Consider the following 52591-nt stretch of genomic DNA (forward strand, 5'->3'; position numbering starts at 1 on the left):
CTCAATACCATGATCAACGGCATTACGCACTAAATGTACCAGCGGATCGCCAATTTGTTCCATAACAGTTTTATCGAGTTCTGTTTGCTCACCTTTAAGAATAAGCTCAATTTCTTTTCCTGTTTTTTTAGACAGGTCATGTACTAACCTTGGAAAACGATTAAAAACGAAACTAATCGGTAGCATGCGAATTCGCATAACACTTTCTTGTAATTCTTTAGTATTTTGCAGTAACTGCTCCAACCCCGCATTTAGGCGCTCAACTTTTGATAAGTCAAAATCATTGCCTAACTCAGACAGCATAGATTGAGTAATTACTAATTCACCAACCAGGTTAATTAAACTGTCAACTTTATCAACACCGACTCGAATAGAGCCGAGATCATTTTTAGACTTACCTGCCGGCTTATCTGGGGTGTTTTTTGGCGTAGGCTCAGGAAAGCTGTCTTCGATTGGCGTTGTTATATTAGCCGCTTCATCTTGGCTTGACTCGTCAAGGGTATTGGCTTCAATCACCTCTTCAACGTTGACTTCTGGGATGTGATCTTCTTTGGTAATAATTAATTCACATTCATCTTCAACCCATTCAAAGACTTCTTTTATATCCGCTTCACTGGCATTTGAGCACAATGTTAACTGCCAACTTAAATAGAGTTCTTCGGCATCAATATCACTTAATGCTGGTAGGTCTTTAGCATCAGCCACTAAAGAAATTTCTCCTAAATCAGCCAAGGCATTAAAGAGGAGTAGAGGATCATTACCGGTTTGCACTAAATGATGCTCTGGTATAAATTTTATCTGCCACCTTGTTATATCATTGTTATTGTCTGTGGTGTCATCAACATTTATAAGTAGTGCTTCAGTATTCCCATTGCCACTTGAGGCTAATGTTTCCTCTAAGCGCGTTGAGTTTTCAGCTATTTTTTCACTATCACACTCTTGTTCATCTCTTATTGCCTCAATTAACAAGCGCATACAGTCAACAGACTCTAATAATAATTCAACGTCATCTTGTTCAATATTACGCCTGCCATCACGCATTTCATCAAGAAGTGTTTCAACCAAGTGGGTGAACTCTGTGACATGATTAAAGCCAAAAGTACCAGCACCTCCTTTAATGGAATGGGCAGCACGAAATATTGAATTAATCGTTTCATCATCACCTTGCTCTAAATTTAGCAAGCTCGACTCCATTAATTCGAGACCTTCAAAACTTTCTTCTAAAAAGCTTGGAATAAACTGTGTGAGATCTACGCTCATAATAGCTACCTAACAACCCGTTTAATGGTTGCTAATAATTTTTCAGGATTAAAAGGTTTAACTAACCATCCGGTAGCACCAGCTGCTTTGCCACGCATTTTCATATCACCAGAACTTTCGGTCGTTAGCATCAAAATAGGAGTAAACTTAAAAGGGGGTAACTTACGTAACTCTTCGCATAAAGTAATACCATCCATAATCGGCATATTTACGTCAGAGATCACTAAGTCAAACGCCCCACCCTGAGCTTTGCTCAAACCTTCTTGTCCGTCTCTTGCTTCAACGGTTTCATAACCGGCACTTTTTAATGTAAAACTAACCATATCGCGAATAGAGTTAGAATCATCAACAACCAAAATTTTGGTCATAGGTATTTCCTTTTTAAGGTAAATATAAACAGCAAAAGCTTAATAATATTTAGAGGATATCTCACTAAAAAATTGATTCTAAGCATTTAGATATTGATTTAAAATGGCTTCATTAAGCCCTAATTGCTTAACGCTTTCTTGAATAACACGGGAGGTAGAATTCCAATTGAGTACTTTATTTTGTGCTGCGATGTAGGTTACCGCCGCTAATAATAATTGCACACCAACGGTATCTATATGGGTAACAGCGCTGTCGTCAAAAGTTATAACATCATTTTTAGCAATTTCATCGAGTAACTGATTTTTACAGTCATCCACTTGAGCAATGGTTAGCAGAGCCGGTAATATGAACATTTAATCCCTTATAAATTCGTATAAAAATAGAATTCTTAGCAATAAAGATAAACCATAAAAAATTAACTGCAAGTTTATTTTAATAGAAACCCGCCATTTTTTAGGTGTTTAGCATAAATTTATTGCTTTTTTTTTAAATAAACATAAATAAAGTGAGCTTTCGTAATGAATATATTGCTTTCCCTGTTTACAATTATTATGGTTAAAAAAAGGATATGTTTTGAGAACAGCTATGCCAGAAGATAATCAAAAAGTGCCCAGCCAAATATTTCGTTGGTTTGAAAAAATGAAAACTAACTACGAGCAGAGTGTTCAAGGTGTATTAGAGCGATTCGAAAAATATAGTCATAGCCAACAATTAAGAATTGATCTCGCTAATCAATCAAACATTGATAACTTAAAGCAGTCTCATCAAAAACATCTTGACCAACAAAATGCTCATATCAAACAATTAACTGAAGATGCAAGCTATTACAAAAAACAAATCAGTAAACAACAACAAACCATAGAGCAACTTAATAGTCGCTATGATGCAGTGATGAGTTGTTTGTTAACTGAAAAAAGAAAAGACATAGACATTAAAGATATTTTTTCAGACGACGAAGATGAAAACAGCGAGCTTATTGAAGACTTATACTTAGAAACTCACCATAACAAAGCTGTTGATGACCCCTTTAAACAGCAACGGCAAAATGAGTTAAATAATGAGCCCGACATAACGACTTCGCCCTTAAGCGAAAGTGATAACGACTTGTTTGATAAAGCTCTCATAAAAAGACAGTCTGGCGATGTTGAACAAGCGTTTCAATTGTTTGAACAAGCGGCAAAGCTTGGTCATGCAAAAGCGATGGGCGCGATGGGCCGTGCTTTTTTCTTAGCTGAAGGCACAGAAGAAGATCATGGCCTTGGACTTGCCTGGCTTATTCATGCGGCAAATCAAGATCTACCGCAAGCGGTTGCTCGGGTAAAGTTTTTTCAAGACAATAACCCTGAGCTTTACTTACAGGCACTTAATCTATCAGCAGACCCAATATTCCTTAAATATTAATAGCGCGATAACTTGGCTTTTATAACATGTAAAAATAGCCACTTTAGCAATGTATATTGTATAAAATAAACAATTCATGTCATAATAACGAAATAATATACATTACTTTTGGGACGCTAATGACACAAAAAATGACTATAGGTGTAGGAGGCTCTGATGCACAAACAGAGCTAGCCAAACTTAACAATATGACCGGCGATGTTGAGCCTATTTCTTCAAACGAGTTTCAGTTACGTATCGCTAAAGCTCAGCAATTAATGAAAGATAATAATATTGAGGCAACTTACTTAGATGCTGGCACTAACCTCTATTATTTTACGGGCACAAAATGGTATGCCAGTGAACGTATGGTTGGGGCAATAATCCCACAGCAAGGCGAAATTCAATACATTACCCCCTTCTTTGAGGTCAATACCTTACGTCAGTATATGACCATTAAAGGTAAAGTTAATGGTTGGCAAGAACATGAAAATCCTTATCAATTATTTATTGAAACCTTAAAAAATATGGGGATTGACTCAGGCAATATTGCGCTTGACGAGTCAACCGCATTCTTCATTGCTGATGGTATTAAACAATGTGCCGACAGTAGCCCAAACAATTACCAACTGATCAATGCAAAAGCAATTACGGCTGGTTGTCGTAGTGAAAAATCGTTAGCTGAAATAGCGTTGCTACAACAGGCTAAAAATATGACGATGGCAGTACATCAAGCCGTCGCTAAAATATTATATCAGGGGATCAGTACGCAAGAAGTTACTGACTTTATCAATCAAGCCCACATAAAGGTTGGCGCCGCTGCAGGATCTTACTTTTGTATTGTGCTCTTTGGTGAAGATTCATCTTTTCCACACGGGGTAAAAAACCCAAAAACTTTAGACATTAACGATATAGTGCTTATTGATACCGGTTGTCAGTTAGAAGGATACAATTCAGATATCACCAGAACCTATGTTTTTGGTGAAGCTAACCCACGTCAGCGTCAAATGTGGTTGATTGAAAAAAATGCCCAAGCAAGTGCATTTAACGCAGCAATACTTGGCGTACCTTGTGGTGATGTTGATATTGCCGCTCGCGATTATTTAGCCAGCCAAGCAATGGGACCTGATTATCAAACACCGGGTTGTCCCCACAGAACCGGCCACGGCATAGGTTTAGATATTCATGAATGGCCTTATCTAGTTCGCAGTGATAAAACCCCCTTGTCGGTAGGTATGTGTTTCTCTAATGAACCGATGTTAGTGGTGCCAGACGAATTTGGTGTTCGCCTAGAAGATCATTTTTATATGAGTGAGCATGGAGCAAAATGGTTTACTGAACCATCATATTCTATCGATGACCCGTTCGGATTAATGAAGGGTTAGTTAATTTTAATTAAAAAAGTTAATCCTTTCAGTTAATAATTTGTAACGTTTTCGCTTGTATTTCACGTTATTAGTTCACATTAGCCAAATAATTGTTTGGCTAATGCTTAAGCATTGAGTAGAATTAACTCACTTATAAACGAAGGTTGGTTGGAGATTTAATACTATGCACGCTCTGTTTGAATATCTCCCCCTCGTTGTTTTTTTTATTGTTTATAAATTTGTTGATATATATTGGGCAACTGGCGCTTTAATTATCCTTGGCGCCGCGCAAATAATTTACTATATTTACAAAAAAGAACCCATCCCTAAACGTACCTTAATATTTTTTGTCCTTATTGCGGTGTTTGGTGGGCTAACAATATTTTTACATGACGATACTTTTCTCAAATGGAAAGTCACCATCATCAATTTATTGTTTGCAATCGCACTTATGGTCAGTGATAAGATTTTTAATAAAAACATCATCAAAGACTTCCTCGATGAGTCATTAACTTTACCTGAGAATATTTGGCGTAAATTAAACTTAGCTTGGGCGCTCTTTTTCACATTTTGCGCGATATTAAATTTATACGTCGCTTTTAATTTTGACCAAGACACTTGGGTCAACTTTAAAGTATTCGGTTTAACCGGCTTAATGTTTGTTTTTTCAATCGCCTCAATTTTATTATTATCAAAACATTTACCCGATGATGATGAAGAAAGTGACAGACCAATTGAAGAAAAAAAGTAATCACTTAACCTATATATAATCCTCAAACTTTATGGAAACGACATGTTTTATCTTATTTATTCAGAAGACGTAGAAAATAGTTTAGCTTTAAGAATGTCAGTACGTGAGCAACATTTAGCACGTTTACGAGAATTACAAGACCAAGGGCGATTATTAATGGCAGGTCCTTGTCCCGCAATCGATAATGAAAACCCTGGTGATGCAGGCTTTACAGGTTCGCTTATCGTTGCTGAATTTGATAGTTTAACGCAAGCCCAAGTATGGGCAGATAAAGACCCTTATATTGGCGCGGGTGTTTATAAAAAAGTGACCGTAAAACCTTATAAAAAAGTACTACCCGCATAAAGTTGAGCTATTATTACTTTACCTATGATCCGATGATTAACTATAAACTTATAAATATAATGAAAAGTATCATGAGCAAAACTTCTTTCTATTGTTTAACCTTAGCCCTTTGTTTTTTATCCAATGTTAGCTACGCAAAAAAGTCTATTGATGAATGTGAGCTGACCCAAAAAACAACCTCAGGCTTATCAGGCTGTCTAGACATAGTTAAACAAGCGGTAGATAGAGAGTTACAAACATGGATAAACAATCAAGTGTTCATCCTTGAAGAGTTTGCCTCTGTAACCGGAAGAAAAGCGGCATTAAACATGTTTAAACGCTCACAACGTAATTTTATTACCTTTAGAGAAAATGACTGTCGATGGCAGTACCTTGCTATTTCACCGGGAACGGGTGCGGCTTCTGCCTACAAGAAGTGTTATATTTTAGTGAGTCAAAGCCGTATTAAAGAATTAGAATCAATTAACCCCTAGTACTACTATTTCAGCCCAGTACACTGTTATATAAACCGTTGCTTGGCTGAAATATAACCCGCCTTACCACCAGCGGTAATCGTCTGAACATTGATGATTTCATGCTCGCCAAAACTTGCTTTTAGTTGCTGACTTACAAACAATTCACTTCAATGCTCATCAACATTTGTTCCATATATAACCTGTCAACGCACCGACGAACACGATTAGCTGCTAAAGATTTTTGTCATTAATAATCGATAAATTAACATATAAATCCCCGCTGCGATAACACTGAGCGACAATGCTATTGCAGCAAATAAGTCGGGTGCTTTCATTAGGCTACTCATTAATGACTCTTGATAATAAAAAAACCATTGATGATTATCAGGAAAGACCACCGTATGCAGATAGTAAAAGACATCGGTAAAACCAAACAGTGAAAACACAGCTATAAATAAAACAGTGGGAATAATTACCGCCATATAGCGCTCTTTTTTAGCTGGCTTTGGCTGTTTGAAACGAGATACACCAGCAATCGTAATCAGTAGTAATAAGATATTAATCACTGATATTGTACGTAATTGGTTAATTAAAACACTGACATCTTGTAAATGTACGACCTCAGGTTTGGTCAGTAAAGCGCGACGCTGGTTATCGTTATTGAGATAACTTAACCTTGCCAGACCCTCGCCGTTATTATGAATTTCATCAACTATTTCGCTAAAGCTTTGTAAATGTTGCTCACGACTTGTCTGGGCAAAGTCCTGTTTACCTTGTGTATTCTGTGGTGCATAAGTTTTTATCGTTTGTTCAATATTTAATGGTGAGTACCAAAACTTATAAAAAAAATTAACACTTTTATTGACTTGCCAACTTAGCCCCAGCGAAAAAAGTAATAAAAAACAACAACAACATAGCCATAAGAAGGTCGCTGAGTGGCGTCTATTTAGTGGTAAAATGCGGTTCATTAAAATTCAAACTCAATAGCCGCGCGCAAAATATGATCTTTGCTTTCGCCATTCAGTCCAGTGATAAAGGCGAGTTCCCATTTCAACTGCTTTTGTCGGTCAAAGCGTTGAATTCCCATGAAAGCTGGACCAATACCGACATAATCTTCACCTGAATATAACTCAATTGCGGGTTGAAATTGCGGTAGCCAGCGATAACGATACTGAGCGCGAAACTCCATTTCTATTTCATTTTTAATGTCATTTCCCCACTCGTAAATCAAAAATGCATTAATACTTAAACTGGTCCGCCCTATTTCTTTCTCAAACAGCAAGCCTGAAGTCACTTCCCAACTGTCTTTATTATGTTCTTTTTCAAATTCAAAAAGCATGCCCCAATCCGCCCAATACTGACCTTGCTCCGTTAGCATCCAACGGGTTTCTATTTCGTAAGCAGATAAACCAAAATTTCCATCAATATCGCGTTCGCCAACGATATAAAACTCTACCATCAGGTTGTCAAGTACAGACTGCCCGTAGGCAAAGCGCTGCGCTAAGTCATTGGTCTTTTCCGTTTGGTGAGACAGTAACCGCCATTCAACTTCTTTTTCATTGGGTAACACGTACGGATGATACACTTTATCCACCACTACCCCATCAGCAAAAGCAATAACGCTGTAAAGGTTGTACAAGAGTAACGTTAAAACATAAAATATTTTTTTCATGATACAACCTGCTTAAAGCGAGGGATCCGCCAAAGTTTTTGGGGAAACTGACACCAATAAAGTGCGATAAATAAAGCGCAAAGATAAAGTCCAATTTGTAATAGGGTTGGGCTTGCATCGTAACCAAATAAAGCTTTCAAAAAATGTCCTAATTCAGACTTTTCTCTAACAATAAAATTAACATCAAAAATCATACTACTACTGGGTAAAAAATCAATTTGTAGTAATAAATCGCTGGTTTTATTAAATAAACCACAAGCAAAGAAAACAAAAATAATTTCGGTGCTTCGACCATACAAACGCTCATTGAGAAACAAGCAAAAAAAGTACAATAGTATACTGATACTAATACAAATTCCTGTTCCTAAAACAACGCCAATAAAAAGTGAATTAACCATATCGGTTTGCGACCAATATCCAATAAAGTAAATGAGGAAGTTAGTACCCTGTAGCATAATAACTAACGCGAGTATTGCGCCAGCATACCAAGATAGCTGACTGTTATTGGCGGTACTAACGCTGATATGGGAGCGATGAATAAAATGTAAAATTAGAATATATACAAGAACATGTATACTCGCATAGAACCATTCAAGCCCGGTATCATCAAACATTTGGCTGATCACATCGATATAAATCCAAAGCAGTAACATAAACAAAATACCCAATATCGCACCACTTATAAGGGTAAGACCACAGAGTTGAAACTTATTTTTAATCGATAACAACAAGGCTAACACCATAAAAATAACTAAACTGTTACTCAAAAACAAAAGCACGGTATTAATTAACATTAAGCACCTCCTGTTATGTTTTGAACAGTAGCTTTACTTGCTTTTTTACGCTCAGGCAACGGGGTAACGATAATGGTCCCTTTGGCACTATTAGGATTAAACTCACCAAAAAAGTTATATTTTCCTTCGGGTAATGGACCAATAAAAATCACCGCTCTTTTATGGGGGAAAATAACCTTTTCTCGATTTAAGTCAAAACTGTCAAACTCTTCAGGGGTTGTATCTCGATTATAAATAACAAGTTTAACTTTTTTGTTTGGTGGAATTTTTATAACCGCAGGAAAAAACAAATGATCTTTCAATTCTACGACATACTCAGCTCGTTCAGCCCAGACACTTGGGCTAAAGATTAAAGAGATAAAGAGGCTAATAATGCTGGTTTTTTTTATAAAAATAGCAGGTGCTTTCACTTATTGTCCTCCCATTCTTGTTCAAACTGATGTAAATGTAAGTCAATCGCTTGAGTCTTTTGTGGAAACCTTACTGACACGCTAAGGCCACCTAATTTCGTCGATTTTGCTAAAATAATACTCGCATGATGTAATTTAACAATATGCTGAACAATCGCTAAACCTAAGCCACATCCTACCACAGTAGAGTGATGGCTATCTCCACCCACACGATAAAAACGATCGAAAACTCGCTGGTATTCGCTGGAGTCAATACCGGGGCCAGAATCTTCAACAATCAGGGTGAAACTGTCTTCATCAATCAACGTTTTTACCAAAATATGCCCGCCTTTAGGAGTATATTTACAGGCATTACCAATTAAATTTTTCACTAAGGTCAATAAGGCAAATTCATTAGCATAAATAATTTGGGCTTCACTTTCTAACGAAATATCATGCTGATGCTGCAATATTTCAGGGTATAAGTCGCTGATCACTTGTTGCAACAATCCTTGTAATTCAAGCTTAGTGACTGCCATGGTGAGTTGATCAGGATTAGTACGATTTAACGTTAATATTTGATCGACAACATGAGCCATTCGGTCAACACTTTGACCTAATTGCATTAACGAAGCCTGCCCGGTGCTGTCAAGGTTTTCACTTTGGGTTATTTGTAAATTGTGAACATTAATTTTGAGCACACTTAACGGCGTTCTTAATTCATGAGCGGCGTCAGAAGCAAAATAACGTTCCCTTGAAAAAGCTGCCGACAAGCGTTCAAATAACAGATTTAGTGTCTGAATAACCGGTTGTAGTTCTTTTGTTGATGTCTCACTAGAAAGCTTTGATAAGTCATTAATTTTCTTTTCTGACAATTCTCGGCGCAAAACAGTTAACGGCTTTAAGCCTTGACGAATCGCCATAAAAATAAACAAGGCAATCAAAGGGATAACTAAAATAATAGGAGTCACAGCAGATAATATAACTTGTTCAGCCAGTGAAAATCTTTGTTCAAGCGGTTGGGCAACCAGCACTCTTAATTGACTTCTTTGCGCCTGTTCGTTTGTTGATGTTTCTATATATACTCGCCAACGCTGTCCAATAAAATTAAGGTCCGTAAACCCTGCAGGTAACTCAGTAATTGACTGTTCAGGAGCATTATCTGTGCGTAGTAATAAAGTATTATTGCTAAAGACTTGATAAGCAATATGGTTAGAAGGGACCACTGTTGCTGCACTTAATCGATTTTCGGCACCCTTGTCAGAAAGAGTCGCAGAGGTCGCTAACAAGGTTTTACCGACGATAACTAATTGCTCATCAAATAAGCTAGTTGCTTGTTCCATACTGGCTTTATAGCCCTGTATGGCAGCAAAAAATGTCATCAAAGTGATGATGGATAGTAAAATAAGGACTAAGTAGCGACGAATCGACATTAGGTTTTATTAACCGTATAACCAACGCCTCTGACTGTTTTTATAAATTGTTCTGGCAATTTTTTTCTTAAGTTGTGTATATGTACCTCAACAGCATTACTGGCCACTTCTTCTCCCCATTCATATAAACGCGATTCAATTTGTTCCCGAGATTGGATTCGACCGGCATTTTCCATCAATGCTTTTAATACCATGTACTCTTTTTTTGACGTTTTTAATTCTTCATCTTTAATAAGGATTTTATGTGCTGCGGTATCAATTGCCACGTCTGAGCAAATAATCAATGCCGACTTTGCCGTGCCTAAACGCCGTTCAATCACGCGAAGGCGTGCTAACAATTCGCTAATTTCAAAAGGCTTTACCAGGTAATCATCTGCACCAAAATCTAAGCCTTTAACTTTATCTTCAAGCGCGTCTCTTGCGGTTAAAATAATAACAGGAATACCTAGCTTACGATCACGAGTACGCTTTAGCACTTCCAATCCGTCAATATCAGGTAAACCCAGATCAAGAATAACTAAGTCTTGATCTGACACAGACAATGCTGAAATTGCCGTTTTACCATTATCAACATGGTTAACAACAAAGCCTTCATGACGAAGTGACTGCTGCAATCCCAAAGCCAGGGGGATATCGTCTTCAACTAACAATATGCGCATATTTTTCCTATAACAATTTAAAATGACTATTAACGGTTTTTATATTATCTAGCCTTTTCCAAGGCCGGTTATTAATACTTGACGGTCGAAAACCATCAACAGTGAAGATAAGACTTAACAATGCCATAGGTATGAACGACTCAAGGTGTTTTATCTCAAAGTTATTGTCGGTTATTACAGAAATATTCGCCATAAAAAAATGAACGTTAATAGCGGTTATTCATCAAATGACCTGTTTATTCATAGGGGGATATTTACCTTAAATATTCAGTGAATGAAAATAACAAACTTTTATTAAGGAAAGCTTAAGAGCTAACAATTGTTTATCGCTAAAATCCCCTAGCATAGCATTGGGCCAACAAATACTAGTGGTATCTTCAATACTGTTGGTGCTATTCCCCTCATTTACTGGCGTTTATTACATTAGATCCTTCAGTAGGATCAATTAATATTAATCATAAAAAGTGCTTGAATAAACACCAAAAACGATATACTGTACATACATACAGTATATCGAGGTTTTAAAAATGAATTCAATAAATCACATTAATACCAACACCTTAGCGTTAAAAACTACAACTATGGCTATCAAAAAACACAAATGGTGTGATGTTAGAAGTATTGCTAATGCCATAGAACTATCTCAGCAGTATACTGAAATCTTCAAAAATCATGATTTAGATAACAAATGGATCCTGATGATAAACCCTGAAGAGAAGCCGCTTCAGCAATTGTCTGATCAAGGAAAAATAGACCCTAAAAGAATCTTAAAAGTTAATCTTCATCAACGTAATATCTCACTAAATACCATTAAAGATGCTTTAGAAAAAGGTCACTGTTCGGCTGTTATTTTGTGTAATGCCACCTTAGATAAATCACAATTAAGCCAACTCACTCAATTCGCAGAAAAAGGACAAACTCAATGCATTATTTTAACCAAGCAAACTCAAAAACGTTTAAACCAGCAACGACTAAAAAATTACGTCACTCTTTCGGATTCTTCTTTATTGTTACATTAATTGAGTTTGAAGCGATTTTGCCGTTATTAAAACAGAAAATAAAATTTTGCTCTGCTAAAATAGATCAACTACTTTTCTAAAATAATGTCGACTTTATGCAATGCCCATGTGGTTCAAATATTAGTTTTCAGCAATGCTGCTGCTTATTAATAAATCAAGAGACCTGTGCACAATCACCAGAGCAATTGATGCGTTCTCGCTATAGCGCCTATGCAACAGAGGCTGCTGATTATATTTATCAGACTTATGCTCAAGCTAGCAGAGCTTTACAATCAATCGCTGATATATCAGCATGGGCCAAAGAAACCAAATGGTTAAAACTAACCATTAATGCTGCCAGTGATTATACCGAGCTTAATGATCAAAATGCTGTAAACGCTGACAATAAAGAGCAACACTTACCGACGGTTTGCTTTTCGGCTTATTACCAACATCAAGGTGAGTATTTTCTGATGAAGGAAACATCACGCTTTGTTGTTGAAAAGGGGCAATGGCGATATTTAGATGGTGAAGTCAGTAACAATGAAGCGCTGATAGCACCAAAAAGAAACCAAGCTTGCTTTTGCGATAGTAATAAAAAATTTAAACAATGCTGTGGCCGGTAAATTCGACAATTAACAATCAAGTTCTTCCCAAAAGAAACCAGCGATGCTTTTGTCATAGCAATAAAAATTTAGACAATGCTGTAGCAAGTAAACTCAACAATTAACAATCAAGTTTAAACATTGCTCAGGCCAGTAAACTGAAAAAGTTAATCACAAATAACGTCAACACAAACGCACGATTTTATTGGCATGCTAATGCAATAACCTTATGCTATAGCATCAAGTAACGGCGCTTTAACGATAGTGTTATGCACGGCGTTAAGCCAACCTTTAGTATCGAATGATAATCTTGAACTGTCGGTGTCTTGCGGCGTATTATTCTTTGTATGATTAAATTTTTTCTGGCAGTACAGCGAGGTATTATTTAATACTTCTTGTCTGATATGCTTTTTATCATCTCGAAAAGCAAGCGGTTTAGGCAACAAAGCATTTGATAAACGTAATTCTGCTAGGTTATTCTGCTGAATAAGTTCTGCTTGATCAAATATTGCTGTGCTGTGATTTTCATTCAGAGATAAAGGTGCTTTATCAGGAAGGTCAAACTCTTTACGTAAGCTTGCATCATTAGTCGTTTTAGTGTCAACGACAGTTTTTGGCAAAGAAAATTGACTATGGCTAGGTACGTCATCACTTAGCATTGCCAATAAGAGTGAAAAGTCAGCTCGTCGAGCGCTGTGCACACTTACATTAAGTTGTTCACCTAATTGTAATTCGTGTACCAGAATTTGACTGTCAACTGACTCTGTAAGCAATGTACTTCAACTTTATTATTTTCTCTAAAGCTTATATCGGCAATCCTTTAATTTAGTTGAGTTTAATTTCTATTTATTTACACATTTACCTGTCTATTAAAAAGTTGATGTTAATAAGTACCTAATTCACTTCACTAGCAATTAATAATAACCTTCTCTGATAACTTCTGGTAGCATGTGGAAAAAATCAATATCGAGTCTTTTATGAAAATCATTAGCTTTAACATTAACGGCCTTCGTGCGCGTTTACACCAACTTCAAGCCATCATTGATAAGCACCAGCCTGATATTATTGGCTTACAAGAAATCAAAGTTCATAATGATGCTTTTCCCGTTGAAGCTGTTGAAGCTATGGGTTATCACGTTTATTTTCATGGTCAAAAAGCACATTATGGTGTGGCTATGTTATGTAAAAAAGCAGCCAATATTGTTAAAATGGGCTTTGCTAGCGATACTGAAGAGTCTCAAAAACGTATGGTGATGATTGAGACCACCAATGAACAAGGTGAAAAAGTAACGGTATTAAACGGTTATTTCCCGCAAGGCGATAACATCGCTCATGAAACAAAATATCCCTATAAGCGTCAATTTTATAAAGACTTGATGACCTATTTAAATGATAACCATACCCCAGATGAGCACGTAGTCATTATCGGCGATATTAATATTTCACCTGCTGATTTAGATATTGGTATTGGTGAGCCTAACCAAAAGCGTTGGTTAAAGACTGGTAAGTGTAGTTTTCAACCAGAAGAAAGAGAATGGCTTGCAACTTTAATGGCTTGGGGATTTAAAGATACGTTTAGAGAATTGCATCCAACAAAAGCGGAACGTTATTCTTGGTTTGACTATCGTTCTAAAGGTTTTGTTGATAATCGTGGTTTACGCATCGATGTGGTTTTGGCAACGCACAAGATGGCGGCAACGTGTATCGAAGCCGATATTGATTACGAACTACGTGCTATTGAAAAACCTTCAGATCACGCGCCGATTTGGTCTACTTTTAAGTAGCTGTTGAGTAAATACTATGTTCCTTGCTCAATACGTTTGCCCCATTTGTAAAAAATCATTAGTGTTAGCTAACCAAAGCTATCGTTGTCAGAACAACCATAGCTTTGATGAAGCAAAAGAAGGTTATGTAAACTTATTGCCCGTTCAACATAAACATTCAAAAGACCCTGGTGATAACAAAGCCATGGTTAACGCACGTCGTCAATTTCTAGATAAAGGCTTTTATCAACCGCTCGCTGATGAATTACAATCTCTATATCAACAATATGGTGATTTAACAAAGCCGGTATTTGATGCTGGCTGTGGTGAAGGTTTTTATACTCAACAGTATGTAAGGCCTACCAACCGTGTTTATGGTATTGACATTGCAAAAAATGCGGTTAAAAATGCCGCTAAAAAATATAAAGATTGTCAATTTAGTGTTGCCACCTTGTCGCTGTTACCTTTTAGTGAAAACTACTTTTCTTGGATCAACTCTATTTACGCACCAATTCTTGAAGAAGAATTCACTCGGGTACTAGCTAATAATGGCTATTTAGTCACAGTAACGCCGGCAAAAAATCATTTAATTGAACTAAAAGCATTAATATACCGAACAGCGCAACAACATGATATGACTAAAAGTCCTATTGAAAATTTAACATTGATTGCACAAAAAGAAGTGAACTATGAGATGAAATTTGCTGAAGGTGAAGATATTATTAACTTATTAGCAATGACCCCTTTTGCTTTTAAAACGACTGAAACCTTACTTAACGATTTAAAAACAAGAAATAATTTCACTTGCCAAGCTGATTTTTTGATACGTCTTTATAAAAACACGGTCAATTAACGTTTAACTCAATTGTTAAGCGGTTAGAATTTAGAATTTTGTGACTGATGACTGATGTTAAGTAGTTTTGCTAAATCAATAAAACGTGGCTTGTGCAGTGATAATTTTATCGAACCACCCGCTTCGTTGACTCTAGCAACACTTTCTTTGTACCAAGAGGCGAGTGCCAGCGGCAAAAACTTATCGGCTTTAACGCCAAGCATTAACAATGCCTGTAGCGGAATACTTAAAATAAATAAGCTATAAACTAACGCTTGTGGTAATAATGTTATCGATCCTAGGTAAAGTTGCATAATAAAAGAAAACAACGCAATACCCGGTAAATAGCGAAAAGCCAAACGGCAAATTTGAACAGCTTGATACTCGGCAAAATAATTGCCTAACTCTGCTCGCTGCGGCCAAAGTCGCATATACTCTCGACCTAGCTTAATTAGTTCTACTAAACTCATATTCATAAACGACACACTATAACAACGGTTATTTAAAAGATAGCACAAAGTTGTAACTAGTTTTAATCAAGTCTCCCTAAAGTTAACTTCCTTAGTTCATATCAATATTTTAACGCTATATTTGGTCTATAATCATTCCAATTAACGTATTGTAATAAAACAATTAACCACCTAATAAATGAGCATTAAATAAAACCATGAAAAAAAATCTAATTTTAGTGTTAAATTGCGGTAGTTCATCCTTAAAATTTTCTTTAATTAAACCAGAAAACGGCGAAACATTACTATCAGGACTCGCTGAGCGCTTATTGTCCGAACAAGCAAGCATCAAGATTAACGTTAAGGGACAAAAAAAGCACACGGCTATACCTCATCCATTTGATCATCGAACAGCGATAATGGCTTTAGTTGACAGCTTAGTTTCACAACAATTAAATTTACAAATATGTGCCATAGGCCACCGCGTTGTCCATGGTGGTGAACACTATTGTATGCCAACGTTAATTACTGATGAAGTAAAAAACACCATCAGTAACTTGTCTCAGCTTGCCCCATTACACAACCCAGCAAATTTGATGGGTATTAACGCCGCGGAAACGGTTTTTACTGATGTGCCGCAAGTTGCCGTTTTTGACACAGCTTTTCACCAAACGATGCCAGAAAAAGCTTACATTTATGGTATTCCCTACGCTCTCTATCAAGAGCATGGTATTCGACGCTATGGTTTTCATGGTACAAGCCATTATTTTGTTGCACAACAAGCGGCTAAAACACTCGATAAATCCATTAATGAAAGTAATTTTATCAGTGCTCACTTGGGCAATGGTTGCAGTGTTACTGCGATTAAAAATGGTAAGAGTGTCGATACTAGCTTAGGTTTAACACCGCTCGAAGGAGTGATGATGGGCACACGCAGCGGCGATGTTGATGCGGGTATTATTTTTCACCTAATCAATCAACTCGGCTATACCACAGCGCAAGTGAGCCATTTGTTACATAAAGAAAGCGGCCTATTAGGGGTTTCGGGGTTAAGCAACGATTGTCGTGAAATAGAAGAAGCTTGGTTAAAGGATAAAAATCCACGAGCAAAGTTAGCATTAGATATATTTTGCTACCGTGTTGCAAAGTCCGTTGCTTCTTTTACTGCCAGCTTAACATCAATCGATGCCTTAATATTTACCGGCGGTATTGGCGAAAATTCGACGCTAATTAGAGCCAATATTATTGATCAATTGAGCCTACTTAATTTCTTTGTTGCTACTGATAAGAATAATGCCTGCTGCTTTGGCAAGGCAGGTAATATCGGTACAGAAAACTCTCGTCCTATTTTAGTCATTCCAACAAATGAAGAGTGGGTTATTGCAGAGCAAACCTCACAACTTTTATTTAATAACAGCTCAACTAAGGAATAAAGTCATGTCACATAGAATCATGTTGATCCCAGTAGGTTTTGGCGTTGGACTTAGCAGTGTTGTGCAAGGCTTACTTCATGCGTGTCAGCAAAAAGGTATAAATGTCGGCCATTTTAAACCAATAAGTCAACCCGCTCGTCGTTTATTAGCTCACAAAAATAATACGGTTCAAAGTAAGCTCAATACTCCAAATTTAGGGACTTCGGTATCATTAGCTTATGTTGAACAACAAATGGGCGATGGCAAGCATAATATTGTTTTAGAAAAGATTGTTGGAGATTTCAATCAATTTGAAAAACAACATGATGTGGTGATTATTGAAGGACTGATACCAACGACACGCCAACCTTACGCGGGCAGAATCAACCGAGATGTTGCTCAAGCCCTGTCAGCAGATATTGTCTTGGTGGCAGCGCCCGATAACGATAGCGCTGAAGAGTTTGAGGACCGTTTAGAAGTTAGTGCGGAAACTTTTGGCGGAATAAAAAACAAACGCCTTATTGGTTGTATTATTAATAAGATTAATAGTCCCGACAAAGATGAGTATGGATTACTGCCTCGTGAAAGTGATTTTAATAGTGAGTTCGATCTTGCTACGCTAATTAATTTATCGATATTTAAAAATCGTCATTTTGACTTGTTAGGTACTGTCTTATGGGAAATGGACTTAATCGCGCCACGGGTCATGGATATTTGCAATTATCTCAATGCTGAAGTATTAAATGCAGGTGATATGTCGCATCGCCGTATCCGCAGTATTAGTTTTTGTGCACGCAGCGTTGGCAATTTAATGAGCCATTTACAACCAAGTCGATTAATTGTTACTCCTGGAGACAGAACCGACATTATTATCGCCACCTGTTTATCGGCTTTAAATGGTACAAAAGTGGGCGCATTATTATTGACTAACGGCTATAAACCCAACGAACAAGTGATGACACTTTGTCAACAAGCTTTAGACGCTGGCCTACCGGTGCTTTCTGTGCCTTGGGATACTTGGCAAACGTCTCGTCATTTAATGAACTACAACCCAGAAACCCCTGCAGATGATATTCAACGTCATGAAAAAGTAAGAGAATATATCGCTGATAACTTGTCTGCGAATTGGTTACAGCAACTGTCTGAAAATGTAGCACAAAGTAGCCAAATGTCTCCACCAGCATTTAGGCATAAGCTCACAGAACTTGCTCGTAGTGCAAATAAACTCATTGTTTTGCCAGAAGGCACAGATATCAGAACCATTAAGGCTGCTGCAATATGTGTTGAACGTGGCATTGCTCGTTGTCAGTTACTGGGCGATAAAGAAAGTATTTTATTGATTGCAGAGCAACAAGGTATTCAATTACCAGAAGGACTATTAATTACCGACCCCAACTTAATTCGAGACCACTACATTGCTCCTTTAGTTGAGTTGAGAAAACATAAAGGATTAACCGAAGTGGTCGCAAAACAAGAACTACAAGACAACGTGGTCTTAGCAACAATGATGTTGCAACTCGGTGAAGTGGACGGTTTAGTCTCTGGAGCTATTAATACCACTGCAAATACGATTCGCCCTGCCCTGCAATTAATTAAAACGGCTGAAGGAAGTTCATTAGTTTCATCTGTTTTCTTTATGTTATTACCTGAGCAAGTTCTAGTATATGGTGATTGTGCAATAAACCCTGAGCCAACTGCGGAACAACTCTCTGAGATAGCGATACAATCTGCCGACTCAGCAATAAAGTTTGGCATTGACCCTAAGGTAGCCATGATAAGTTACAGCACTGGCAGTTCGGGGGTTGGTGCCGATGTAGAAAAAGTAGCAAAAGCAACCAAACTCGCGCAAGCAAAACGACCTGATTTGATCATCGATGGACCGCTGCAATATGATGCCGCCATTATGGAAAATGTTGCCAAGAAAAAAGCGCCTAACAGCCCTGTTGCGGGTAAAGCCAATGTCTTCATTTTTCCTGATTTAAATACCGGTAATACCACCTACAAAGCGGTACAACGTTCTGCACACTTAGTCAGTATTGGGCCAATGTTACAAGGCATGCGAAAACCGGTTAACGACCTTTCCCGTGGTGCTTTAGTCGATGATATCGTCTATACAATTGCCTTAACAGCCATTCAAGCAAAAGTATAGTTTACTCAGCTAAAAGGTTAGTTTATTAACCTTTTAGCTTATATTTTTATTGGCTTGAGACTGCTTTTATATACAGTTGACTATTTTAATAACTATTTATAATTCAATCAATTTTTAGCCACTAGACAAAAAACAACCAGCTAAAATTAACCTTTAAAAACATAAAGATAACCATTAAAGCAATAGTTACCCACAATGATACCCACAGCTTTTGTGGATATCATTAATAACTATTGATGAGGATTTAACAGGTTAACCAGCAAGAATACATTAACTTTTCCACGTTTGATGCTGTTTTTATAAATAACAAGTTATTATTGCCATAAAATACAATAAAATCTAAATAAACATCATATTATTTATCTATTATCAAGCGATGGGGAGTCGCGAGACAAGATCAAGTAAACTTGCTTTATCTTATTAATATCTGCTGTTCATTGCTAAAGCAAGGCATTGACGATACTTAATCTGTTTAAGATAACTATCCTTGCTTTAACAATTAGCCAGTAAACGCTATAGTGACCTTTTTCCTAATGGTCACGTTCAATGAGCACTCTTACCCTCAAATTACTTGAAGAAACGTTTGCTATTCATAGTTTAGCCAGCGATATCGAAATACCAAAAGCTGTGTTTGATGCGCCAATTTTTTTTATTGCAAAAACCTATGAAGAAACATCCATTGTATTACCTCAAAGTATCAACATTGTGAGTGATGAGGTTGAAAAAGACTGGCAAGCACTTGAAGTTGTCGGCCCATTGGATTTTACGCTAACGGGTATTTTATCGAAAATATCAACAATTTTAGCCAAAGAAAAAATCAGTATTTTTGCTATATCTACTTTTGATACTGATTATATTTTAGTAAAATCAAATAATGTATCTCTTGCAACCACTGCATTGATATCTAACGATTACCAAATAATTTAGTTTAAGGGATGTTCATGACCACTATTTACGGCATAAATAATTGCGACACGGTTAAAAAAGCAACGAAATGGCTTGATAAGCAAGATATTGAGTACACTTTTTTTGATTTTAAGAAACAACCATTAACGCCTGAGTTACTCAATGAATTTGTCAGCAACAGCTCTTGGGAAGTTTTACTCAATAAACGTAGTACCACTTTTAGAAACCTACCCGAAGCGATTAAGAGCAATTTAACTGATGATGTTATTTTCCAAGCAGTTTTGGCTCAACCGACCTTACTCAAAAGACCTTTAATCGCTCACAACAACGCCTTTGAAGTGGGTTTTAAAGAGCCTGTATATCAAGCACTATTTTTATCATGAGTAAATTAAAGGCAGAACATGACGTTATCATGTTAGCGAAAGATTTAATTGCCCGCCCGTCAGTAACCCCTGAAGATTTTGGTTGTCAAAAAATGATGTCAGAGCGTCTAGGCGTTTTGGGATTTAACAATGAAACTATGGTTTTCGAAGATACGACCAATCTATGGTCGAGACGCGGCACAACTGAGCCAGTATTTTGCTTTGCCGGTCACACTGATGTTGTTCCCGCAGGTAACTTAGCGCTTTGGCATACTCCCCCTTTTGAGCCAACCATTATTGATGGCATGTTGTACGGGCGCGGTGCTGCAGATATGAAAGGCAGTTTAGCCGCAATGCTCATTGCTACAGCACGCTTTGTAAATGATCATCCCGACCATAAGGGCTCAATAGCTTACCTTATTACCAGTGATGAAGAAGGGCCTTTTATCAATGGCACCACCCGTGTTATCGATACCCTTGAAGCTCGTCATGAGAAAATCAACTATTGTATTGTTGGTGAGCCAACCAGCTCAGATAGGGTCGGTGATATCGTTAAAAATGGTCGCCGGGGCTCTATCTCTGGTGAACTAATCATTCACGGTAAACAAGGCCATGTTGCCTACCCTGATCATGTAAAAAACCCTATCCATCTAGCTATGCCTGCTTTAGCCGAACTTAGTCAAATGCACTGGGATAACGGTAATGCTTATTTTCCTAAAACAAGTTTTCAGTTATCAAACATCGAATCGGGTACTGGCGCAACTAATGTTGTACCTGGTCATTTAACCGCATGGTTTAATTTACGTTTTAGTACCGAATTAAATTTTCAAAATATTATCGATAAAATTGATGCTGTCCTTATTAAACATCAATTAACCTATGAAATTAAATGGACATTTAATGGTAAGCCGTTTATTACTGAACCTGGCGCTTTGCTTGACTCTGCGGTAAAAGCTATAAAGACAGTCACCAATATTGATGCTGAATTATCAACATCTGGTGGCACTTCAGATGGCCGTTTTATTGCCCCTACGGGTGCACAAGTGATTGAACTTGGGCCGTGCAATGCCACTATTCATCAAGTCAACGAGAGTGTTAGCTGTAATGATTTAATTTTACTTACTGATATTTATTACCATACACTGGTTAATGCACTCACTGACCCAACAACCACAGCTTAACTTTAATGATTGAAATATTAACTAACAGACAATTAACTGGCCACGACAATAGCCATATTACTTGGTTAGATGACCAGACAGGAATTCATCGCCAAGCGTTAACTGCATGGCAAGCTATGTCTGATCAAGCAAAGTTGGCTGGCTTTGAACTGAAAATTGCCAGTGGTTATAGAGACTTCACTCGACAATTAACTATTTGGAACCGAAAGTTTTCAGGTCAGCTCGCGATTAAAGATATGCAAGGGGCAACCCTAGATATTAATAAAATAACAGAGCAAGAAATTGTTCAGGCTATTTTATACTTTTCGGCACTTCCTGGGGCAAGTCGACATCATTGGGGATGCGATATCGATATCTATGCTAAAAATTTATTAGCTGACGATGAAAAGCTACAGTTAGAACCATGGGAGTTTGCTGTTGGGGGGCCTTTTTATCCATTAAACCAATGGCTAACTCAACATGCTAGTCGCTTTGGCTTTTACTTTCCTTACGATAAATTTCGCGGTGGAGTCGCTATAGAGCCTTGGCATTTATCTTATTGGCCAATAGCGCAACATGGAGAAAGGTTATTAACTGAGAACCTGCTTAATTCGGTTCTTTTAAGCTCAGATATCTTGGGGAAAAAAGAGATTCTTCAGAACCTATCAACTATTTATCAGCAATATATTCAAAATGTTGGGAGTATTCACTATGGATAATTGGTTAGTCATCGTTATTATTATTGCAGCTTTCGCCTTAATAATTGGTAATTTTAGTGTTGTTCAACAAAATGCTAATACACCTTTACGAAAGCAAGGCTTAAATGATTTAGAAGAAACACTGCCGCGCAGTCATAACAAAGCCCATAAAATGCCAACTATCGTTTCAGCTGAACCGATAGAGTCAAAAGAAAAAAAGCGAAATAGCCATTTAAATCGATGAAATAGCCAAGCAGTCTATTTTAAGAAAGATTAAGTCTTGATAAAGACTGACTTGAACAACTACCTTTATAATTTCAAATACCATTAAGATACACTGTAGATAATTGACTTGTAAAAAAAACGCCGCTAAAAAATTTAGCGGCGTTTTATTTTAAATAAGCACGATTAAAGCAAGTTAAAAAGCATCTCTAAAAGATAAGCCTCTTTCCATTACTGGAAAAATACGTTCTAGTACTTCAACGGGTAAAGGATTACCATCAGCATCATAGATAGTTACCGAGGTTTTACCTTGTTCGTCGTTAAGTACAAATTGGTACTTAGCTTGGTCAAGATCAATAACAGGAACGTCATCTCCCCATATAACTGACCATAAGCTATTTTCAGGCTTCGCAAAATCAACAAAGTATATTTTCTTACTTTCATTAAGATCTGTTATCTCAAAGCCATAATCTGTAAAAAACAATGGCATATTTGACCAAAGCATTTCAATATCAATTTCAGCAATATATGCTGGCTCTGCTTGAGCGTTTTCACCAATAGTGACAAATTTTTGATTAGCTCGCATTAAACGGTTTTCACGTTGCTGCAATCGATATTTAAAATCAACCTGAGCAACAACCTCATTAAGCATCGCCATTTCTGCGCGTTGTTTGTCAATGATGTCCATTGTTTTACTTGCGCCGTTCTTGTCGGTACGCATGTAATCAATTAATTTAACACTTAAAGCGACACTTCGACCATGAGGTTTACTTTCAAACTGATAGTTAAAGCGCATGCTCTCACTGCTATCTACCGTTTTAAATAACCAATAACCAGAAACGTCTTCTTCATGGTACCAAGCCGACTCAAATACATTATCATCAGTACCGATAGCCGTTAACTCTACACCATCACTCGCGAGTTGCTCACGCAGTGCTTCAGTGATGAAGTCTTTCAAATCGGTATCTTCTAATATTTGGTCAAACCAAATCTTAGCGTTCATTGTACCTGGAACAACACGTGAAGATGAAGCGACAGGAAGAACCAATGAAGGCGCTCTAACATCAACATCTTGGCCAATTGGCCCTTTATTATTGATGGCGTCTGAGATAAAAAACTTTGCATTAACTTCAGGCTTATTCAAACCTGTAGGAACACCTATTTGTTTAGCTTCTTTAACTTTGGCGTATTCAAAATCGCCCATAGCGCTTTTGTTATTAACACTGCCACAACCTGTTACTGCAAGACTTAACAAGGAAAAATAAAATATACGACGATTCATTAACACTCCTGAGGATACAATCTGAATCTTTAAAAGTTGGTTCTTATATTGAACTGACCATAAAAGTTAACTTTGAAACCATTAAATGTAGATTAAATGTAGACAACGAAAACTTTAATCTGCTCTTTGAGTAAATTATCTGTATTAAGTTCCAATATTATCTATAGATTTTATTGATCAGCATATACAAGTATACTATCAGACAAATTAATGGGCACCATGGTACTTGGCTGTTTTTACAAACACAAGAATTCAACTCGAAAAATAACAAATAAATATATTCTCGCTTTAATAGCGGTTTTTATCTGCTTTAAATACGTTACAATAGCCACTTTTTTAAACTACTTAGGCTAACTATGTCTCAATATTTAGTACTCACAGCAATGGGCGCAGACAGAACAGGAAGTGTAAGTGAGCTCACTAAGCTGGCGAGTAAATGCGGCTGTAATATTATTGACAGTAGAATGGCGATATTTGGCCTAGAGTTTTCTTTGATTATGTTATTAAATGGTAGTGCGAAAGCGATTAATCAAATTGAAAATAAGTTACCTGCCGTGGCAGTCAAGCTTGAATTAACCACCATGATGAAAAGAACCTCTGGTTATAAAAAAAGAGAGTTCACCCATCATTATCAAGTTGATTATGCCGGTATCGACCAACCTGGTTTATTAAAAGCGGTGACCGCATTTTTTGCCACCCGCAATATTGACTTATCATCGTTAAAATCAGAAATTGACCCCGTCACTAATCAAATGCGCGCGACCATTTTAATAGCCTTAACCGAAGACACAAGTATTGCACAGCTAGAAAGCGATTACTTTGAACTATGCGAACAAGTTGATGTGCAAGGCTGCATTAAAAAAGTGAATTCAAACCTTATATAAACTACATACAAGCAGGATACCCATGAAAACAATAACTGTTGGCGAAACCGCACCACTATTTACTTTACTTGATGAAAATAGCGATAAAGTCGCTTTAGCTGATTATATTGGTAAAAAACAAGTACTGGTCTATTTCTACCCTAAAGCCATGACCCCAGGGTGTACTGTGCAAGCACAAGGCCTAAGAGACAGTAAAAGCGAACTTGAACAATTAAATACAATAGTCTTTGGCATTAGTCCCGACGAACCGAAGAAGTTAGTTAAGTTTTGTCTGCGCGATGCATTAAACTTCACGTTATTGTCAGATGTTGATCACAGTGTTGCTGACGCCTTTGGCGTATGGGGATTAAAGAAGTTCATGGGAAAAGAATACGACGGCATCCATCGTTTAAGTTTTTTAATTGGCTTAGATGGCAAAATTAGCCACGTATTTAATAAATTCAAGACAAAAAACCACCATGAAGTTGTTTTAGACGTTTTAAACACTAACGACTAAAAATTAACCGTAACGGTTAGCTTATTTGTTTTAGGCTAGCCGCATAAATAGAATGCTATAATGCCTGCTCCTTTAAAATACCTTTCAGCCTATTCTTTAGATATTCAACATAAAGTACAAGCAATGATAACGGCCAAGAAGTTATCTGCCTATTTGTTGGCAAAATACCCTGTTACCCATCAAATATATAACGATAAAGCCCTGCGCAGCTATGTAATGGATATTAAAAATCAGTACTTAAAGAAGTCTGAACCATTAAGCCAGATAAAGTACGACGATAAAATTCATGTTATTAATAACGCATTAGGCTTGCACACTTATGTATCAAGGGTGCAAGGTAGTAAGCTCAAAAGTAAAAATGAAATACGCATTGGCGCTTTATTTAAAAAAACGCCCGAAACATTTTTGCAAATGATCGTTGTTCACGAACTTGCCCATTTAAAAGAAAAAGATCATAACAAAAATTTCTATAAACTTTGTCAGCATATGCAAGCAGATTATCACCAAGTAGAACTAGATTTACGCATTTACTTGACCCAAGTAGAGTTATTTGGCGATATTTACAATTAAGCTTGAAGCCTATTTTAACGCAAGCTACAGTAATGAAAATATCCTTATAATAAATGCTGATGAATATTACTCATGTAAAAAAACGTATCGTACTTACTGGCGGCCCTGGTGGCGGTAAAACCACAGCCGTTGATCTTATTCGCCGTGAATTTTCAGGGAAAATAGCGACCGTCCCCGAAGCAGCAACGATGATTTTCAGTGGCGGCATTGCTCGTTCAAATAACAATCATGTACTAAAAATACAACAAACTGCTATTTTTAATTTACAAAAAAATTTAGAAGATATTCAGCGAGCGACTTTTGAGCACAGTATTATTTTATGTGACCGAGGCTCTTTAGACGGCCTAGCTTATTGGCCAGGCAATGATGATGAGTTTTTCCAAGCGATGGATACCACGCTTGCTGATGAGTTGGCACGTTACGATGCGGTCATTTTTTTTGAAAGTGCAGCAAAATCAGGTGAAAGTATCAAAAGTAATAATCCCATTCGCAATGAATCAGAAAAAGCGGCTATCATTCTTGACGATAAACTACAGACTATTTGGTCACAACATCCTAATTTTAACTTAATCCACAGTGCTGAATCTTTTATCAATAAAGTTATGTTTGGTATCACGACCATTGAAGAAATTATCGAGCAGTATCAAAAAGACTCAGGGTAAAGTTTACCTTAGAGCACCTCTTTAAGCGGTACCCTGTTCAGGAAAGTCACTATTTGATGGCCAAGCATTTAAAACGGCCTTAACTAAAGTTGCTAGGGGAATAGCAAAGAATATTCCCCAGAAACCCCACATGCCGCCAAATAAAATAACAGCAACAATAATCGTTACTGGATGGAGATTTACCGCCTCTGAAAATAATAATGGCACAATAATATTGCCATCAATAGCTTGAATAATACCGTAAGCTATCATTACATAACCGAATTCGCTACCTGTGCCAAATTGAAATAAAGCCACCAACAAGACAGGAAAAGTGACGATAGTAGCGCCTACATATGGCACAAGTACCGACAACCCCACTAAAACACCAAGTAATACCGCATAATTTAGGCCGAGGACGATAAAGGCTATGGTCGATGCAGCACCAACAATAAGGATTTCAATCACCTTACCACGAATATAATTCATAATTTGTTGATACATCTCATCGCCTACTTTCGTCGCCATTAAACGTTCTTTAGGAAGAAATGAGGTAAAATTTGAAATTAATACTTTTTTATCTTTTAGAAAGAAGAACACCATTAACGGCACTAAAATTAAGTAAATCATCAAAGCAACAATATCAGAAATAGAATTAAGAGACGCTTTTAAGGCAACTTGTCCCCATTCAATTAACTTATCATTGACGGCAGAAATTAATGTTTCTATTTGTCCGGCATTAATTAAATCAGGATACAACTCGGGAAGCGTCAACAAATAGGTTTGTCCCTGAGACACCATTTGCGGTACTTCTTGTAATAAATTACTACTTTGTTGCCAAATAACCGGCATTAGCCCAAGAATACCGACTAAAGAAATGCCGATAAACCCCGCTACAACGATACCCACGGCAAATGTTCTTGATAAGCCAAGACGGACTAGACGATGGACAGGTAAATCTAATAAAAAAGCGATCGCAATAGCAACAAAGACCGGCATAAGTAAGTTATTAAATAAAAAGACAAAAAGAAAGGCACACAAAAGAATAACCATTAAAGTTACTGCGTTTGGATCAGAAAACTTACGTTTATACCATTGAGAAAATAATGAAACCATTTATATAACTTACCTGTTGGATGAAAGGGGTTGAGGGGCTTTACTAATAAAAAGTTCAAGGGTGTCTTTTTCAAGCCAAGACTCTTTATAGTGGTAACCTTGTTTCGTTAATAGTTTAGGAATATCCTTGATAGAGCCTTGGTCAGATATTCTCAGTAAACAAAAATCAGCATTCGACATTTTTTTTAACAATAATCGCAATTGTACTAATGGCACAGGACATTTTTCCGAACTGGCATCATATTCATAGATCATCACTACATACCACTTAAAAAATCATCAGATAACAATAATTGTCACCAATAACAGTAAACAAACCTTTTGTTTGATTATCTAATTTGCGACAATTGATTACAATGTTATTGTATTATTTATTTTGATTTGTTGGCAAATAAGTACTGAGGTGAAATGAAAGAGTTACCGATAACAGCTAGTTTAAAAGAAATTACTGCTCATAAAAAGAAACTTAATTGGGGTGATGTACCTGCTATCTATCATATGGCGGCATCTTCAATTAGTGATATGGACGGGATTTTAACGCATGGTTTTGATAGTGCCTATAAACAATTATTTGATAAACGTAATTGGAACTATGCCTTTTTAGAGGCGACGGCTGATAACGATGGCACTATTAACGTTACCCAAAAGCCAAAAATAGCCTTACGCCATTGCTATGATGAACAAAATTATGAACTTCACTGTTATCCGATAGTCAAAGGTGAACGACTCTATACACCATTATCACAAAGTGCCTTATGTCCATTTGTGCAATGGTCACCCGAAAACATGCAAATGCTATTTAGGATCAGTAGTTTAATTTCCTTTATCGTTTTTACTTTTAAAAGTGGTGATCCAGCAGATTTAGCGTTAATAAAGTACTCACATAAACGTGTGCAAGAGCTAATAGCTCAACTGAGCCAATCATTTGAAATAGTCGATGTAGTGGGTTATTCCATTGCAGATTTTTGTAAAGAGTTATATCGAGGAAAACCAAATTTCACGATAGCTGATTTACTTGATACACCGGATATAAATACGGAATAATTAATTTGCCTTATAAACATAAGCTTAAAATAAAATCATTATTATTTACCTGCGCATTAACAACATTAGTTGCTAGCCCATACGGCTTTTCCCAAGAAAATAATAAAAACAAACTTCCTGAAATTGGCACGGCTGGATTTAGCGTTCTATCTGTTGATAAAGAACGCCAGATAGGTAACGCAATGATGCGTCATATTCGCGCTTCTCAGCCGTTGGTCAATGACCCTGTTTTAATCGAATATATTAACGATTTAGGCAACCGTTTAGTCAAGAATGCCCAAGATGTTAATTACAGCTTCGAATTTTTTATCATTAGAAATAAAGAAATCAATGCCTTTGCCTTTTTTGGGGGCCATGTTGGTATTCATAGTGGCTTAATTACCCTCGCTGATACAGAGAGCGAACTAGCCTCAGTAATCGGTCATGAAATATCTCATGTAACCCAGCGTCACTTGGCCCGAAGGCTTGAGGCTCAAAGTAGAAATCAACCACTAGCCACTGCAGCATTAATTTCAGGGGTATTACTGGCATTAGTTAACCCATCTGTTGGTATGGCTGCATTAACCACAACAATGGCGGCGTCAAAACAATCAAGTATTAATTTTACCCGTGGCAATGAGCAAGAAGCCGACCGTGTTGGCATTGCCCTACTCGCACAAAGCGGTTTTGATCCGCAAGGTGCCCCCGATTTTTTTGGAAAAATGGCAGTGAAATATCGTTATACTTCAAAGCCACCAGCAATGCTATTAACTCATCCGGTGCCTGAATCTCGCATTGCCGAAGCGCGTGTCCGTGCTCATGGTTTAGAAAGTCGTCCTTCAGCTCCTAGTTTAAACTTTGCGCTCGCAAAAGCGCGTATTCAAGCGCGTTACGAATCAACGGCCCTGGAAAACATTGCAACTTTTGAAGATAGTATAAAAAAACAAAACTACACTTATAGAGCCGCTGTTGACTATGGCTTAGCTTTATCATTATTTGAAAATAAAGAGTATCAAGCGGCTAAAAAAATACTTGAAAGATTGCTCATTGAAGATAAAAACAATCTATTCTATGCAGATGCACTAACCGATGTTTATATTAAAACAAAAGAAGTAAATAAAGCGCTGACTATGCTCAGTGCCCTTAATTTATTGATGCCAAATAACCAAGTTGTTACCTTAAACTTTGCCAACGCTCTCGTTGAAAACAGTCAATATTCAGAAGCTGAAGTACTTTTACAAGACTACCTGTTAGTTAAACCAGGTAATTTTATCGCTTATGATATATTAACGACTGTCTATGAAAAACAAGATAAAAAAGCACTGATGCATGCGACAAAAGGCGAAATCTTTGCACTTTTAGGGGCATACTCTCGTGCGGTCGACGAATTGCAAACAGGGTACAATTTTACAGATAATCAACCGTTAGTCGAAAAACGTATCAAAGCACGAATATTGCAATTTCAAGATCAAGAACAAAAACTTAAAAGACTATAATCCATATTACAGAAACGTTTAGAATAGGTGCTATAACGGCCTACTCTATCGATTAACCCGTAAAATTATTTAATTTTAGCACCCATTGAGATCTAACCATGTTAACGATTTATCATAACCCTCGCTGTTCTAAAAGCCGCCAAACCTTGGCGTTGATTGAAGAAAACAACCAAGAGGTTTGCATTGTAGAGTATTTAAAAAAACCACTGGATGAAAGCACTATCCAGTCACTTTTATCACGTTTAAATGTTTCCCCTATTCAAATGATGCGCACTAAAGAAAGTGAATTTAAAGAACAAGCATTAGCTCAAGCAACTGACAAGCAACTCATTGAAGCTATGGTGAACACCCCAAAACTTATTGAGCGACCAATTGTTACTACGCAAACGAAAGCCATCATTGGCCGACCTCCTGAAAACGTTTTAACACTCTTTTAATTTCAATTTAAAATTTAATTCAACAAGTTAGTGAAACAATTTGCTAACCAGCAGGATACCTTTCATGACCAAGCCACAAAGATTTTCAACATCAACATTTAAAAAAATAACCTTAATTGGCTATTTTTCTTTATTATTTTTTATGCCGCTTTGGCTAATCTATTTAAACCCTTCACAAGGTTTGTCGCCGATATTAAGCTTATGCTTATTCACAGTACCACTGTTATTTCCTCTAAAAGGTTTGCTGGCAGGTAATCCTTATACCTATGCTTGGTCGAGCTTTGTCGTTATGATTTATTTCCTACACAGTTTAACCACGCTGTGGGTATCTCCAGCAGATGTAGTTTGGGCATCATTAGAGCTTATATTTGCAACAATGATGTTTATTGGTGGCAGTTATTACGCGAAATATAGAGGTCAAGAACTAGGCTTGAGTATTAGAAAAGCTAAAGATAAAGCGTAACGCTTCAATAAGACTTTTATAACGTAACCACCATTATAGTTAAGGGCTGAAAATGAAAAACATTCTGCATATATTACTGCTAATACCTATTTTATTTGCTTGTAACAATAATGGTGAGGTCACTAAAATTATCACCGTCGACGATGAAGTGAAAATTTCTCAGGCGGTCGAATTAGTTTTACTCGCTCCCTCGAGTAAGGTGACTGACATTATTTGGACGCAGACGACTGGCGAGCCAGTGGTGTTCTTGGCCTACACCAGCAAGGTTATCGCTTTCACACCTAACACCGCAGGCGCATATAGTTTTAATGTTTCATTTACACTAGAAGATGGTAGCAGAGAGTCACTTAACCACTCTCTTAGTGTAACCAATGAACAAGGAGAGATTTCTGCGCGTCTGGGTCATGCTGCTCTAGAAGGTAGTAAAGTGTCATTGCGCGCTTCGTTAACAAATAAGCTTTTAAGCGATAGTTTAGTTTGGCAACAAACTGCCGGTCCAGAGGTCAATTTTACGGCTGAAAATACCCAGGGTGATTATGCAGTATTCTTTAATGCGCCGGAAGTTACTAGGGATACGGTAGTAGAATTCACCGTATCCTCAGGGAGCTATTCTGACAAAGTAGCGGTACTTATTGAAAATGCTGAACCTGTCCCAACTTCAGATAATACCGCTTATACTGAGCGTTTAGCACGGGTATTCCCCTTTGTTGCAAACTCGTCTTATGCCGATGTACTCGTCGATTGTGTTTATAGTAATAAAATTAACTTTGCGCGAACATGTGCATTTAATACCTTACCATTAATTGCACATGATACGACCACACCAACGGTTGATGACATAATGGACCGAGTGATCGTTTCTCATTATTGGATGGGAGAAAGATTTCGAGAATTTCTTGAAAATTACGACCCCTACAATGATTTCAAAAACTTACTAAGAGCAAATACTGCCATTGTAATTTCTTATGACATCAGACCCTCTTATTACTGGGTGGTCAGTGGCGCTATTCACTTGGATGCTAATTATTTTTGGATGACCCCTGATGAGCGAGATACCATAAATCAAGCACCTGACTATAGAGCGTCCTTTGGTGGAGATCTTAATTTTGCCATGCCTTGGCGTTATGTAAAAAATAATAATTACACCACTACTTTTATATCTGAAAATGACAGGGTTACTCGCCAACCTAGCGATGTTTTATACAGTTTAACGTCTTTGATGTACCACGAACTTGCCCATGCCAACGATATTTTCCCAAGCACTAGTTGGTCAGCTTTAAACAGAGACCAAACAATATTATCAGCCGCACAACAGATAGCAGATAATAGTGGCTTTAAATCTGATCAGCTAAACAACACCCTTCCCTTACTGGGTGAGGAAATGTACGCCTTAGCTCAGGTACGTTTTCAGGGGGTTGACGCATCAAAAACACAAAACGCTTATCAACCCAGCGATATTAAAACGTTTTTTAGTGGCGAAGCTGCGCCTCAGTTTTATAATTACTCAAGTATTCGCGAAGATTACGCTATGCTTTTTGATGGTTTTATGATGAAAACTCGCTTTGATATTAGTCGAGATGTCGCTATAACTAACGCTCCTAAAATTGCGAATGAAAATTATATCGTTAATTGGGGACAGCGCGGCCGTATTGGCGATGAAAAGATTAAACCTCGGGTATTATATGCCGTAAGTCATATATTGCCGGAAGTAAGTGATATTGAAAACTTAGTGAATAATTTACCAAGTCCAATCATGATGAACGCAGGTGAGAGTTGGGCTAACAATTTAAATATAAGCCCAATTAATAAAGAACAATCAGGGTTGCAAAACGTTTCAGCTCAACCCAAAGATAGACGCTTTGTTCAGTATGAATTTTATGAAAAACCCAGCCCTTTAAAATAAAATAGCTTTAATAAATGGGATGGTGATTTTTCGTTGTTCTCTTATTGATGCTTCGTCAAGCTCGGCTAAAGCTAAGATCAAGTGACTCATTTCACGTGATAAGTGACTCAGTAAATATTTAGCGACTTCATCACTTAATAATAAACCTCGTTGTTGCGCTCTAAATTTTAAGGCGATTAACTTTTCTTCATCATCTAGGGGTTTGATTTGCTCTGTCATTCCCCAAGATAATCGAGAGACTAAATCGGCTAAGCCAAGTTTCAATTGTGAAACACTTTGATCTCCAGTAATAATCAAGCGTTTATTATGCTCAATAACACGGTTAAATAAATCAAAGACCGCTTGTTGCCAAAGCTTGTCCCCAGCAATTAATTGCACATCATCTAAGCAAATCAAATCAATATTTTCTAAACCATCAAGTACTTCAACCGACAACTGTTTTAATTCAGAAAAAGATAAACAAACGGATGATAGACCTAATTTCTCAGCAAAAGTACAACTGGCATGAAGTAAATGTGATTTACCAACACCTGACAAGCCGAATAAGTAAAAACTATTGACGTGCGCAGACTCTACCGAATGTTGACTGGCTTTAATAAACGACTTTAACTGCTCAGTTGCCGAATAATTAGCAATACTTTGGAAACTTGAAAACGTTTCATCATCGGGTAATTGAACTGACAAGGTTAATTGAGAAGTGACTTTCACTAGGGTTTCCAATAAAAAACAGGGACAGCACCGACCACTTTTTCGGCAAGCGGGTCATCAAAAAGGTCTAATTGCTTATTCAGCTTTAATGAAGCGAGAAAGGCTTGTCCTGAACTTTTTAAAACCAATTCAAAACGGCGATTTTTCCCCGAAGCGCTGAGTAATTTTACCGATTTAACTGATGATAATTGTTCAAGAAATCGCTCTAATTCAATAAAGCTTTTTAGTGATGATATATTGGCAACATCAATAATATAATTGTTATCAATATCACTATTTAAAGCATATTTTTGATAAATTATATCACTAATAAGAGAAAGCGCAGTTTTTAATAACTGGTCAGGAGCGTCACCGTAGCTGATTTCACCAAAGATTTGTCCGGTGATTGTATCGCGATTGTAGCCTTGGGCATCGGCGATAAAACTCCAGTCTAGTGCGTATTGTTGACGTTCTTTTTGGCATAAAAAACAATCATCAACCTGTTCATCACTTTCTTGTTGAGGTAATAAACTACTGTTTGATAAACGAATAATTATTATAGATTCTGGATTATAGCGCAGTGATGCCATTTGTACTTGTTTGGCAAAGCGTCCCCAAACATCAAAAGTAGAGATGGTATTTACATCGGTTAAGTCCATTAAGGGCATTAAAATAGGTAAGCCCCTTAACGCTGAAAATTGTTCGACACTATTAGGTAAATTGTAACTCACTTGTGGTGTTGCATTATTGGAAAAAGACGAGTGGCTTGCATTAGAAATAGTCGTACGGCGTAAACCATTCTCTTCAACGAGCCACAATAAAATTTGTGGCCGTAAACTTCCCCAAATTGGGGCGTTGGCATCTTCAAACAACTGATTAATTTTGCTTTCGTCAAAAGTAACTAAAAGCTCAGTCTGCTCAGCATTACGTTGATAACGGTATTTTACAACATAGCCACTGACATTTCTAAGGCCACTTTTTATGGTTGAGTTGGACAACAGCGCTTGTTGTCCCCCCACTTTAAGCACCACCGCGCTCATTGCTTGTTGCAAGGCGAGCTTTCGCTCTGAGTCGGTTTGTGAGTTAACGATAACCTTTGCGTTGTATAAGTTTTTAACTTCAACAGCCAAAGCGGTCATTGAAGCAAAGAAATTACTTAAAACAACAACTAATACAATAAGATATCTAAGCATATTTTTTAAGTTGATTATTTTTATGTATAAGATCTTATCATAGTGTTAATCATTTTAAACACTAATAAAAAATAATTTATTATAAAGATTTTCACCACGCCATTGCGCTGGTAGAATGCGCCATTAAAGTTCTTATGCTAATTAATTGAGGTTTCCCCCGTGAGCGAACAAAAACAGTCTCTAAGCTATAAAGATGCTGGCGTTGATATAGATGCAGGTAACGCCCTAGTAGAAAACATTAAAGGTGCAGTAAAACGTACAACTCGTCCTGAAGTGATGAGTGGCTTAGGTGGTTTTGGCTCAGTATGCCAATTACCAACCGGTTATAAAGAACCTGTAATGGTTGCGGGAACAGATGGCGTAGGTACAAAACTACGCTTAGCAATTGATTTAAACAAGCACGATACCGTAGGTATTGATTTAGTGGCTATGTGTGTCAATGATTTAATCGTTCAGGGTGCTGAACCTTTGTTCTTTTTAGATTATTACGCGACAGACAAACTTGATGTAGATGTTGCTTCGGCAGTTGTTGCTGGTATTGCTGATGGTTGTGTATTATCAAACTGTGCTTTAGTTGGCGGCGAAACCGCTGAAATGCCAGGTATGTATCACAAGGGTGATTACGACATCGCTGGTTTTTGTGTCGGTATCGCTGAAAAATCCCGTTTAATTGACGGTACAAAAGTAGCATCAGGCGACCAATTAATTGCCTTAGCTTCTTCTGGCGCGCATTCAAACGGCTTTTCATTAATTCGTAAAGTATTAGAAGTTAATAAGACTGATACCAACGAATTATTAAATGGTAAGTCAATCGGTGATCATTTAATTGAGCCGACTAAAATTTATGTTAAATCTGTTTTAGAATTACATAAGCAAGTTGACATCCATGCCTTATCACATATTACTGGTGGTGGTTTTTGGGAAAATATTCCTCGTGTATTACCAGAAAGCGCTCAAGCCATTATTGACGGTAACAGCTGGGAGTGGCCAGCGATCTTTAACTGGTTGCAAGATAACGGCAACATTACTACCCACGAAATGTACCGTACCTTCAACTGCGGTGTTGGAATGATCATTGTTGTACCTGCTGCTGACCTAGCGAAAAGTATTGAAATTTTATCGGCTCACGGTGAGAATGCGTGGCACATTGGTGAAATCGCTGATATGCAAGCAGGCGCTGAACAAGTTGTGATTAATAAAGGTTAATTCTATGCCATCAAGTAACATGCAAGACAATAATTTAACCAGCAATATTGTTGTGCTAATCTCTGGTGGCGGCACTAATTTACAGGCGATTATAGACGCCTGTAAAGCTGCAGATTATCCAGGAAAAGTGGTTGGGGTTATTTCAAATAAAGCCGATGTATTCGGCTTAACTCGCGCTAAAAACGCTGGCATAGCCCATTGTGTACTTTCTCATAAAGATTTTAGCAGTAGAGAAATTTACGACCAAGCGTTGATCAAGCAAATTGATTTATACCAAGCTGATGTTGTTGTTCTGGCTGGTTTTATGAGAATATTAACACCTGAGTTTGTGCAACACTACCAAGGTAAGTTAATCAATATTCATCCCTCTTTATTACCTAAGTATCAAGGTCTACATACCCATCAACGGGCGATTGATGCCGGTGATACTGACCATGGTGTTAGTGTACATTATGTTACAGAAGAACTTGATGGTGGCCCAGTAATATTGCAAGCGAAAGTACCTATTTTTGCCGGTGATACCGCTGAGGAACTTGCGCTAAGAGTTCACGAACAGGAACATAGAATTTACCCCTTAGTGGTAAAATGGTGTTGTAATCAGCGCATTTCTATGCACAATGATACTGTACTTTTTGAAGGTAAAGCGCTCCCTGCTTCTGGCTATGCGAGTGAATAAATAAAATATTAAATGATAGGTAATTAAATGCTGAATAAATTATGTTGTATTGCTCTAGTATTAGCCTCACAGAGTAGTTTAGTTTTCGCCAATGAAGCAAAAACCACTCAAGCAGAGCAGCATGTTATTCAGCCTTTTACTGCTAAATATAATTTGATACGTTCTGCTGATATTTTAGGTAGTGCGACAAGAACGTTAGAATACTTAACACCTGAACAAGCTAAATATAGTTATAAAACAGATATTGAATGGTTAATATTTTCAGATAACCGTCAAGAAGTATCACTCGTTAAACTCGATCACCATAAGGTGACACCTCAGCAATATAATTTCCAACGAGACGGCACCGGACCTGATAAAGAATATGCTTGGCAGTTCAATATTCAGAATAATATTGCGAAGAACCTCAAAGACAATTCAGAGGTTAATATTGATTTTCCTGTCAATATTCAAGACTCACTCAGCTATCACTTGCAGAATCGTTTAAATTTAATTAAAAATCCAGAGCAAAAACTTTTTGTGTATCCGGTGATGAATCATTCGGGTAAAGTTAAAAATTATGTTTACCAGTATGATGGTGAAGATGAATTAATGCTGCCTTTTGGTATGATAAAAGCGGTTAGATTAAAAAGAGAAGTCATTGAAAAGAAAAAAATTACCTACGCTTGGTTCGCTCCAGAGTTAAATTACTTGTTGGTTAAAATACAACAAATAAAATCTGATGTTGAACAGTTTGATGCACAATTGACTTCACTTGAAGAACATTAATATTCAACCTTCAACACTTCTTGCCCTGAAGCAATAGACTCACCCAGACAAAATAAGTGCCACTGCCCTTTGGTCATTTTGTGCCAAGTTTCATTATCCGTTAATGGCTGAGTGGCGATAACCGTAACTACATCATTTTCTGTGGTTTCTTCGGTGAAATTAATAACTACTTCAGCATCAATCAAACTGGCTTTACCAAACGGTGCTCTGCGTGTTATCCAATGTAGGTTATTTGCACAATAAGCAAATAAATACTGGCCATTGGTGATATTGACATTAAATACACCCAACGCATTTATTTTGACACTCAACTCGGCGATAAATTTAAAGAGTACCGTTGCTGCTGGTTCTTTATCCGCAAACTTAAAATGAAGTTGGTCTAAGATCCAACAGAACGCATGTTCGCTGTCGGTAGCCCCTACAGGAATGTGTAATTTAACAGGCAGTTCAACCTGGACATTCTTCAATTGTCCATTATGTGCATAAGTCCAATTTCTTCCCCACATTTGACGGGTAAAAGGATGAGTATTCTCCAAAGAAATACCGCCAGAGTTTGCTTGTCGAATATGACAAATAACCGCTTCACTTTTTATTGGATAATTGGTGACTAACTCGGCAATCGGTGATTGTGAACTTGGTAAAGGGTCTTTAAAACTTCGACAGCCTTTACCCTCATAAAAAGTAATGCCCCAACCATCCTTATGCGGCCCAGTATTTCCACCACGCTGCATTAAACCACTAAAGCTAAAGCAAATGTCAGTGGGGACGTTCGCACTCATTGCCAGTAATTCGCACATAAATTAATTTCCGAATAGATAATTAACGTTATTATCCTATAAATAAGATTACAACGATAAATATATTTGTAATTTATTGTACATAGATTTAAGCTAAATACATGGTCAGACCTCTTTATTTTTATCTTTAGGTTTTTATTTTTTAAAAGGAAAATTAATGGAACAATTTACATGGTTCATTTATGCCGTTATTTTAACCGGCTTCATGGCATACACCCGTGCTGCGCTCTCAACTTTTACCTTAAGTTTTGCCGCATTAATGGCGGTAGGTACTATCTTTGATGCACTGTCATTTTTCAGTTGGATAATATTTGCAATCATTGCATTGCCCTTGAATATATCTGACTTTAGAAAGCAGTATATTACTCACCCTTTACTAAAAATGTTCAGATCTATCATGCCGCAAATGTCGAGAACTGAGCAAGAGGCTATCGACGCTGGTACGACCTGGTTTGAAGCAGAGCTATTTCGTGGTAACCCAGATTGGAAAAAACTACATAACTATGAAACACCCCGCTTAAGCGTTGAAGAGCAAAGTTTCTTAAATGGTCCCGTAGAAGAAGTTTGTAAAATGACCAATGATTGGCAAACGACTCATGTCGATGCTGATTTATCACCAGAAGTTTGGCAGTTTTTGAAAGATAATAAATTCTTCGCAATGATTATCAAAAAGAAATATGGCGGCTTAGAGTTTTGTGCCTATGCACAGTCACGAGTTTTACAAAAATTATCAGGGGTGAGTGCCGTATTAGCAAGCACCGTTGGAGTTCCTAATTCTTTAGGCCCAGGTGAATTATTACAACTTTACGGCACAAAAGAGCAGCAAGACCATTACCTTCCTCGTTTAGCGGTTGGTGATGAAATTCCCTGCTTTGCGTTGACTAGTCCGGAAGCCGGTTCAGATGCTGGTGCGATCCCCGATGAAGGCATTATTTGTCACGGTGAGTTTGAAGGTAAAGAAGTGCTTGGTATGAGATTAACTTGGGACAAACGTTACATTACGCTAGCGCCCATTGCCACAGTACTAGGTTTGGCTTTTAAACTAAAAGACCCTGACCATTTACTGGGTGAAACGGTTGATTTAGGCATTACCTGTGCATTGATCCCTACAGACTTAGACGGTGTTATCACTGGCCGTCGTCATTTCCCACTTAATGTTCCTTTTCAAAATGGTCCAACACAAGGTAATGGTGTCTTTGTGCCGCTTGACTATATTATTGGTGGCGCAGAAATGGCAGGCCAAGGCTGGCGCATGCTTATGGAGTGTTTGTCTGTTGGACGTGCTATTACACTTCCTTCTAATAGTGCTGGTGGTATAAAGTCACTTGCACTTGCTACAGGTGCTTACAGTAGAATTCGTCGTCAGTTCAAGATCCCTATCGGTAAAATGGAAGGTATTGAAGAACCCCTCGCTCGCATTGGTGGCAATGCTTATTTAATGGATGCGGTAACAACCATGTCTACAGGTGCTATCGATTTAGGCGAGAAACCTTCGGTAATTTCAGCCATTATAAAATATCATTTAACTGAAAAAATGCGTGTTTGTGTTAATGACGCTATGGACATTCACGGCGGCAAAGGCATCTGTATGGGCGAAGGTAACTACCTTGCTCGTGCCTATCAAGGTGCTCCGATTGCAATAACCGTTGAAGGCGCGAATATTCTGACACGTAGTTTAATTATTTACGGACAGGGAGCTATTCGTTGTCATCCTTACGTTTTAGCGGAGTTAGCCGCAGCAAACCAAACTGATGATGTTATTGCATTAAAAGAATTCGATCACGCCTTGTTTGGCCATATTGGCTTTGCCATTAGCAATGTTGTCCGCAGCCTTTGGTTTTCATTAACTGGCGCTAGGATTTTAAAGGCACCTTTTCGAGACGAAACCTCTCGTTACTATCAGTTGCTCACTCGCTTTAGTAGTAACTTAGCTATGCTATCAGATATATCGATGCTGACACTGGGTGGCGATTTGAAGCGCAAAGAGAGAATTTCGGCGCGTTTAGGTGATGTACTTAGCCATTTGTATTTGTCTTCGGCAACCTTAAAGCGTTTTAACGACGAAGGTCGTCAGCAAGATGACCTACCGCTTGTACAATGGGCACTTGAAGATAGCTTGTATGAAACACAGCAAGCTATTGACGCGTTGATCAGTAACTTTCCTAATAAGATAGTGGCACTGTTTCTAAGAGCTATGATCTTTCCAGTGGGCAAATGGTTGAAAAAACCTTCTGATATTACTGACCATAAAGTTGCACAGATATTACAAACACCTGGTAAAGCTCGAGAACGCTTAGGACAAGGTCAATATTTAAGCCGAGATCCAGAAAATGTTTTAGGTCAACTTGAGCAAACGTTAGATGACATTATTGCTTGTGAACCAATATTTAAGAAGGTTTGTCAGGCTATTGGTGAAGATCTGCCTTTTTATGCCCTCGATGAAGTTGCTAAAAAAGGCTTAGCCGTTAATGTTATTAACGCTGTAGAAGCCGAGTTGTTATGCAAGGCTGAATTGGGCAGAAAAGTCGCTATCAATGTAGATGACTTTGACTCTGACGAATTAAGAGCACAGTCCGCTAGTCATTAATTTATCAACACGCCATAGAAATCGCCTACAAGGATGTAGGTTTCAATGTGTTTAAAGCCGTATTATCATCATAAATGAGCCCAGCAAACGTGTTGGACTCATTTTTTTTATCGTTAATGTCTTCACAAACTTTATAATTCTAGCGCCCACCTATTACTTTTTGTAACAAAAAATGCTGATAATTTTCCTGCCTAGATTGAAATACCATTAAAAATAAGTTAACTTTATGTTAACTAAAATTATACGACAAAATAATATGTTTTCTACTAAGGAAAGCCCCACTGTAAAAAGACGGAGCAAAGGTGAACAAACACGTTTACTGATATTACAATCAGCCATTGAAGTATTAGCAAAAAATGGAATAAAAGGCACGACTCATCGAGCCATAGCGAGTCATGCAAATATTCAACTCTCTCTTACCACCTATTATTTTAAAGATATACAAGAGTTAGTTCATCAAGCATTTACCTTGTGTTCTTCACAAATCACCACAAAAACAAGCTTAGCTTGGCAGCCTGCCGTTGAACTACTCGCCAATGTAAATAAAACAAGTTTACGTAAAATAAGTGAAAAAGAAAATTTACGTAATAAACTTGCCATAATGGCGACCCAATACTTAGTAAAAAGAATAATAGACTCACCCGTAGAGCTCGCTGTTCAACAATTACTCTTTACCGAAGTACGCGTAAACCGTAAATTAGCCCCTTTAGCTGAGATACACCGTGCGGCCTCGTTAAAACCCATTATTAAGTTATGCGAATTTTTTAATGCTCATGACCCACATATCGATGCTGATATTATTGCGACGGTTTTTACGCAAATAGAATACCGCAATATCAATGTGCCTGTTGAGCAATTAGATACTGATAACATTCAAGCCATCGTTAGCCGAGTCATTGGTTATGCAATGAACTTAAAAAGTTTAGCACTTACCTCTTAAAAGATAATTATCTGATTGTTTTGTAGATGAGCTGTAAATGTTGTAAATTTGTTTCTATATCTGGTCGTACCAATAAAGCTATAAGACTCAATAACAACAATAAGGTTTAAATATGCCCTACCAAGCATTACTCACAAAACACAGTCAGTATTTTGATACTAATGTCACTCGAGATATTTCATGGCGTAAACAGCAACTACAAGCTATAAAAAAACTTGTTATTGAAAACGAAAAAGATATTTTACAGGCTTTACAAGATGACCTTGCAAAACCGACTCTAGAAGCTTGGATCACTGAAATATCATACATAACCAGTGATGTTGACCACACGTGCAAACACCTCAATAAATGGGCTAAACCAAGGGGCGTTAGTACCCCAATTGTGGTACAACCGGGGAAATCATTTATTAAACCCGAGCCACAAGGCACTGTATTAATTATTGGCGCGTGGAATTATCCTTTACAATTAGTATTGGCCCCTTTAATTGCCGTTATTGCTGCCGGTAATTGTGCCATCATCAAGCCTTCAGAGCTTGCTCCTGCTATTTCTGCACTTATTGGCCAACTTATTCCTAAGTATTTAGATAATAACGCCGTTAGTGTGGTTGAAGGCGGTGTTACAGAAACAACCGCATTACTTACCTTAAACTTTGATCACATTATGTATACTGGCAATGGTCAAGTCGCTCGTATTGTCATGGCCGCAGCCGCAAAGCACTTAACGCCAGTGACATTAGAGCTTGGCGGCAAAAGTCCTGTTTACGTCGATGAAAGTGCAGATTTAACAATAACAGCACAGCGTATTGCATGGGGCAAGTGGATGAATGCAGGGCAAACCTGCATAGCGCCTGATTATCTATTAGTAAAAGAAAACCTAGTTGAGCCATTAACACTAGCGTTGAAAGCTCAAATAACCGCTATGTTTGGTGAAAACCCAAAAAATAGCGACAGCTATGGCCGTATAATTAACCAGCGCCATTGTCAGCGTATAGCCACTTATTTTAACGATGGTAAAATTATGGTTGGCGGTGAAAGCGATATTGAAAGCTGCTATATCGCGCCAACTATTATCATTAATCCCGCTTTAGATAGTCCTTTAATGACAGAAGAAATTTTTGGCGCCATTTTACCTATCGTCACTATTGAAGATTTTGATCAAGCAAAATCATTTGTCAAACAAAGAGAAAAACCACTTTCTGCTTATATCTTTAGCCGTAACAACGAGCAAGTAGCACAATGGGTAAATGAAATAAGTTCGGGGAGTCAATGTATTAACGATGTAATCATGTTTAATGCAGTACCTGACTTACCTTTTGGTGGCACTGGCCCTAGCGGTATTGGCCAATATAGTGGCAAAGCCGGTTTTGATAATTTTAGTCATCTAAAGTCAGTACTCAAACGCCCTTTTATTAAAGATATCCCGGTACGCTTCGCACCTTATTCAAAATGGAAACTTAAATTCTTACGTTTCATCCGATAAAAATCTCCCTAAATGTTTCTCAGAGGATGAAATATCTTACATCCTCTGCCACCATTTTTAATCTATCTACTCACTAAAGATAATAAAAAAAAACGCTTTTATCTGCTCGTATCTAGTTTAGCTAGCTGGTTTAATTACCCGAATTAGATGATAGTGTGAATAGACATGACTAATTAGATTTTCAGACACTAAATGAGATTGAAGAATTTTTCTTATATTCACTAATGCCACTTTGAAGACCTAAGGTTTTAGTACCATAACGACAGCTGATGGACAGTAAGCGGTCATAAATTGAGAGTAGAATCACTATACCTAGCGGTCACAATGAGCCTGAAGCAGACCTCCAAAGGTGCCATTCGTATTATGCCACTCATTAACGGTTATGAGTCCAGTTGTAGTGGCTAATGATAAGTACCCTGTTTTAGTATTAATAAGTGATCCCATAACTTTCTCTTAGTCGTTGGTAAGGTAATTGGTACTTATGTAAATGTTGATAAAAAAAAATGCGAACAGCTTGTGTTTACTGGGGTATCGCAAAATTCACATTAAAATTAACAGCTACATATACAGTTACATTAGCCGCAGCTTAAACCGTGTCATTGGTAGAAAATTAACCAAGTGTCACAAAGTACCAAGTAAGCCGTAATTTTTGCAACTCAACTTAATGATCCTATTATCATTTTTATCGCGTTGTGACTCAATGCGACAAATTTTCACACTTAGGTTATTTTAAGCTAAGCACAGTCATTCCCGAGGTATCTGATCGAGTTCTAGGCTTTACGTTTGTGTTTTAGCTTTAATTTTTGCTTTAAATAACGGGCCTCGATAAGCCCATCCGAGGATGGTAATTATTTAGCTAACAAGTCCATAAATTGCATTTCAGACAAGACTTCCTTATCAAGCAAAGCCTTCGCTACAGCGTCAATATGCTGCCAATGCTGCTCTACTAATTGTGAGGTTTTTAAGGTCGCGTCTTTCACCCATTGCTGAATCAGTTTTTCGGTGTGTACTTGAAAATATGTATCTCCGCCCCATTCTTGCAATGCGGTCACGTCCATATTATAGCTATCGGGATGCATACCATATTTTGCAATAGCCGACCAAGCCGACCACATGGCATTTTTTAAATCGCTACTGGCGCCAGTATCTAACCCTTCATCACCAAATTTCTTAACCTGAGCTGCTCGACCTGCTAATGCTACACAAGTACGAGAAAACCAAAATTCCTTGGTATAATCTATATGCTGATCTGTACTGTATGCCACCATTCCCAATGATTGTTCTCGTGGTACGACACTAATTTGCTCAATAATTCGTTCTGGCATTAAAAATTTAGAAATAACCGCATGCCCCGCTTCATGATAAGCGGTTTCTGCTAGCGTTTTTTCACAAGAGTCCAGTGAGCGCTTAGCACCATATTTCAGAATATTAACTTCTTCAACTAAAGTACTTTGATCTATTTTACGATTCCCTTCGCTCAATGCACGTAATACGGATTCTCGGTGAATCTTTTCTAGATCAGCACCACTTAAACCGGCCGTCAACGAGACGATTAATTCCACGTTGATAGCGTCGTCATAGCCCTCATAACGTAAAAATTTATTGATAAACCAACGACGGGCATCTTTATCTAAAAAGGGTACATGTACATGTAAGTCGAGTCTTCCTGAGCGCAATAAAGCATCATCAAGTTTTTCTAATCGGTTAGTGGCGGCAACAATAAAGACAGGTGCACTGGCTTGATTAAAACCATCAATTTCGTTAAGTAGCTGATTTATCAAAGCATCAGCTTTAGGACCGGCATCACCTCGTTTAGGCAGCGCATCAATTTCGTCAATAAATAAAATACACGGTGCATATTTACGCACCCGTTGAAATAAAGGTTTTATAAAACTACCCGATAACAATTCATTGCCAGAGCAAGTAACCATAGGTAAACCGGCTTCACTTGCTAATGCGCGAACTAATGTGGTTTTTCCGGTACCAGGCGGACCAAAAAGCACCATACCTTTAGGTGGTGAAACGCCAGCTTGGCTGAGCTGTTCACTATGACGGAGAATATTAATAGTTTCTTTTAGTCGGGCTTTAATGGTGTCATGACCGGCAATATCAGCAAATTGGATCTCTGGCATATCCAGCACAATCCCCCCACTTTCACCAACATCTTCTATGTGTAGCAATCGCTCACGACTTGGTTTAGAAAAGGTGAGCGTTAAAGTTTTGTCAGTTAAATGACAAGATGACTCTAAGAATAAAACTTCGTGACGAATTTTTAACGCTTGAATTTGTGCTTCGCAGGTTTCATTCCTAAGCAAGGTAGCGATATCATTATCGAGCACTATAGATACCTGGTTAAACTCTGTTTGTGGGTTTAATCGAACAAAGTCTGTTATCGGATCAAGTACTTTTCCGGTTATATTAGCTTTAATATCACGAATATCAAAAAATGGCGCAAAAGTTGTTAGTAACACTCTAACAGTATTGTCGTTAACCGGTTGAAATTGGATCTGACTTTTTTCATTGAAGTGTTTAAGATCAATCGCGAGTTGTTTTTCTACTACCTGTGTTAGCTCTGCTACACCAAGTGTTTTAAATAAAACAATACTACCTTGCGATAATCTAGACAGTAATTCAGCGGGAATAGCTTTTACTTCTCTACCCTGTTCAATTTTTATTTCGCTACGCAACTGTGTGATCATCGCCCCACGCGCTTGTTCGGGGTTGTTCTTAATACTGCTAAGATAATCTGGCTTGTTATAAACCGCACTGCCTAAATTAGAAGTAAACACGACAATCGTTTGCCTAAAATCAATATCTTCTTGTGAGTATTCGTCGGTAATAAAACCGGCAGATAACATACGTAATAACGCTAACAATACCTGTATGTGAGCTTTTTCAAATTCGTCAAACACTATCACAGATTTAGGGTGTTTTTTGACAAAAGCAGTGAGATCACCGGGTGCAGAATCATCGTAAGTTTTCTTTGCTCCTACCAAGCCAAAACTTTCGTTACTATTAGTATATTGAGTCATATCAAACACTTTACATTGATAGTCATCTTTTAGGTGGTGAGCAAAACGCTCAGCTAAGAAGGTTTTGCCACAAGCTGGAGGCCCCGCAAAAAAGAACAAGCCTTGTGGTCGGCTTTGTTGAGGTTGCCATAATCCTTTAACCATACTATCGATTAAATATTCTATAACGTGCTCTTGACCATAAACTTCGGCCTGCAAGGTTTTTTTAAGTTGTTCAAGCGCTTTAAGGTTATCACGATAATCAGAAGGAGCATCCGGTAAACTAAACAACTCAATATCATTTATCCAGCTATCGCTTGCTGCTATGGGTTTAATTTTATCAAGTAGTGATGAAACCTGTGAAGAAAAAGGTATAACAGGGTGTTTCATCATCTCTTTTATTACCCCTTGTCGTAAATTACTTCGGTTTTTATCCGTTAACAGCTCAACAGTAGGGGCTACCGGTAACAACATGTTATTAAATTTTTTATATATTTCGTTTTTATTATCTATTGAAAAAGGTATAAGGCACTGGAAAGCAGATAAAATGTGTTCACGATTTATCTTGTCACTCTTTTCGTTGAGTGAGATATATTTGGTAAAAAAAAGTAATGTTCTCACGAGGTTCTTCCCTGTTCGTGTATATCAAGCATAATTAATGCTATCACGAACTGGGGGGTTTAACAGTACTTGCCTGCTATCCGGCGATAAACTTTGTTAATGAGGGGGAGAATCATATACTTTAAGTTAGTGCTGTTATTTTTATTAGTAAAATGAAATACTTATTGTACATCTGGTATTCCTCAAAGGAATTCACCATTTTGTTGTCACTAATGGCATAACTTTATTATTGAAAGGATTCATTTATGAATTTAAAAAAAACTTACTCTGATCTTCTAGCCGATATCGCAGAACAACATGAAGATTGGTCTGCGACCTCAGAATCTCCCTTCACCATCTCTCGCCAAGCTGAAGAAAAAGTGCGACCACTGTCAATCTCTGTATTTGGTAGTGAAAGTAAAGCCCACTTATTTTTTAACTTATATAACGATAATGCACTATCTGAATTAGCTAAGAAATTTTTACGCGTTCAAAATAAAGATAAAATTCAAACGAATGATGAAGAGTCAGGCTTGGTTATTATTATTGATTCTGATGGTTTTGCCGTGGTTTACGATGCAACCAAAACCAATATTGAAGATTTTACACCACAATTTGAAAACATTGCTGAAACAGCTGATGCTCTATTAATGACGGTTGTGGCTGACGCGTACCAAACAGTTGAAAATGCTGATGTTCCTTCAATAGAAAACACTCAAACGGAACAAGTTGAAAAACCGTCAATAGAACATGTACTTAAACAATATTTTACCGAAAAGGATTATAAATACAAATACCAAGAAGATAAACAACGGTTTGTTTTAGGCTTTAACACAGAACATTACCTAGACGATAACGGTGATCCTAGTTTTAATGTTGTGCTTGATTATTCAGACAAAGGGCTATTGCGCTTTTTAACGCCTTTTTTGTATAAATTTGATTTAAATAAAACCCAATACAGTTTAATTGCTTCGGCGGTTGCATGGTTTCAATTTAGATACAAATTTTTGTCAATGTCACTTGATCCTAGCGATGGTGAACTAAGAATTTCTATTGATATTCCTCTAGCAGACGGTGTTTTACACAAAAGCCAAGTTCATAGAATTATGTCTTTCATTTTACAATTTACCGAAGACAGCTATCAAGAATTATTTTCTTTGATGTTAAGTGAGCCCAATGAAAGCGAGAAAAAGCTCAAAGAGATAATTGCTAACTATAAGCAAGAAATAGAAACAGGCCGTTGGTTAAAATCACTTGAAGATAAGATGCAAGGGATAACTGAAGCACAAAAACAAGCTATTGAGAATATTCTAAATCAAAGTGAAAGTTCGACGGGCAAAGGTGGAATATAATGACGAGCATTCCCAAAAAAAACACCTTTCATATGTTCAAGCGGGCGCTGTTTAATCCTGTTGGTGAATTAATATATCTAACACTATTTTTTGGTGCTGTTACCTTTGCTTTTTTCTGGTTGACGATAAAGTGGCAACTGTTACCTACATCGCTCCTACAGCCTTATTTAACCCAAGAGAGTACTGGTCTTTTTGATGCGCTTGGTGGATGGGCGTTAGGTTTTGCCGGGGCATTGGTTGCTATTCGTATCGCCGGTGTCGCAAAAAAAATTCAAGAGAATGATTCTATACGAGAGCACGTTAACCTTTGGGAAAAACATGTCGACCGTATTTCAGAGTTAAACTCAAAATTAACCCGCTCTATTACTGATACTAAAAGAGCTTGTGCCGCGGTATTACTATATACCAAGGAAGTGAGCAGAGTAAATAATACACTGACGCTAAATAATGCTTTTACGTCGATAATAAAGCAAACAAAAAAACCTGAAGACATAGCAGATCAACTTCAAAAGACGCTTGAAGAAAAGCTTGAAATACTGATAGAAACTATTGAAGAGGCTTTTAAAGATTCCGTCTATCGTTCTGTATTAGGCCTTATTTCAAAGACTAATCCATGTTCTGATAAATCAAGGATCCGTGATGAAGATTTTGCCTCACGATATTTTCAAGACCAAGCAACACGAGAAGATTTGATCAATATAGTCAGTAAAGACACCGAGTTTTTTAATATATTAGAGATTATTAGTAGTCTAGGTGCAAAAAACTTTGGTATAGGCTTGATGGAATTACGTGCTATGCCATTGTTTGAGCACTTCTATAAAGATCTTATGCGTATTACATCTTTTCAGAAAGAGGATAGTAAACAAGATAACAACCATCTTGAAATAGCTGATGCTGCTTGGATATTACTTGGTTTATTGCTTTCTAGAAATAAACCAGATAATTCATATATTAGCCAAAATGATGGTTTTGTGATTCTGGCTTTAATTCTTGGTTCTCTTCCTACGGAAGAGGTCATAAAAACGTATCTAGATACGAAAAAGCCCGAAGTATTTGACGATTACTCTGCCGAAGGTCGAGCCTTTATGCAAAGGGAGATTAGCGAATTGGCAAAGCGCTTATTTTACGTAAAAGCGGAAGAGTTATCAGAAATCAGTAGCTTGATAGAAAAATGTAATAACAATTTAAGCTATTTAGATGTAATGACAAAAAGTACAGGGGTGAGCTCAGAACAGAATAAAGCTAAATTGATAGATGAAAATAGCGATCTAAAAGGTACAGCATCAACACTTGACAGCTTCGAGCAGTCAAAAGACAAAAGAATCCCAACAAATACGAAAAGTTCATCGGCAGACAGTAAGAGTAATGACTCAAAAGACAGCAACTCTTCAGAAAAACAATAATTAAAATACATTATTTTAGAGGTCTTATTTAAAATGAATAATACAGCCAACCATTGGGTTGGCTGTATTTCTTTAGAACACATATTTAAAATCCGCAAAAATACTAAAAACCTAGTTCAGGGTTAGGTTTTAGCTAAACTTTCAGTTTAAGCTCAGGTTAAAAAAAGATTATCTAACCCTAAATGATAGGTCATGGTGGATAACACTATTTGACTAAAAAATAGCGTAGAAAATCCAACGATTACTAAAACACTTGCATAACCTTTTCAGCCCACATGCTCTTGGGGCTATGGAAGCAGATAAAAAGTTGATGCGTTTATGAATAATATCTTTATCACTTGCATGCTTGACCTGTTCCGATAATGCGGCATATATTTGAATGGTATTTTTTACTTGTATTACACTAGCACCATTTTCAATGGCATATAAATCACAAGTTGGCTCGCAATCTAATGCAAAAATCATCGCGTAATTTATCTTTATTAATAACCCACACTTTACTAAACCATTGCACAATTAACTTACGTAAATTATCACGATGTAAGCCGTGCCATCTTTCATAGGCAACAATGACCGCTATGTCGGAGCAGAAGTCATAAGGGCATCAAAGATGCTAACGACTGCTTTAAGTCTTGGAGCTGCACTTAGCAAAGCAAACTCTAACGTCAACGATGCGCACTTTTTTGACGTTAGCTTTTGGTGAGGGCAAAGCTACCAGTGATCATTGTTCTAAGGTCACTAGTTGCCACATTACAGACATTAGGATTCAATCTGCAACGTTAATTTGGATTAGATTTTTGCATGGATAGCGCCCTGTAAAGGGGGAAATTGTAGCTGGCTAAGGTGTGAAGCGGAGCGGTACCTGCCAACTGTAATTTGTCCCACTTGAATAGCTTATAGTTCTACCAAGCCACTTAATAAAGTAACTTGCTTTTATATTAAGTGGAACATGCTTCTATTGGTTACGAATATTAAACAAAAAAAAGCCCCGCAAATTGCGAGGCGAAAGGTTTAATTGGTTGGGGAATCAATCAAACTACGTGTTAATAAAAGTCAAAACCGATATTACACATTTAAAAAATAAAAAAATTAGCTTTTGTATTTTTTAGCAAAGCGAACTATGTTTTGGCCATTACAAACTATGTATCTAACATCACTGTAATTTTCATTAACGAAGTTAAAGCCATTAATCGCCGCATCTGCACAAATTTTTGACGCCTTATTTTTATTTGTTGTAACAAATTTATATTGTGGTTTTGTTACAACTAATTCTATTTCTGCAATTTTAGCTACTTTTTTAGGCGTTTTTGAAAACTGAATTAATGATTTACCGTTACATTGGATAATGTATTGAAGGCCACTATAGTTAATACCTAATTCTTTGGCTTTATCTTCTGCTGAAGTTAAGCCATTTTGCGCTGCAGCTAGACAAACTTGAGTTTCAGCTGAATAGTCAGTTGCGATAAACTTTACATTAGACGTTGTCGCAAATGTGTTTAAAGAAACAATGGCAGTAAGTGCTGGTATAAGTAAAGTTTTCATAAGTACCTCAGAAATTTAAAAAGTTTGGAATGCTTTAATTACCGACGAGTGTATAGAGCTAAAACTCTAATGTAAATAAATTTCGTAATAAAACCACTATTTCGTGATTTTATTTGTGTTTCGCTGTGCTTTGTTCTTTTTTTACGTCATTTAATTACAATACGGTGTTAATCTAACTATATTTAAAGGGATATTAGTAAAGGCTATCGTTTGAAAGGAAGGTTTTTAGCAGGAATTGACTTACCACCGCTTATGTATAAAGTGAAATAAAAGGGGTCAGAGTCGTTTTAAATGAACTATATTGGGGTAGTCGGTTTATGATTACTTTTGCCACACAGCTGACATCAACCTGTGAAGGCTTTAAGTTGATTTGGATTAGATTTTGTATTGGTAACGCTCAAAATCGGCTGCGTTGCACGACTTGTTAGCCCGATAGACTTAAAAAATATCATTTCTTTTATAAAACACTGGTTTTTGTTTACTTATTTTGAAAGATATGGGGACAGGTTTGGTTTTCGGGTCCATAAAATTTATGGCTGTCATTGCTTGTATGTGTAAATGAGGCTGAGAGGTGTTCCCCGAATTGCCTATCTTTGCGATTTCTTGCCCGATTTTAACGCTATCTCCTTCAGCTACTAATAAGCTGTTATATTGAAGATGCGCCATTAGTATAAATATATCAGTTTCTGTTTTAATGACCACATGATTACCCGCAATATTTTGTCGATCGGTCTCACCTATCTTTTGATCTGGAAGTGAATTTTCAATTGATACGATCACTCCATCGACGGGAGAAAAAAGAGATTTACCAAACGTCTTATATTTCTGTAAGTCAGTTATTTGTTCAAATGGTAGCTTTCCATCTTCAGGAGCCAAAATATCCATAGCGTATTTTTGCGACCCTACAAAATGGTGATGGTTTATTAACGGACTATTGCCACCATGAAAAACATACCAATCGCCTTTGAATGGAGGAATCAGTACAATACTATTAGTAGATTTTACCGGAAAATATATTATGGCGAGCTGATAAATTAAAAAAATCAAAAATATGGAAAGGGTAACATTGAGCGACTTACCTATTTGTTTCCGAGGCACCCAATCCAAAAGACAGAGTGTAACCACTGAACCCCATATCATGACTGTGATGACAGTAAAATCAGTAGACGAAAATTGAATCGGTATAACTGCTGTGTAAATACAATAGCCAATAATAATCCAAGTCGCATTCCTTAGAAAACCCTGACGAAGGTAAATGCCCGATCCTTGCCCTCTATATGAAAAACCCCAATCAACCTGTTTTTTTACAAGAGAAACAATAAACGTCACTATCATGGTTATTGCAGATAAGAGCAGGAATACAAATAAGTAGTTAATTAGCATTCCTGATAGCGTAGAAAACGCTAATAGAACAACCGGTAAACACAATACAATCAGTCTAAATTTTTTCATCCCATCTCCTTATGGCAGTGATTTCGTGGTCAACAGCTTGTATGGATAATAAATCCATTAATTAATAACAATTTAAACCAAGTTCGGTAAAGTGAGACCCAAGCTTTGGCTGCAACCAAAGTCTTCTTATACGATAGTTCGACTAACAGCTGGCTC

54 protein-coding genes (1 of these 54 running past the window's edge) are annotated in these 52591 nt (G+C 37.3%); 33 read left to right on the forward strand and 21 right to left on the reverse strand.

The genetic code is table 11. The features are described 5' to 3' along the window. The 3 genes from H4J69_RS09645 to H4J69_RS09655 all read right to left on the reverse strand — a co-directional run. Positions 1 to 1260: the 5' portion of a chemotaxis protein CheA gene (locus tag H4J69_RS09645; RefSeq protein WP_182215793.1), read on the reverse strand. The gene continues 861 nt to the left of window position 1, outside the view; the window shows 1260 of its 2121 coding nt (coding positions 1-1260); its start codon is at positions 1258 to 1260; the stop codon falls past the left edge of the window. A gap of 5 nt (positions 1261 to 1265) precedes the next feature. After that, positions 1266 to 1628 carry a response regulator gene (locus H4J69_RS09650; RefSeq protein WP_070373857.1) on the reverse strand — a complete coding sequence of 121 codons (363 nt, stop codon included), beginning with the start codon at positions 1626 to 1628 and terminating at the stop codon, positions 1266 to 1268. Between the two features lie 78 nt (positions 1629 to 1706). Beyond that, a complete protein-coding gene (locus H4J69_RS09655; protein WP_182215791.1) occupies positions 1707 to 1982 on the reverse strand; it encodes a lipid asymmetry maintenance protein MlaB in 276 nt (91 codons plus the stop codon). A gap of 220 nt (positions 1983 to 2202) precedes the next feature. On the opposite strand from H4J69_RS09655, the gene H4J69_RS09660 reads away from it, so the two are divergent. The 5 genes from H4J69_RS09660 (at position 2203) to H4J69_RS09680 (ending at position 5945) form a co-directional block, all read left to right on the forward strand. Next, positions 2203 to 3030, forward strand: coding sequence for a tetratricopeptide repeat protein (locus H4J69_RS09660; RefSeq protein WP_182215789.1), 828 nt, complete (start codon positions 2203 to 2205; stop codon positions 3028 to 3030). Between the two features lie 131 nt (positions 3031 to 3161). Beyond that, on the forward strand, positions 3162 to 4394 hold the full coding sequence (locus tag H4J69_RS09665; RefSeq protein WP_182215871.1) for a Xaa-Pro peptidase family protein: 1233 nt from the start codon (positions 3162 to 3164) through the stop codon (positions 4392 to 4394). 166 nt (positions 4395 to 4560) lie between these two features. After that, the gene (locus tag H4J69_RS09670) at positions 4561 to 5127 is read left to right on the forward strand and encodes a septation protein A (RefSeq protein WP_182230802.1); all 567 of its coding nucleotides are present in this window, start codon (positions 4561 to 4563) and stop codon (positions 5125 to 5127) included. Positions 5128 to 5169: 42 nt separating this feature from the next. Then, positions 5170 to 5472: a YciI family protein gene (locus H4J69_RS09675; protein ID WP_182215786.1), complete on the forward strand. Its 303-nt coding sequence runs from the start codon at positions 5170 to 5172 to the stop codon at positions 5470 to 5472. A gap of 71 nt (positions 5473 to 5543) precedes the next feature. After that, positions 5544 to 5945 (forward strand): lysozyme inhibitor LprI family protein, encoded by a 402-nt coding sequence (locus H4J69_RS09680; RefSeq protein ID WP_182215784.1) that lies wholly within the window; start codon positions 5544 to 5546, stop codon positions 5943 to 5945. Between the two features lie 206 nt (positions 5946 to 6151). Here the strand turns inward: H4J69_RS09680 and H4J69_RS09685 are convergent, their stop codons facing one another. Genes H4J69_RS09685 through H4J69_RS09710 form a run of 6 tightly spaced genes read right to left on the reverse strand, consistent with a single transcriptional unit; the run spans position 6152 to position 10874 of the window. Beyond that, entirely contained in the window at positions 6152 to 6895 is a 744-nt protein-coding gene (locus tag H4J69_RS09685; RefSeq protein WP_182244655.1) for a DUF1461 domain-containing protein, read from the reverse strand. After that, the gene (locus H4J69_RS09690) at positions 6895 to 7599 is read right to left on the reverse strand and encodes a hypothetical protein (protein WP_182215780.1); all 705 of its coding nucleotides are present in this window, start codon (positions 7597 to 7599) and stop codon (positions 6895 to 6897) included. Before H4J69_RS09690 ends, H4J69_RS09685 begins: the two co-directional genes overlap by 1 nt. Continuing rightward, on the reverse strand, positions 7596 to 8393 hold the full coding sequence (locus H4J69_RS09695) for a hypothetical protein (protein ID WP_182244654.1): 798 nt from the start codon (positions 8391 to 8393) through the stop codon (positions 7596 to 7598). Before H4J69_RS09695 ends, H4J69_RS09690 begins: the two co-directional genes overlap by 4 nt. After that, positions 8393 to 8767 carry a cupredoxin domain-containing protein gene (locus tag H4J69_RS09700; protein WP_182215869.1) on the reverse strand — a complete coding sequence of 125 codons (375 nt, stop codon included), beginning with the start codon at positions 8765 to 8767 and terminating at the stop codon, positions 8393 to 8395. Before H4J69_RS09700 ends, H4J69_RS09695 begins: the two co-directional genes overlap by 1 nt. Before the next feature lie 32 nt (positions 8768 to 8799). After that, complete coding sequence (locus H4J69_RS09705; RefSeq protein ID WP_182222256.1) at positions 8800 to 10215, reverse strand: ATP-binding protein; 1416 nt, start codon at positions 10213 to 10215, stop codon at positions 8800 to 8802. Then, positions 10215 to 10874, reverse strand: coding sequence for a response regulator (locus tag H4J69_RS09710; protein ID WP_182215775.1), 660 nt, complete (start codon positions 10872 to 10874; stop codon positions 10215 to 10217). The genes H4J69_RS09705 and H4J69_RS09710 overlap by 1 nt, the downstream gene beginning before the upstream one ends. Positions 10875 to 11401: 527 nt before the next feature. On the opposite strand from H4J69_RS09710, the gene H4J69_RS09715 reads away from it, so the two are divergent. Both H4J69_RS09715 and H4J69_RS09720 read left to right on the forward strand, forming a co-directional pair. Next, a complete protein-coding gene (locus tag H4J69_RS09715) occupies positions 11402 to 11893 on the forward strand; it encodes a hypothetical protein (RefSeq protein ID WP_182222255.1) in 492 nt (163 codons plus the stop codon). 95 nt (positions 11894 to 11988) lie between these two features. Beyond that, the gene (locus H4J69_RS09720; RefSeq protein WP_182222254.1) at positions 11989 to 12498 is read left to right on the forward strand and encodes a YchJ family protein; all 510 of its coding nucleotides are present in this window, start codon (positions 11989 to 11991) and stop codon (positions 12496 to 12498) included. A 206-nt stretch (positions 12499 to 12704) separates the two neighbouring features. Here the strand turns inward: H4J69_RS09720 and H4J69_RS09725 are convergent, their stop codons facing one another. Next, positions 12705 to 13250: a VC2046/SO_2500 family protein gene (locus tag H4J69_RS09725; protein ID WP_182222253.1), complete on the reverse strand. Its 546-nt coding sequence runs from the start codon at positions 13248 to 13250 to the stop codon at positions 12705 to 12707. Between the two features lie 204 nt (positions 13251 to 13454). On the opposite strand from H4J69_RS09725, the gene xthA reads away from it, so the two are divergent. Both xthA and rlmA read left to right on the forward strand, forming a co-directional pair. Continuing rightward, entirely contained in the window at positions 13455 to 14261 is an 807-nt protein-coding gene (gene xthA / locus H4J69_RS09730) for an exodeoxyribonuclease III (RefSeq protein WP_182215767.1), read from the forward strand. Between the two features lie 16 nt (positions 14262 to 14277). Beyond that, complete coding sequence (gene rlmA / locus H4J69_RS09735; protein ID WP_182230801.1) at positions 14278 to 15093, forward strand: 23S rRNA (guanine(745)-N(1))-methyltransferase; 816 nt, start codon at positions 14278 to 14280, stop codon at positions 15091 to 15093. A 23-nt stretch (positions 15094 to 15116) separates the two neighbouring features. On the opposite strand, the gene yfbV is transcribed toward rlmA, so the two are convergent. After that, positions 15117 to 15548, reverse strand: coding sequence for a terminus macrodomain insulation protein YfbV (yfbV, locus tag H4J69_RS09740; RefSeq protein ID WP_182230800.1), 432 nt, complete (start codon positions 15546 to 15548; stop codon positions 15117 to 15119). A gap of 191 nt (positions 15549 to 15739) precedes the next feature. Here yfbV and H4J69_RS09745 point away from each other — a divergent pair, with 191 nt between their 5' ends. From H4J69_RS09745 to H4J69_RS09775, 7 genes are all read left to right on the forward strand, one after another. Next, a complete protein-coding gene (locus H4J69_RS09745) occupies positions 15740 to 16954 on the forward strand; it encodes an acetate kinase (RefSeq protein WP_182222250.1) in 1215 nt (404 codons plus the stop codon). Positions 16955 to 16958: 4 nt separating this feature from the next. Further along, a complete protein-coding gene (pta, locus tag H4J69_RS09750; protein ID WP_182222249.1) occupies positions 16959 to 19082 on the forward strand; it encodes a phosphate acetyltransferase in 2124 nt (707 codons plus the stop codon). 546 nt (positions 19083 to 19628) lie between these two features. Further along, on the forward strand, positions 19629 to 20009 hold the full coding sequence (locus H4J69_RS09755) for an ACT domain-containing protein (RefSeq protein ID WP_182215761.1): 381 nt from the start codon (positions 19629 to 19631) through the stop codon (positions 20007 to 20009). Positions 20010 to 20023: 14 nt separating this feature from the next. After that, positions 20024 to 20371 carry an arsenate reductase gene (locus tag H4J69_RS09760; RefSeq protein ID WP_182215759.1) on the forward strand — a complete coding sequence of 116 codons (348 nt, stop codon included), beginning with the start codon at positions 20024 to 20026 and terminating at the stop codon, positions 20369 to 20371. Further along, a complete protein-coding gene (gene dapE, locus H4J69_RS09765; protein WP_182215757.1) occupies positions 20368 to 21531 on the forward strand; it encodes a succinyl-diaminopimelate desuccinylase in 1164 nt (387 codons plus the stop codon). The genes H4J69_RS09760 and dapE overlap by 4 nt, the downstream gene beginning before the upstream one ends. A 5-nt stretch (positions 21532 to 21536) precedes the next feature. Beyond that, complete coding sequence (locus H4J69_RS09770) at positions 21537 to 22229, forward strand: M15 family metallopeptidase (protein ID WP_182244653.1); 693 nt, start codon at positions 21537 to 21539, stop codon at positions 22227 to 22229. Continuing rightward, entirely contained in the window at positions 22222 to 22452 is a 231-nt protein-coding gene (locus H4J69_RS09775) for a hypothetical protein (RefSeq protein WP_182215754.1), read from the forward strand. The genes H4J69_RS09770 and H4J69_RS09775 overlap by 8 nt, the downstream gene beginning before the upstream one ends. Positions 22453 to 22626: 174 nt before the next feature. Here H4J69_RS09775 and bamC read toward each other — a convergent pair whose 3' ends face one another. Then, positions 22627 to 23712, reverse strand: coding sequence for an outer membrane protein assembly factor BamC (bamC, locus tag H4J69_RS09780; protein ID WP_182215752.1), 1086 nt, complete (start codon positions 23710 to 23712; stop codon positions 22627 to 22629). A 356-nt stretch (positions 23713 to 24068) separates the two neighbouring features. Between bamC and H4J69_RS09785 the strand changes: the two genes are divergently transcribed. From H4J69_RS09785 to H4J69_RS09800, 4 genes are read left to right on the forward strand one after another with little or no spacing between them, the layout of a single operon-like run. Continuing rightward, positions 24069 to 24596, forward strand: coding sequence for a glycine cleavage system protein R (locus tag H4J69_RS09785; protein WP_182222245.1), 528 nt, complete (start codon positions 24069 to 24071; stop codon positions 24594 to 24596). Between the two features lie 22 nt (positions 24597 to 24618). Beyond that, entirely contained in the window at positions 24619 to 25092 is a 474-nt protein-coding gene (gene bcp / locus H4J69_RS09790) for a thioredoxin-dependent thiol peroxidase (protein ID WP_182222244.1), read from the forward strand. A gap of 60 nt (positions 25093 to 25152) precedes the next feature. Then, on the forward strand, positions 25153 to 25662 hold the full coding sequence (locus H4J69_RS09795) for a YgjP-like metallopeptidase domain-containing protein (RefSeq protein WP_070373884.1): 510 nt from the start codon (positions 25153 to 25155) through the stop codon (positions 25660 to 25662). Positions 25663 to 25721: 59 nt separating this feature from the next. Then, positions 25722 to 26324 (forward strand): AAA family ATPase, encoded by a 603-nt coding sequence (locus H4J69_RS09800; RefSeq protein WP_182216113.1) that lies wholly within the window; start codon positions 25722 to 25724, stop codon positions 26322 to 26324. A 21-nt stretch (positions 26325 to 26345) separates the two neighbouring features. Here H4J69_RS09800 and H4J69_RS09805 read toward each other — a convergent pair whose 3' ends face one another. Both H4J69_RS09805 and H4J69_RS09810 read right to left on the reverse strand, forming a co-directional pair. Further along, the gene (locus H4J69_RS09805) at positions 26346 to 27419 is read right to left on the reverse strand and encodes an AI-2E family transporter (protein WP_182216115.1); all 1074 of its coding nucleotides are present in this window, start codon (positions 27417 to 27419) and stop codon (positions 26346 to 26348) included. A 9-nt stretch (positions 27420 to 27428) separates the two neighbouring features. Continuing rightward, positions 27429 to 27674 (reverse strand): sulfurtransferase TusA family protein, encoded by a 246-nt coding sequence (locus tag H4J69_RS09810; RefSeq protein WP_182216117.1) that lies wholly within the window; start codon positions 27672 to 27674, stop codon positions 27429 to 27431. Between the two features lie 153 nt (positions 27675 to 27827). Here H4J69_RS09810 and H4J69_RS09815 point away from each other — a divergent pair, with 153 nt between their 5' ends. The 5 genes from H4J69_RS09815 to H4J69_RS09835 all read left to right on the forward strand — a co-directional run bounded on the left by H4J69_RS09815 (position 27828) and on the right by H4J69_RS09835 (position 32741). Continuing rightward, positions 27828 to 28463, forward strand: a complete 636-nt coding sequence (locus H4J69_RS09815; RefSeq protein WP_182216119.1) for a hypothetical protein — start codon at positions 27828 to 27830, stop codon at positions 28461 to 28463. A gap of 5 nt (positions 28464 to 28468) precedes the next feature. After that, a complete protein-coding gene (locus H4J69_RS09820) occupies positions 28469 to 29938 on the forward strand; it encodes a M48 family metalloprotease (RefSeq protein ID WP_259367738.1) in 1470 nt (489 codons plus the stop codon). 98 nt (positions 29939 to 30036) lie between these two features. Next, positions 30037 to 30375: an arsenate reductase (glutaredoxin) gene (arsC, locus tag H4J69_RS09825; RefSeq protein ID WP_070373889.1), complete on the forward strand. Its 339-nt coding sequence runs from the start codon at positions 30037 to 30039 to the stop codon at positions 30373 to 30375. Positions 30376 to 30439: 64 nt separating this feature from the next. Further along, complete coding sequence (locus tag H4J69_RS09830; protein ID WP_182216121.1) at positions 30440 to 30838, forward strand: DUF2069 domain-containing protein; 399 nt, start codon at positions 30440 to 30442, stop codon at positions 30836 to 30838. 52 nt (positions 30839 to 30890) lie between these two features. Then, a complete protein-coding gene (locus H4J69_RS09835) occupies positions 30891 to 32741 on the forward strand; it encodes a hypothetical protein (RefSeq protein ID WP_182244652.1) in 1851 nt (616 codons plus the stop codon). Here H4J69_RS09835 and hda read toward each other — a convergent pair. Beyond that, complete coding sequence (gene hda, locus H4J69_RS09840) at positions 32733 to 33449, reverse strand: DnaA regulatory inactivator Hda (RefSeq protein WP_182169642.1); 717 nt, start codon at positions 33447 to 33449, stop codon at positions 32733 to 32735. The two genes, H4J69_RS09835 and hda, sit on opposite strands and share 9 nt — an antisense overlap. Further along, a complete protein-coding gene (locus H4J69_RS09845; RefSeq protein ID WP_182222241.1) occupies positions 33449 to 34621 on the reverse strand; it encodes a DUF2066 domain-containing protein in 1173 nt (390 codons plus the stop codon). Before H4J69_RS09845 ends, hda begins: the two co-directional genes overlap by 1 nt. Positions 34622 to 34780: 159 nt before the next feature. Between H4J69_RS09845 and purM the strand changes: the two genes are divergently transcribed. From purM to H4J69_RS09860, 3 genes are read left to right on the forward strand one after another with little or no spacing between them, the layout of a single operon-like run. Beyond that, positions 34781 to 35827: a phosphoribosylformylglycinamidine cyclo-ligase gene (gene purM, locus H4J69_RS09850; protein ID WP_070373894.1), complete on the forward strand. Its 1047-nt coding sequence runs from the start codon at positions 34781 to 34783 to the stop codon at positions 35825 to 35827. 4 nt (positions 35828 to 35831) lie between these two features. Next, positions 35832 to 36503, forward strand: a complete 672-nt coding sequence (purN, locus tag H4J69_RS09855; RefSeq protein WP_259364965.1) for a phosphoribosylglycinamide formyltransferase — start codon at positions 35832 to 35834, stop codon at positions 36501 to 36503. Between the two features lie 27 nt (positions 36504 to 36530). After that, entirely contained in the window at positions 36531 to 37271 is a 741-nt protein-coding gene (locus H4J69_RS09860) for a DUF3108 domain-containing protein (RefSeq protein ID WP_182216127.1), read from the forward strand. On the opposite strand, the gene H4J69_RS09865 is transcribed toward H4J69_RS09860, so the two are convergent. Further along, positions 37268 to 38068 carry a class II glutamine amidotransferase gene (locus H4J69_RS09865; protein WP_182216129.1) on the reverse strand — a complete coding sequence of 267 codons (801 nt, stop codon included), beginning with the start codon at positions 38066 to 38068 and terminating at the stop codon, positions 37268 to 37270. The two genes, H4J69_RS09860 and H4J69_RS09865, sit on opposite strands and share 4 nt — an antisense overlap. Before the next feature lie 157 nt (positions 38069 to 38225). Here H4J69_RS09865 and fadE point away from each other — a divergent pair, with 157 nt between their 5' ends. From fadE to H4J69_RS09880, 3 genes are all read left to right on the forward strand, one after another. Further along, the gene (gene fadE / locus H4J69_RS09870) at positions 38226 to 40655 is read left to right on the forward strand and encodes an acyl-CoA dehydrogenase FadE (protein ID WP_182216131.1); all 2430 of its coding nucleotides are present in this window, start codon (positions 38226 to 38228) and stop codon (positions 40653 to 40655) included. A gap of 226 nt (positions 40656 to 40881) precedes the next feature. Continuing rightward, the gene (locus H4J69_RS09875) at positions 40882 to 41595 is read left to right on the forward strand and encodes a TetR/AcrR family transcriptional regulator (RefSeq protein ID WP_070373898.1); all 714 of its coding nucleotides are present in this window, start codon (positions 40882 to 40884) and stop codon (positions 41593 to 41595) included. Positions 41596 to 41707: 112 nt separating this feature from the next. Next, a complete protein-coding gene (locus tag H4J69_RS09880) occupies positions 41708 to 43075 on the forward strand; it encodes an aldehyde dehydrogenase family protein (RefSeq protein ID WP_182216133.1) in 1368 nt (455 codons plus the stop codon). Between the two features lie 848 nt (positions 43076 to 43923). Here H4J69_RS09880 and H4J69_RS09885 read toward each other — a convergent pair. After that, positions 43924 to 46707, reverse strand: coding sequence for an AAA family ATPase (locus tag H4J69_RS09885; protein WP_182216135.1), 2784 nt, complete (start codon positions 46705 to 46707; stop codon positions 43924 to 43926). A gap of 245 nt (positions 46708 to 46952) precedes the next feature. Between H4J69_RS09885 and H4J69_RS09890 the strand changes: the two genes are divergently transcribed. Further along, positions 46953 to 48038, forward strand: a complete 1086-nt coding sequence (locus H4J69_RS09890; RefSeq protein WP_182216137.1) for a hypothetical protein — start codon at positions 46953 to 46955, stop codon at positions 48036 to 48038. Then, the gene (locus tag H4J69_RS09895) at positions 48038 to 49441 is read left to right on the forward strand and encodes a hypothetical protein (RefSeq protein ID WP_182216139.1); all 1404 of its coding nucleotides are present in this window, start codon (positions 48038 to 48040) and stop codon (positions 49439 to 49441) included. The genes H4J69_RS09890 and H4J69_RS09895 overlap by 1 nt, the downstream gene beginning before the upstream one ends. 213 nt (positions 49442 to 49654) lie before the next feature. Here H4J69_RS09895 and H4J69_RS09900 read toward each other — a convergent pair whose 3' ends face one another. The 3 genes from H4J69_RS09900 to H4J69_RS09910 all read right to left on the reverse strand — a co-directional run bounded on the left by H4J69_RS09900 (position 49655) and on the right by H4J69_RS09910 (position 52435). Next, positions 49655 to 49906 (reverse strand): hypothetical protein, encoded by a 252-nt coding sequence (locus H4J69_RS09900; RefSeq protein ID WP_182216141.1) that lies wholly within the window; start codon positions 49904 to 49906, stop codon positions 49655 to 49657. Positions 49907 to 50530: 624 nt separating this feature from the next. Beyond that, the gene (locus H4J69_RS09905; protein WP_182216143.1) at positions 50531 to 50983 is read right to left on the reverse strand and encodes a hypothetical protein; all 453 of its coding nucleotides are present in this window, start codon (positions 50981 to 50983) and stop codon (positions 50531 to 50533) included. A 438-nt stretch (positions 50984 to 51421) separates the two neighbouring features. Beyond that, entirely contained in the window at positions 51422 to 52435 is a 1014-nt protein-coding gene (locus H4J69_RS09910) for a M23 family metallopeptidase (protein WP_182216145.1), read from the reverse strand. Between the last annotated feature and the right edge of the window lie 156 nt (positions 52436 to 52591).

It is taken from the genome of Colwellia sp. BRX10-9 (assembly GCF_014077405.1).
GTDB lineage: Bacteria > Pseudomonadota > Gammaproteobacteria > Enterobacterales > Alteromonadaceae > Colwellia_A.

Bases quoted from the DNA above. Each gene is read 5' to 3' on its own strand.
- H4J69_RS09650 (WP_070373857.1), bottom strand. From the start codon at position 1,628: ATGACCAAAATTTTGGTTGTTGATGATTCTAACTCTATTCGCGATATG.
- H4J69_RS09655 (WP_182215791.1), bottom strand. From the start codon at position 1,982: ATGTTCATATTACCGGCTCTGCTAACCATTGCTCAAGTGGATGACTGT.
- H4J69_RS09665 (WP_182215871.1), top strand. From the start codon at position 3,162: ATGACTATAGGTGTAGGAGGCTCTGATGCACAAACAGAGCTAGCCAAA.
- H4J69_RS09670 (WP_182230802.1), top strand. From the start codon at position 4,561: ATGCACGCTCTGTTTGAATATCTCCCCCTCGTTGTTTTTTTTATTGTT.
- H4J69_RS09675 (WP_182215786.1), top strand. From the start codon at position 5,170: ATGTTTTATCTTATTTATTCAGAAGACGTAGAAAATAGTTTAGCTTTA.
- H4J69_RS09680 (WP_182215784.1), top strand. From the start codon at position 5,544: ATGAGCAAAACTTCTTTCTATTGTTTAACCTTAGCCCTTTGTTTTTTA.
- H4J69_RS09685 (WP_182244655.1), bottom strand. From the start codon at position 6,895: ATGAACCGCATTTTACCACTAAATAGACGCCACTCAGCGACCTTCTTA.
- H4J69_RS09690 (WP_182215780.1), bottom strand. From the start codon at position 7,599: ATGAAAAAAATATTTTATGTTTTAACGTTACTCTTGTACAACCTTTAC.
- H4J69_RS09695 (WP_182244654.1), bottom strand. From the start codon at position 8,393: ATGTTAATTAATACCGTGCTTTTGTTTTTGAGTAACAGTTTAGTTATT.
- H4J69_RS09705 (WP_182222256.1), bottom strand. From the start codon at position 10,215: ATGTCGATTCGTCGCTACTTAGTCCTTATTTTACTATCCATCATCACT.
- H4J69_RS09710 (WP_182215775.1), bottom strand. From the start codon at position 10,874: ATGCGCATATTGTTAGTTGAAGACGATATCCCCCTGGCTTTGGGATTG.
- H4J69_RS09715 (WP_182222255.1), top strand. From the start codon at position 11,402: ATGAATTCAATAAATCACATTAATACCAACACCTTAGCGTTAAAAACT.
- H4J69_RS09720 (WP_182222254.1), top strand. From the start codon at position 11,989: ATGCAATGCCCATGTGGTTCAAATATTAGTTTTCAGCAATGCTGCTGC.
- xthA (WP_182215767.1), top strand. From the start codon at position 13,455: ATGAAAATCATTAGCTTTAACATTAACGGCCTTCGTGCGCGTTTACAC.
- rlmA (WP_182230801.1), top strand. From the start codon at position 14,278: ATGTTCCTTGCTCAATACGTTTGCCCCATTTGTAAAAAATCATTAGTG.
- yfbV (WP_182230800.1), bottom strand. From the start codon at position 15,548: ATGAATATGAGTTTAGTAGAACTAATTAAGCTAGGTCGAGAGTATATG.
- H4J69_RS09745 (WP_182222250.1), top strand. From the start codon at position 15,740: ATGAAAAAAAATCTAATTTTAGTGTTAAATTGCGGTAGTTCATCCTTA.
- pta (WP_182222249.1), top strand. From the start codon at position 16,959: ATGTCACATAGAATCATGTTGATCCCAGTAGGTTTTGGCGTTGGACTT.
- H4J69_RS09755 (WP_182215761.1), top strand. From the start codon at position 19,629: ATGAGCACTCTTACCCTCAAATTACTTGAAGAAACGTTTGCTATTCAT.
- H4J69_RS09760 (WP_182215759.1), top strand. From the start codon at position 20,024: ATGACCACTATTTACGGCATAAATAATTGCGACACGGTTAAAAAAGCA.
- dapE (WP_182215757.1), top strand. From the start codon at position 20,368: ATGAGTAAATTAAAGGCAGAACATGACGTTATCATGTTAGCGAAAGAT.
- H4J69_RS09770 (WP_182244653.1), top strand. From the start codon at position 21,537: ATGATTGAAATATTAACTAACAGACAATTAACTGGCCACGACAATAGC.
- H4J69_RS09775 (WP_182215754.1), top strand. From the start codon at position 22,222: ATGGATAATTGGTTAGTCATCGTTATTATTATTGCAGCTTTCGCCTTA.
- bamC (WP_182215752.1), bottom strand. From the start codon at position 23,712: ATGAATCGTCGTATATTTTATTTTTCCTTGTTAAGTCTTGCAGTAACA.
- H4J69_RS09785 (WP_182222245.1), top strand. From the start codon at position 24,069: ATGTCTCAATATTTAGTACTCACAGCAATGGGCGCAGACAGAACAGGA.
- bcp (WP_182222244.1), top strand. From the start codon at position 24,619: ATGAAAACAATAACTGTTGGCGAAACCGCACCACTATTTACTTTACTT.
- H4J69_RS09795 (WP_070373884.1), top strand. From the start codon at position 25,153: ATGCCTGCTCCTTTAAAATACCTTTCAGCCTATTCTTTAGATATTCAA.
- H4J69_RS09800 (WP_182216113.1), top strand. From the start codon at position 25,722: ATGAATATTACTCATGTAAAAAAACGTATCGTACTTACTGGCGGCCCT.
- H4J69_RS09805 (WP_182216115.1), bottom strand. From the start codon at position 27,419: ATGGTTTCATTATTTTCTCAATGGTATAAACGTAAGTTTTCTGATCCA.
- H4J69_RS09810 (WP_182216117.1), bottom strand. From the start codon at position 27,674: ATGATCTATGAATATGATGCCAGTTCGGAAAAATGTCCTGTGCCATTA.
- H4J69_RS09815 (WP_182216119.1), top strand. From the start codon at position 27,828: ATGAAAGAGTTACCGATAACAGCTAGTTTAAAAGAAATTACTGCTCAT.
- arsC (WP_070373889.1), top strand. From the start codon at position 30,037: ATGTTAACGATTTATCATAACCCTCGCTGTTCTAAAAGCCGCCAAACC.
- H4J69_RS09830 (WP_182216121.1), top strand. From the start codon at position 30,440: ATGACCAAGCCACAAAGATTTTCAACATCAACATTTAAAAAAATAACC.
- H4J69_RS09835 (WP_182244652.1), top strand. From the start codon at position 30,891: ATGAAAAACATTCTGCATATATTACTGCTAATACCTATTTTATTTGCT.
- H4J69_RS09845 (WP_182222241.1), bottom strand. From the start codon at position 34,621: ATGCTTAGATATCTTATTGTATTAGTTGTTGTTTTAAGTAATTTCTTT.
- purN (WP_259364965.1), top strand. From the start codon at position 35,832: ATGCCATCAAGTAACATGCAAGACAATAATTTAACCAGCAATATTGTT.
- H4J69_RS09860 (WP_182216127.1), top strand. From the start codon at position 36,531: ATGCTGAATAAATTATGTTGTATTGCTCTAGTATTAGCCTCACAGAGT.
- H4J69_RS09865 (WP_182216129.1), bottom strand. From the start codon at position 38,068: ATGTGCGAATTACTGGCAATGAGTGCGAACGTCCCCACTGACATTTGC.
- fadE (WP_182216131.1), top strand. From the start codon at position 38,226: ATGGAACAATTTACATGGTTCATTTATGCCGTTATTTTAACCGGCTTC.
- H4J69_RS09875 (WP_070373898.1), top strand. From the start codon at position 40,882: ATGTTAACTAAAATTATACGACAAAATAATATGTTTTCTACTAAGGAA.
- H4J69_RS09880 (WP_182216133.1), top strand. From the start codon at position 41,708: ATGCCCTACCAAGCATTACTCACAAAACACAGTCAGTATTTTGATACT.
- H4J69_RS09890 (WP_182216137.1), top strand. From the start codon at position 46,953: ATGAATTTAAAAAAAACTTACTCTGATCTTCTAGCCGATATCGCAGAA.
- H4J69_RS09895 (WP_182216139.1), top strand. From the start codon at position 48,038: ATGACGAGCATTCCCAAAAAAAACACCTTTCATATGTTCAAGCGGGCG.
- H4J69_RS09900 (WP_182216141.1), bottom strand. From the start codon at position 49,906: ATGATTTTTGCATTAGATTGCGAGCCAACTTGTGATTTATATGCCATT.
- H4J69_RS09905 (WP_182216143.1), bottom strand. From the start codon at position 50,983: ATGAAAACTTTACTTATACCAGCACTTACTGCCATTGTTTCTTTAAAC.
- H4J69_RS09910 (WP_182216145.1), bottom strand. From the start codon at position 52,435: ATGAAAAAATTTAGACTGATTGTATTGTGTTTACCGGTTGTTCTATTA.